The sequence below is a fragment of the Blautia sp. XA-2221 genome (genome assembly GCF_028767025.1).
Taxonomy (GTDB): Bacteria; Bacillota; Clostridia; order Lachnospirales; family Lachnospiraceae; genus Blautia_A.
The window spans coordinates 1-57,671 of record NZ_JAJQXX010000016.1; the positions used below are offsets into that span (position 1 = coordinate 1).

Below are 57,671 nucleotides of genomic sequence, written 5' to 3' on the forward strand. Positions count from 1 at the left end.
GTGTCTCACTGTTTAGTTATCAAGGTTCTTTGTTTTCTGTCTCTCAGACAGCTCATTTACTTTATCACATCTCTTTTGGTTTGTCAAGAACTTTTTTCAAGTTTTTTCAAACTTTTTTGACGTCCTTTTAAGTAATTCGCTCTCTCGCTGACAGCTTGTTTACTTTACCACACTCAGAAATGATTGTCAACAAGTTTTTTGACTTTTTTCAAAGTTTTTCAAATTGTTTCTTCAAAAGAATCATTTTTTTGCGACAGCTAGATTAATTTACCACGTTCTTCCTCTTCTGTCAACTGTTTTTTCATTTTTTACAGAATAAGGTCATCAATAAAAAATGAATTTCATTTTTCTTTTTCACTCCCCAGTATTCTTTCATCTAGCTAATTAAGATTCAAGATCTACATCATCCCATGCTATTTATAATTTCATATGGATCACGCTTCCATCATTCTCAATCATATACTATATTACATGAAACTTGTATAATATTTCTATATAGATTAAGTTACTTTTTCAATATTGAAAAAGTAACTTATATTTATCATATCCTCGAAATGACCTTTACCAGATGCTTTCTTTCAATATCCGATTCCAAACTAACTATTTTCTATTGTTATACTCCAAGTATTTTGATAAATTTCATTACTTCCCAATTCTATCAATCCTGGCTGTTGTGCAATATCCTCTATGACATTTTTCCGAGAAGGAAGCGAACTCCATGGTTCTATACATACATAATCCGGTGTTTTAAAAGGTCTGTGCCAAATCCCCAGATAATCCATCTGAGGAAAACTAACTACAATCCTTTTTTTACCCTTCTCACTATCAATTCTGACTTTTCCAAATGTCTCTTTCAAAATAATTGCATCATGATTAAATAAATCATGTGTCAACTTTAAATATCTCCCCTCTGACAGTTCCAAATTTTCATTTCCTTCCAATACAAAACAATCCTCTGACATTAATATTCGTTTTGGGGAAGCATCTTTTCCAAAATCAATCCGGTAATCTTCAAATTTATTTTCTTTCTCTAGGGGTACTATAAAACCAGGGTGTCCACCAATCCCAAAATACATCGGCTTTTCATCTTTATTTTTTACCTTGTAAGTAATTTTAAGCGTTCCCCCTATCACCTTCCATGTAATTTCCAATTTAAAAAGAAACGGATATTGTTTTAACGTCTTTTCAGATGCTTCCAACTCCAGGGTCACACAATCTTTATCTTCTGACAAAAGCATCATTTCTGATGTCGGTAAAAATCCATGTATATCCATATGATATTTTTTTCCCTGAAACTGATAGATTTCACCGGTCATTCTTCCAATATAAGGGAAAAGATTAGGTCCTCTATCATTCCATATCTCTTCATCTCCCTGCCAAATATATTCTTTTCCATCTACATCACGCAGAGACCTAAGTTCTCCACCTTTCGAAGATATCTCCACAGTTAAATAAGAATTTGAAATTGTATAATTCATAATTTACTTATCCCCCTATTACTGCTTCCAGCATATATGCTTTTTAATCATCCTCTCTAAAACCTACTCCGCCATAAAATGTCAGCTGCATATATATTTCTAACAAAAATAACTAGCGTATCTGCTTTTGTTTTTTCCACATAATCTTTTACCATTCCCAGATTAATAAAAAACAGTTTCATATCTGAAAAGACAATCAAAAATATTGAACTTTTTAGAAGGTTCATGTAGCTGGTCAGCAATATCTGTAAGCAGACAGCTGTTGGAAGCAGTCATACCTTAATTTATGGCAGCCATAAACTTTCTTTCCAGCTTTGGAAACCTTCTAGAAACTTTATTTGAAAAAGTTAAAATTTCCCGTTTCATTTGGTAAATTTTTGATGTCAAATTGGTCTTAAGGAATCCTCTTTCTTTTTGTTTGTTTACTTAAATTTCACATCAAAAAGGAACTGGATTCCTTATATTTGGGGCATTTTTGAAAGTTGTTCATGATCAGCAAGACTGATTGAGAGTTCTGTGGACATAACTGCAAAAACTCAAGCTCTGACTTTCCTTACATTTGTATCGTAATCATCCGTAAAACAACCATACATAGCAGAATAAAATCCCATTTCCAAATTATCTGTATAAAAAAATCCTACCGAATATTTATCTTTTTTGCAGGAAACAAAAATATCATTCATTATAACAGGCATTGCCAATTCATCTTTTCAGTTATCTATAATATCTTTTTCCTTCTTTGACAGCTACTGCAATAGATAAATCTGGAGTATAATATGGAATCAAGGTTGACTGGATTGCATGATAAAGATCAGGTTTTCCAGGCCACACTGTTCCATTAGGAACATTAATTCTATTCATTTGATGGAACCAGGATCCGTTTTCGTGATCCAAAACTTTCTCATCTAAATACATCATAAAATCAGCATAATTATCATAATACTTCTTTTTATTGGTAATACGATAGAGAACTGCTGCTGTATTAATAGCTTCTGCAAGAACCCAATGCATTCTATCATGAACAATAGGACTACCGTTCCAGTCTGTTGTATATACAATACCAGGCTCACCATCGGAATTCCAGCCATCCTCAATAGCTCTTTCAAAGAGATTTTCTGCCGCTGTAATATATGCTTTCGCATTTTCTTTATCATGCTTATAAGTCGAAAGTGACCATTGTACTATTAAACGAGCCCACTCAAGTCCATGTCCTGGAGTTGCACCGTAAGGCTTAAACTGGTCGTCCGGATTTTCTTTATTACATTCCATATCGGGTTCCCATTCACTGGTATAATGCTCCGGAATCCTCCATTCATTATCACTAGCCCATCCCACTACACGCTTAATAATTTTCCCGCATCTTTCACGATATTTTTCATTTCCTGTCACATCTGCAGCTGCCAAAAAGGCTTCTACTGTATGCATATTTGCATTCAATCCTCTATAGGAATCCATAACCGTAAATTCTGTATTCCATGTATCACAAGACATTCCTTCTTCTTCATTCCAAAAATATCTGTCATAAATTTCCAGTGCATTCTCAAGTAACTCTTTGCCCTTCGGGTGTCCTGCAAGAACTGCCCCGGATCCTGCAAGAATTACAAACGCATGAGCATAACATAATTTATTTTCTGTATGTCCACCACCAGGTGTAAGCGAAGAATACCAACCTCCGTTTTTTTTGTCTCTCGCTGCACCCATAAGCCCTTTGACCGCTAAGTCTATCAACTCATCACTGCCTTTGTATCCAATATATTTTCCGATTGTGTATACATGCACCATTCTGCTGGTCGCATAAGTTTCCCTGTTATATTCCTTCCATGGTGTACCGTCATCCCCGAGATAATAGCAGGTTCCATCCACCGCTGGAAACTGACACCCAAACTCCAGCAAATCCTTTCTGATTTCTTCAAGAAATTTTTTATTTTCCTCTGTATCAAGAAGATATTTTTTATCCATCACTGTTCCCCTTTTCTTTTCATATTTACTTTAGACCATCCGGCTTTTATTTTCTTTCCAAATCATCAAAATTTTTCAGTCCACTTACAGCATCCTAGCCTACCACACAGAAAGCTCTTGTAGATGTTGATAACTGCATACATTCTTTCAGACCATCTTTCTGTATCAATGCTGTTAAAAACGCTGCAAGCCTTATATCTCCTGTACCGTTCACACCTGGATGATATAAAAAATCCGATCAATTTCTGGTATTACAAAAATCTGCACGCACCACTCACATTACCTCACCTGCACCATACTTATTCATACTAGCAATACAATTTCTCTGAATATATCATCTCCTATTCTTACAATCAATGAGACATCAGCTCCCAAAATCTTCATTAAAATTCATGTATTTCCTATAGTGCCGCCAAGATGAACATCGTTTTTTTCCATCTGAATTAGTTTTCTCGATTTTAAAACATCTTCTACTTTTGTACAATATTTTCCCGAAAAAATAGGAGTGATATCCAGATATATAGCCAGCAGAAAAATTTTTTTCCATTTTACTCTCCTTTTTCAAAAAATGTCCCCGAAGAATATCGATTCAACTCAATAATCTCCGGAGACATTTTTCATTAATTTATTGCCCATTCACTCCGTTGAACAGCTTCTATTGTTTACAAAAACTATATTCTTTTTATTCTTCTACATCATCTGCTGTAATAACAGAAACACCTGTATCTGTTACTTTTCCACCCAAATCTTCTCCGTTAATTGCTTTGACTGCTGCTTTAACACCTTCCGCACCCATTACATCCGGATTTTGAGCCATTGTACACACCAGATATTCATCTTTGACTAAATTCAAAATTGTATCAGATTTATCAAAACCAACACCAAGAACACTGCTACTTCCAGATGCTTTGATCGCATTGCCTGTACCTACTGTACAGCCTTCATTTGTTCCAAAAATACCTACACACCCCTGAGTAATATAATTTTCCGCTATAGACTGAGATTTTGCTGCATCTCCCTCGCTGTACTGGGTTTCAATGACTTTAAAATCAGTACCTTCAAATACACTTCTAAATCCAGCTTCGCGATCAAGTGTAGATTGAGATGCTGCATTCGTATTAATAATTCCTATATCTCCAGATGTTACTCCTTTATCTTGTAAAGCTTTTTTCAGTTCTTCTCCTGCCTTTTCTCCTCCTGCTTTGTTATCAGTAGAGAAGGTAGCTTCTGCTTCAACATTTGCAGGCGAATCTACATACACAATCTTTATTCCCGATGCTTCTGCTTCTTTGAGTGCCCCTGAAATAGCATCCGGGCCATTTGCAGCTACAATTATAGCCTGGTATCCTCCTGCAATAGCATTATTTACACATTCTATCTGCTGCGCATCATCTTTGGTGTTTGGAGCCATATAATCAACCGTAACCCCTTCTTTTTTAGCTTCTTCCTGGGCTCCTTCGTTTAACCTTACCCAATGCTGATCAATGGAATCCATAGTAATCAATGCAATTTTTTCACCCTCTGCAAATACATTTGTTGCACCCGCAAAACACCCTACTGCAACAGCCATACTGCACAATACTGCTAATACTTTTTTCTTCATTTTTAAATCCTCCTTTTTACATTATATAGTTTTTATATTACACATCGTATTTTTACGATGTAACATACTTATTTTCTGTGAGCTCTCAATTCAGAAAGAAGAACAGCTCCAACAACAATTACACCTATTACGATTCTCTGCATTCCAACCTGAGCACCAATCATATTCAAACCATTTTCCAATGTCTGCCATAATCCAGCACCTGCAAATGTTCCTAGAAGGATACCTGCGCCGCCAAGTGGAGAAACCCCTCCGATTACGCCTGCTGCAACTCCATACATTTCATACATATTTCCGGCTTCCATATTTCCCATACCAGCCTGTGCACAGAGAATCAATCCTACAATCCAACAGCACATAGCACTTACTACATATACTTTAATAGTTGTTTTTACAACGTCAACCCCCGAAAGTCTAGCTGCATCTACATTGGAACCTACTGCATAAATGTGCCTTCCTGTAAATGTTTTTGATAAAATGAAGTAAAAAATAAAAAATACAATCAGTGCAATCCAAAATGTATTATATACTCCAAAAGTCTTACCATAATAAAAAATATTAGAAAATCTGTCCGCCGCATCTTTTCCAATGCCGGTGGCAAGAGCATCTGTATTTCTGTTACCATTTACCATGTAGGAAATCCCTCTACCTACAAACATGGTTCCCAATGTTGCAATAAATGGCGGAAGTTTAAACTTTCCTACCAGAACACCGCTAATCACCCCAAGAGTCAAGCAACACACCAGAGCAATCAGGCAGGCTAATACAGGTGTCACTCCATTAGTCATCAGCGTTGCTGAAACCATTGCACTAACTGCAACCACAGATCCAATAGAAAGGTCAACATTACCAGTGAGCATCACATAACTCTGAGCCACACCAACAAGAAGATATTTTGACATAGATCGGAGAAGATTGATAATATTCTGTCCGGAAAACACAGACGGATTAATGATACCAAATACAATATAAATAATAATCAATCCTGCAAAAGCTGTAAGAGCAGCTCCCATTCCCCGAATAGATAAGATTTTTTTTAATACTGTCTGTTCTTTTCTGTTCATTTTATTTCCCTCAACTGTTCGAAATTTTTTTAGTTTCAAAAGCTGTTGCCATTTTTAATATATTATCCTGTGTGGCTTCTGCTGCAGTAATTTCTCCTGTTATCCTGCCATCACACATAACAATAATTCTATCTGCCAGCCCCATAACCTCCGGCATCTCAGACGAAACAAAAACGACTGCAATTCCTTGCTTTTTCAGCTGGTTCATCAGATTGTATATCTCAACCTTGGCTCCAACATCAATTCCTCTGGTAGGTTCATCAAAAATGACAACTCTGGAATTCCTGGCAAGCCATTTTCCCACTACCACCTTCTGTTGGTTTCCACCGGAAAGATTACCAGAATCAATCTCTACATTAGGAGTTTTTATCTGAAGATCCTTTACAATTTTCTCACAAAGGTCATCTTCTTTTACTGAACTCACGATTCCATGTTTTCCAATTAAATCAAGATTCGGCAATGCCATGTTCTGACGTATACTCAATTTCGTGCAAAGTCCATCTTTTTTCCTGTCCTCTGGAGCAAGTACAACCCCATTACGAATCGCATCCAAAGGACAGCTAATTTTCACCGCCTTACCATCAACATAAATTTCTCCACTTTCCTTGGAATCCACTCCAAAAATTGCTCTGGTCGTTTCCGTTCTGCCAGCCCCCATAAGTCCTGCAAACCCAACTATCTCCCCTTCATAAACAGAGAAATTAATATTCCGAACCAGCTTTCCTGCATTCAAATTACGAACTTCAAATACCTTCTTCCCCTTTTCGCATTGAATACGCGGAAATTTTTCTTTAATTTCACGACCTACCATATAAGCAATCATACTATCCATAGTAAGGTTTTTAAACTCACCTGACATAATATACTGTCCATCTCTCATAATAGTAACTCTGTCCACAATATGCTGAAATTCTTCCAGTCTATGAGATATGTATACAATTCCATGCCCTTCTCTTTTCAGCTTGCGAATGATTCTGAATAATTCGTCAATTTCCTTAGAAGTAAGTGCTGATGTAGGTTCATCCATAATCAATATCTTAGCATTAATAGAAAGTGCCTTAGCGATCTCCACCATCTGCTGTTTTGAAACAGGAAGATCCCCAACACTTTCCCAGGGCTTAATATCAATTCCCAGCTCATCCAGAATTTTCTGTGCTTCTGCCTCCATTGTCCTGTTATCAATGCAAAATTTTCCTCTCAATTCCCGTCCTAGATAAATATTCTCCGCAACCGAAAGATGTTTACACATATTCAATTCTTGATGGATAATTGCAATTCCAAGTGACTGTGCTCTCTTGGGATTCAAATCTTCATAAACTTCTCCATTAATCTCAACAGTTCCGCTATCCTTAGTGTAAACTCCACTGAGAATTTTCATTAAAGTTGATTTCCCTGCGCCATTCTCACCAATCAGAGCCATTACTTCCCCAGAACGAAGTTCAAACTTCACATGATCAAGAGCTTTGACACCTGGAAAGTTTTTGCAGATATCTTTCATTGATACTATCACTTCATTCATCAAATCCCCTCCAACCTGTTTCATTTAGTAAAACAAATATATTAGTAAATTTATTTTACTAAAACTCTAACACAAATCATTCTTTTTGTCAATATGCGCTCTTTTAATTAATTATTTTTTGTTTATATTGCATAATTTTCACTCATAAAATATGTCTATTATCCCGTTATTAAATTTCAAATATATTGAATTTTCTTTTGAATTTCTTCCAGTGAATCTACCTTTCCAGATGAAACAAGGGAGTAAAAGGCTGCACCCAGTGCAGCTTCTTCATGACATTTGGGAATATTCAGCTTCATTCCAAATATTGTTTCTGCCATTTCCTGCATAAATCTATTTTTTCGAATTCCGTTTCCTGCTCCAACAAGACAGGTTGCTTTTTTTCCTGTCATTTGGCACATTCCCTGATACATATCATAAAGTTCTTCCAAAATACCTTTAATCATTCCAGCAGTCATAGCTCCTGGAGTAAAATTTTTCACTCCAACAGATGTAATACTGCCACGTTCTCCGGGATTTGTTCTTGTTCCGGAAAAAGTAGTGCGGATATCCCATGCTTCATCAATACCATTTGTTTTAACAAACTCTCTAGCCTGTTTTTCCATAGACTCATATAGCGAGGCATGTACAATGTTTTCTCCCTCCATAGCTGCTATTTGCCGATAAAACTGTTCCAACATGGCATAAGCACGACCTCCACAAAGTCCTGCCCCCACTAAAAGATACGAATCTTTTATGCATGGACGTAATTCAATGGAACCTTCTGTCCGATAATGCATGTTCGTTCCAAAAGAAACCTGGCTCCCTGTTCCAATATTTATCACTACTGTATCTCTAATATTCTGCACAGAACCAATAAAGCTCGCCTGATTATCTCCCAGAGAAGCCATTACAGGGACACCTTCCAGCCCTTCCTCCACTGCCATTCCTATTATCTCATGTTCCTCGCAAATCTCCGGTATATAATCAGTTCTTATTCCTATCATTTCTAATTTTTCTTTCAAAAATTTTCCCTTTTCCAAATCAAAACATCCCCAACTTGCAGCCATATCCCTAGCTATAATCGGTTTGATTCTGTTGCAGAAACGCATTGCAATATAATCGCTGATTGTTGTCATACAGCAGGCTTTCTCTGGTATTTTTTTTTTATGACACAGGAAAAAATGTGTAGTCATACCATATCCCGTTGCTGCAGCTCCCACTTTTTCTCTTAAAATATGTTCATAAGTCTTATCTCCAGAAAACTTTTCATTGCCGCTTTCATCTTGCCATGTATAAAGAGGTGTAGCTGCCCTCCCTTCTCTGTCTACATAAAGTATCCCATGCATTTGTCCGGTAAACCCTATGCTGTCCGGTTTGCCTATCTCTGCGGCCAATTCAACAACTACTTTTCTGGTTACCTCATAAAGTTTCTCCGGGTCCTGAACTCGATTACAAAAATGTTCTCCCTGTATAAATGCCTGATGTGAAACAGTCCTGCTACCAAGCAACTCTCCTGACTGTCCATCCACAAGTATGACACTGATTGTAGTTGTCCCTATATCAATTCCCATTGCACGCATAATATCCTCCTGCTTCCCGCCGCCATAATATCTATAATTCTTTCCTATAAAGAATGTACACGTATTCCCTTTACCTGATACACTTCTGCCCTCCATGCACCACTCTTTTTATTCTGTTGTTTCAAACATTCAAAAATCCTGTCCGACATTTTCTGAAAATCCTGATCTACTGTAAAAATTTCTTTTCCCATTACTCCTGGAACTTTATCAATCATAGCAATCGGATGATTAAACGCATCTTTTCTCTTCATTCGTTCAAACGGTACCGCAAGTTCTCCTACTGAATAAAGTGTTCCATCACATTCTTTCAATCTACTTAAGTATTTTCTTACAGTAAACTCTTCCAGTTCATCCAAATGATTATGATATTTTCTTGGAATTCTAACTACCTTTCCATCAGGACAGAATTTCACAAATTCTTCTTCCCTAATCTTTACACTTTCAACTGTATCATCATCCCACCCCATAAATCCTATTTTTTTACAACCGGCTTTTCTAAGACAGTTTACTAGCTCATTCACAGCGTCACTATTGTCCAAACACACAGAATCTGCATAATCATTTTTTCTTGTAAAATCAAAAAGAATAATATTCATTCCAAGTCCTCTAAGTTTTCTTAGCGCCTCATAACTAATCTCCATATCCTCTAACCAAAGCACTACATTTCGTAGATCTTTTTCATAAATGCGAAACAAGCATTCTTCCAACGACTGCCCTAATGGCTTCTGTTTAAAAAGTACCAGAGATCCCAGTTCCTCTGCTGTCGTCTGAAAGGCATCGATAAAGCGTGAGAAAAAAGTATTTTGAGCCGGTGCTACAAGCGTAATAATATCCATGTTTCCTGCTCTTGCACCATATTTTAAATCCACTCTCGTTCCACTGCCCTGAATGCGTTCTATAATACGATCTTCCTCAAGAAGTTTTAGAGCCTTACGGACTGTAACCCGGCTTACCCCCAGATTTTCTGCAAGTTTCCGCTCAGATGGGATGTTTTCACCATCTTTATATATATCCTTATAAATCATCTGGCAAATTTTATTTTTAACATCACGATAAAGACTCTTTTCTTCCATACAACCTCCTGAATGTTATGCATTTAATAATGTAGAGTTTGGATCTAGCCTCTTAATAATATCTTCCTGTATTTCCGGAGAAAGATCAAGAAAATTCACAAAAGTCCCATGAATTCTTACAATATAAACACCACTGGGTGCATATTTTTCCGGATTCGTCAACACCTTACGAAGCATATCCGGTGTTGTTACATTTACATACAGATAAAACGGTGATACTTTTTCTTCATCATAACTGTTAAAGAATAATGGCATGAATATCTTTGTCTTGAATTCCATTCCCTTTTCTTCCATTGTCTTACCTTTGAAGTATACTGGATTAATACCAAAATGAGATGCATATCCTCCATTCATAGTATGAAAAGGCAGGTATCTGTTGGATAACATTCTCATCCCCAGACCTCCTGACGCCTCCCCATACAATGGATCAACACCATAATTTAACATTTCTCTTGCCTTTCTTCCATCTGGAGTGGCGCCAACCCAGTATCCATACATCAGATGTGTAGATGGAGTAGCATAATCTGGTCTGAACGGATTTCCAAGATAATTCTTCTTTGATGCTATCATTGCAGAAACCTTTTCTGCAATCTCTTTTGCGACTCTATCCACTTCCTCAATATTATTTCCAAACTTGTCACATTCCAGGAGATACTGATGCATTTCTTCATCATTTTCAAAATTATCTCTTAAAGCTTCTAACATTCTATCAGCATCTTCCGGTCTCTCTTTTATCAGGGTATCAATAGCATGAAAAGAATCTGCCATAACACTGAGCCCATGAATCAGACATCCACTTCCATTATATTTTGTTCCCTGTTTTTCTGTATCACGCATATCAATTCCTGATTCAATTCCTCCCATCATCGCCGAGAGAAACGGCACCTGACAAAGTCCGATAGCTCTGGAAGCATTGTTCGCGGCGCTCACCATTTCATCGACATAATAATCCAATTCTTTATAGAATACTTCTCTGACATTTTTCAAAAGTTCCAGATTACTATTATATCCAAGTTCCTCCCTTGTCTTACCAATCTGCTTTCCTGTAATCTCAGACTTGCCTCCCTGAAGCACTAATTCCAGAACTTTTGGAAGATTCAGCCAACTATTTGTAGTATTTCCATTATCCTTTCCCATAATCAACGGTTCCTGGCATCCTGCAACAGAATAATCCGGAAGGTCTTGTTTATCTACACCATTCATTTCCAATACTTCAAACAATGCATCATCATTAAATAATGATGGAGTCAGCACACCTGGAGTAAAAAAGAAGCGCCCCATCTCTTCATAAAGTTTATCTGGTGTGTTCTTATGAAGTTTTACAGAAAGGATAGGCTGCGGCAGGTTCATGTCAAAATATGCATCAAGCAATGCATATGAAGTAGGATTTGTCAAATCATTACCTTCTACATCTCGTCCTCCTATAATAAGATTCTGAGAAATTGCCCAACTTCTGTCTGCCACATTAAAAAATACAAGCATATGTTTCAAAAGTGCCGCTGTATTATCTCTGTCCAGATTTTCTTTTGCTCTGTAAGGTTCAAAAATCCTGTCTGCATTCCCCACAGAAAAGGCAAATGGATTCGGCGTCTGCTCCAGACACATAGTTTGCCAAATCAGAAGGAAACTCTGGATTGCCTCATAAAGATTGGATGCCCCTTCTGCCGGAACTTTTTTAAGAACTTTCGACATATATTCAAAACGATCTTTTGTTTTTCCTTCACTTTTTTCAGCTTTTGCCTCTGCCATTGCCTGATATCTGCCAGCAAGTATAAGAAGCGCATCCATACTAATATTCATTGCTTCATAATAATCTCTTTTCTTTTTATCATCAGTTAATGCCTGATGTTCCGCTATTTCATCTTTTATACAGATAGCACCTTTTTCAAGTAGTTTCCTTACATCTGGTATTATATGTCCCGTAACCTGTTCCATAAAAAATACTGCTTCTTCTGTATATTTTTCAACTGGCCGATAAGCGTCTGTCAGAACTTTTGCAAATTGACTTTTTTCATAATATTCTTTTACATGGTTGATTCTTTCTTTTGTAATATCTCCGATAGGATCAATATCACCAAAAACAGCTGTAGGGTCACAATATCCTGCAAAAGAACTGACTTTAAATGCTGGATTGATTAGCGCATAAGAACGGGCAAATGCATCATCCTGGGTTCCTGCAAATATATGATAATCTCCCAGAGTAAGTGGAATCTCCTTTATAATCTCCACCTGAGTTTTGGCAATACGAATACAGTCTGGTTCATTTTTATATATTTCATCACACCTCATGGCAATCTCTCTGGTCAAAAACCAGCCTTCCAGGTGCGTCAAAGTTCTTTCTTCCTGAAATCTTCCTTTTGCAAGATTTGTAATTTCTTCAGGACTATAAATATCTGTAATCTTCATTATTAAATTCCTCCTTAAATTAAATTTATACATTATAGACGTCTTTTTTTAGGTACGGGTGCATTGAATCCCATTTTCATTAAGAATCTGTTCAAAATACTCTACTGTTCCCGGCTGAATTTGTCCCACTTTCATCCTGTACTCTAATCCGCACTGTTCCCATTTACTTTTACCAAATTCATGATAGGTAAGAAATTCAACTTTTGTGTAATTACCTCTGATATGATCTTTAAAAAATCCGGAAAAACCTTCTGCATCTTTTCTGGAATCATTAAAACCAGGAATCAGAGGAACACGAATCAGAACATTTTGGTGCTTTTCTGAAACTCTTTCCAGATTCTTTATTACCCAAATATTAGAAACTCCCACCCATTCTTTATGAATATCATTATCATAATGCTTTACGTCCATAATCCACTGATCTACGTAAGGAATCAATTCCTCCATTCGAGGATGGGTACCGTTGCTTTCTATAGCTCTGTGAATTCCTTCTTCTCCAAGTTTTTGTAATAGCTCTTTTACCGGTTCAAACTGCATAGAAATCTCCCCACCCGTAAGAGTTACTCCACCACCATCAAAAAACATAGGTTTTGACATTCTACATTCTTTTATCACTTCTTCCATTTCATACTCTTTATAAGAAAGCCGTATTCCTTTCTGCCTGCTGCTATGTATGCAAATCTGCTCTTCACAGCTCTGACAAATACTCCGATCAAGTATACCGTCTTTTATTGCCCCTTTTGGACAGCAACTTTCTCTCAACCAGTTTTTTTCTACAAGAAGAACTCCCTCCCGATTCATTCCCTCTGGGTTGGAACACCAGGGACATTTCATATTACACCCTTGTAAATGGAGTATCAGACGATTTCCTTGCCCATCTTGTGAATAGTTGAATCCCTTTTGAAAAATTTTTAGTGTCATAGCCTCCTCCATATTGGTATTGTTGTATAATACCATTTTAATTAATAAAAACAATTTACTATTATTTGCATTTTCATAATACTCTACAAAATACTGAATTGTCAACTATACCATTAACAAATTTTTGCACAAAAATTCACTTCCAAATATATTGATATTTGCCAAAACAAGAATTTCAGAACAATAATAACTTTCCTTGAAAAATCTGAAACAATACATTAGCTGCGGCTCCCAAAAGCTGAGAATCTTTTCCAAAATAAGCTTTTCTTATGGGAACTCTGCCATAGTTTTGCGTAAACTTCTCTTCGTTCACCTTATCTTCCAAAAGGTACACATATCTGTCATCCCATTCCATACATTCATTGCCTAAAATTACCAGCTGCGGATGCAGTATATTAATCCCACTGACAATGGCAACTGCAACATTATCCACCATCTCCCGCATTATCTTATCTACATCTCTGCGTCTTCTCATCTTGCAGAACTCTTGAAATGTATACTTCTCACCAGTTACTTTCTGAAGTTTCTCTTCCACTACATTCACACTTGCATAGACTTCCAAACATCCTCTGTTTCCACAGGCACACCGTTTTCCATTGCGGTCTATACTGATATGACCAAGCTCTGATGCCATTCCCATTTTATTATGAAACACTTTTCCATCACTGACAAGACCAGATCCAATTCCCTTTGTAATGCCCAGAAAAATAAAATCCTGAACATTTTTTCCTGCTCCAAAAAGAACTTCTGCCTGCGCAGCACTGTTCTGATCATGATCCACTACAACCGGAAGTCCATAGCGTTCTTCCAAAAATTGTGTAATATTGACATTCTCTATCCCCCAAAAATGAGGAGGATTAAGTATAATTCCGTGATTAATATCAACCGGACCCATAACTGCCACTCCAATTCCTATTACTTTAGAATCTGTTTCTTCCAGAATCGCGTCAAGTACACGGTAAGAATATTGACGCACTTCTTCTTTTTTTAGTGATTCAAATGGGATGACCTTACGGTTTAAAATCTCCAAGCTAAGTGTACAGAGAACCGCCTCAATTTTATCACGTGTAATATACAGACCAATCACATTGGGTGCTTTTTCAGAAATTTTAAGACGTATAGGATTTCGCCCACATCCTTCTGTAATCTTTTCTTCACATTGCTCTACAATTCCATTTTCTATATATTCAGATATAATATTTGTGATAGTCATCTTGGTCAAACCGGTTGTTGTGGCTAATTCAATTCTGGATGTAGCTTCATTTGTAGCAATCAACTGAAGAATCAGCCCCCTATTATACTGTTTTGACGTAATAAGATTTTGTCCTGTTCCCTTTTTCATAACTTTTCCTCTCCTGTTTTCTTTTTCAATATCTTCCGAATATCTGAGCTTTATCGTCATTTTATTTATTATAAACAAATTTCCAAGAAAATCCAACTATGCTGCGCTCTTTTATTATTTAGCTATTCATTATATAAAATTTTTTAAATTTATCCAGAATGGTATATTCTTGCTCTCTGCTTCACCATAAAACTGAGGGATTCAATATCTCGAACAATTCTTCTATCTCCCCCACCTGATTTTTGTTAATCCCGCTGGCAAACACTTATTTTTCTGTTATAATTAATCCATCTGTTCTATCAAAAATACTTACCCCTGACATGGGAGAAAGGAAAATCCAATCATTATCTATATACGATTGGAGCGGTTATATTCATATGGATTTTATAAAAGAAGCTCAGGAACTGGGATTTGCCAATGCTGCTGTTATTGATGTGAAAGATCTGGTTTTCGTGCTGGAATACCGGCAATTCTGTGAAGAAAACCTGTGCGGAAACTTTAATCTTGTTCCCTCTTGTCCTCCGGTATGCGGAACACCGGAAGAAATGCATCAGAAAGCTCTGAATTATAAAAAAGCTCTGATTCTCCAGGAGGTTCTGGAATCTCCGGAAGAACAGCTCAACGTAAAAAAAGCAAAGCACGACCTTAATATTCTTACTGAAAAACTTCATAAGAAAATATCTGTTGTTACAGATGGAATTCCTCTGATCATCAGCGCCGGGCCTTACAAGCAGTTTTCCTGTATGTCCGCTTACGGCATTGATGCTCAAAAAATGGCTGAGGCTGCCAATATGTTGTGCTGGGCACAGGATGGAAAAATACGTCTGTTTTCCCTGATCCTGTTTAATCCGAAAAAATCACAGTTTTGACTTCTTGACTCTGTAAATCCAGCACAGAGTTGTGATAACAATTATATCTCTTTTAAAACATATAATTGCAACCAAACTCTTTTAAAAATTTTATCTTATTATCTTCTGTCCATTTAATTAAGGAAATACCGTCAAATTCTTCAACACTTCCCATATTCATTTCATTTTTAAAATACCATTCTACGACCGTTTGATTTCCTTTATGAACGAACTGCTTAATATCCCAAGCAATAACTTTACCGCGATTATTCCATTCATTAAACCAATGTTTTACTGTTTTAAGATTTTCATATTTAGGACCCCAACTTTCCGTATAAACAACATTTTCTGTAAAAATTTTATCCATTCCTAAATCTTGCTGTTTCAACCACATATCAAACCATAAACGAATAATCTTTTCTCTCTCATTCAAAATAGAACCCCTCAATCCTACGACTAACCACTTTGTGTATATAGATATAAAATTATCAAACTGGAATTTGACTTGCCTATTTTCTTAAAATCTCATGTGGAGCTTCTATTTCATTTGCCAAGGTATGCTCTGTTAATTCTGACATCAATTTCAATTTTTTATTAATCAATGGTCGCATACAATTAGGAACATGTTCCTGATGCGCTCTGTGGATTGCTACACATTCCTTACAGTTTCCGTGATAACGACAGGCTTTCAGGCAAGGACAGTGATCTTTGTCTTTATACTCCTTACGAAATTCCGCTGCAAATTCTTCTTGCAGTCTCAGCCCCTCGACACGGTTTCCCTTATGAAATTCTACCATTGCATCCAGTTCTTTCTGGTTCCCTTCAATCTTCATGTTATTATAGCGCCTCCATTTCAACTATTCCTCATTTTCTGATAACTTCCGGTTTATATCACTTCTCTCAGTCTCTATGTCCCATTAGCTTGCAAACCATTCTTTTAATTCTTACAACAATTCCTCCAACACCTCCCAGTCTTGATAATAAGATGCCGAGCGCAAAAAATATCACTATAACAGTAGCCATATCCAAATAATTTTCACCCATAGTTTGTCTCCTTTGCAACTTCTAGTTTTCCAATTTAACAAATATGAATTTATAGTGTATCAACATACTGTTTTGCCTGTACCAAATCCATAGAAGTAATTTCTCTTACTTTTTTTACTGCCTCCACTTCTTTTCCACTATTTTTCAGATGTGCTATATATTCTTTTTCTTCATCGGAAATAAAATATGTAGCTAATTGTTGATTTCCAGTTTCTTTACATAATTTATCAAGCTGTACTTGCTGTGCTTTTACTTGTTTTTGCAATTCATTGATTTTTATGTAAAACAAAATCCCACCAATTATCATTAAAGATATAATTCCATATTCCATAAAATTTGCCTCCACAACTTCAAATTTATTTTTTTATGTCTTTCATAATCAAAATAATTCCTAAAATATATCCACAATCCCATTCTTTAAAAATTTCATTATCATAGTAAAAACATGGGTGTTTAAATACAATTCCAGCACCAATTCCATTGTCATATGTTTTTGTATCACCCCGAAAATTTCAAATTATCACTTTTTTCATACTCATATTATAACCATTCCATATATCCGGCACAACAAAAAAACCACATCCCCTTGCCATTTTTATTAAAAACAAAAATGCACACTTTGCAAGAGGAATTTAAAGGCCCCTGTTCCGTTTCGCCTTTAGATAATCTTTATCGGATGTTCTCTATATCAGTCTAACCCTCGCATTTCCTTATATACTTTCATCATACGTTCCATTTTCTGATGCTGAATCAACTGTTTAAATCCCATAAGTCCTTCCGCTTCTACAACCTTCTTAGAAAGATAATTGCTGATTCAGCTAATCAATGCGGCTTCCATATAAATTCGATATACTTCCATTCACAGATAATAAGACAACTTTTTATAAAGCACTATAAAGAATAAAATTCGCCCTCACAGAGCTACAGAAAATACAATCTGCCGTCTGTAAAGGCGAATCTTATTTTTTCAGCATTGCTGCCTGTATTTTTTTACAAAAATCCAATTATCTGTTTCCGTCAACCTGTTTCTGCTGCTCGATTACCAGAAGATGGCTTCTGATCAGAACCGGACGGACTGCATTGTATATCACTGCAACAAGGATCACAGATATAACTGCATTGACAAATGTGGCCATAGCGCTCATCTTTGCCAGCACCTCTGCCATTTGCTGAGGCTGTCCGAGAATATACTGTTTATAAAAATATCCCACTATCGGATCCGCCACTACATTAAAACCGAGTCCGGCTACGGATGCCAGAATACTCCATTTCAATACATATTTTTTATCTGTACTTTCATTTATTTTTGCAATTTTATGAGCCACAAGTCCTGTAATAAGTCCAATACAAAGCTTTAGTACAAAAGTCTTCGGAGCGCCTGTAATATATACAGGATCCATAAGATCTGCAACTGTCATACCAATAGCTCCGGCAAGTCCTCCATACCATCCGCCCAGAAGAAGCGCTCCCAAAACACAAAATGCATTCCCGATGTGGATTGAAGTAGCATCGCCTCCGGGCACTGGTATTTTTATCTGAAGAAATGTAAAAGCTACATAACAGAGTGCTGCCAGAAGAGCGGTTTCTGCAAGCTTTGTAATAGTGTTGTTCTGATTGTTCATAATCACTGCCCCCTCTTTTTCATTGATTACTGATATCTTAATCGATATCTGTACTTTTTAAAATACACAATTTTTATCTTTTTAAAGGGGACAGTTTCTGTTATGGATTTTTATGATACATTGTAAAAAATGCGGATACATTCCAGGCTTTTCCGGCTAATCAGATTGCCTGTCATTTTTATATTCCTTTTTTATAAAGATAAAAGGAATAACCGGTAGGGATCAGGAACACACAGGCAAGGAATGCAAAAAGCACCCACTCTGACTGCAGAAATCCGTTAATTACAAAAACGACCCCACCCATAATAAACAGCCATGAAGCTACTCTGTGTGTACGATTCCAGTTTTCTTCACTGTTCAATGTCCACGGAAGTTTGATTCCTACAGAATAGTTCTGTTTGATCTTATGCATATAGTTTCCCAGAATAACAAACATGATTCCCAAAATTATATTGATGATCATGCCCGTATCCACACTGATTCCCAGTGCAGTCGCATAACAGATCAGATTTGTCACTACAGAGAGAATCGGAATTATCCATAGAATCGCACGCATCAGTTTATGATTGATATTTTTGCGTTTTGGATCTGCGCCGACCATAAATGCACAGAAAAATTCCATAACAAGCAAAAACAGTGGCATTCCAAATACAGCTACAGGCTTGCTGCTCCATCCATTTGCCTGATTGTCACTGCCAAAATGTGTGGGGATCATATCCGGAAGCTGATCCCAGAAAACAATCCCGACAATGATCGGACAAAGAATCATAAGACTGGCAACCAAAAGTGTCCATTTATATTTTTTTATCATAATAATCATTCCTCCTGTTTCACATATTTTCCGGTCAAACGCTTCTGCTGCTGAAAGCAGTGTCACTTCTTACTCTCCTCGTCTTTTTCACCGGTAAGCTCTGACAGCCACAGCAGAATTTCTTCCACAACTGAGGTATTCAGCTCATAATATACATAATTTTTTACTTTTGTTTCCCATACCAGATCAGCCTTTTTTAGTACGCTCAGATGATACGATATGGTAGCTCCGGTCATCTCAAAATGGCTGCCAATTTCTCCTGCAGACATTTTTCCGTTTTTCAGAAGCTGCAGAATTTCTCGCCTTACAGGATCTGACAGTGCCTTAAATGTTGCTGCAAAAGACATTTGATCCCTCCTTTCTGTTATAGTATTTAGAAATATTTCTAAATAGAATATACCTCTGCACATAGAAAAAGTCAACATCTATTTAGAATTATTTCTAAATAGATGTTGACCCTCTGAACTGTTCATGCAGTCGTTTAAACAACCACACATTGCTTTTTATCATGTGGATGGATTAGACAGACGTATCTGCTGTGTCAGCGCCTGTCCTCCCTGCTGATACCACTGATCTACAAACGTATCAAAATAGCTGACAGGCTTTTCTCCCATAATGATCTGAATGAACGTGCTTGTTTCAAACTGGCGCAGCGACTGTGGGATTTCTCCACCTGCGTCATCCAGGTAGCTTCTGACCGCCGGAGTGTAATTTTCATCTACAAGAAGCCCTACTGCTGAAATCCTTGATTTATATGCAGCCCAGTCTTCCGCAGTGTAATCTTTTCCACTGAGACAGGAACTGCAGGCCTGATAATAAGACTGCTCAATGGCAGTAAGTTTTTCCTCCAGGTATTTTCCTTCCAGAGCCGCCTGAATATTTTCTGTTACCTGATAGGTCGCCTCATTATAATCCACATTGATCACAAGCGGTCTGGCTGTCGGATCTACATTCAGAGCAAAATATTCGTTTACCTCCTGAGCATCATCTGCCTCATATCTGGTATAATCAAAAAGAACACTGATGATCTTCATTACAATTTCCGGATGCTCATATCCCTTGCGAACCACCACATATTTATTATCCCGGAAAGATTCATAAACATTTTGGTCTGACAGTTCCTGAAGATAATAGGGTTCCCAGTCCGCCTCACTGTTTTTCTCGTAGCTTTCCATCAACGGATTGTTAGGTGTCCACCACAGTCCGAAAAAAGCTCCACATTTTCCATTTACAACCAGGTCTCTCAGATTATTTGGCGCGCGCAGAGCAAAATTCCGGTCCAGAATCCCTCGGTCATACAACTTATGCAGATAATCCAGTGCTTCTTTTGTTTCCTTCGTCAGAGATCCGTAAACAATCTCTCCGTCCTTCTTGATCCATCTCTGGGGATTTGCCCCAAAACTGTCAAACACAGGATCTACCGAATAACTGGAACTTGTGGTTCCAACAAGATTTGTGTCACACGCCAGGCCCACAGGGGTTTCCCCTTCTTCAGTGCCCATTCTGTTTTTCACAAAGACATCTATGATCTCAAAGGCATCTTCAAGAGTTTCCGGCTCCTCCAGCCCCAGTTCCTCCATCCAGTCCTTTCTCAGCCACAGAAAATTTGGTCCGTGATCGATTACTGTTTCCGGAACAGCCATCAGCCTTCCGTTAAATTTCCCGGAATCCAGAAGAGCATCTCCATAGCTTTCATACATCTCTTTGATTCTTGGAGACGCACACTTCTCAAATACTTCCGTAAGGTCCTCCACAAGATTGTTTTCCACCATCTCCGTCAGGATTTCACGGTCTGTGACCACCATTACATCAGGAAGATTCTGATCCTTTACAAGAATATTTACAAGTTCACTGTAACGCTCTTCCGTATCCATATACACGGTATCATTCTGGATATTCAGCATTTTCCGAAGATATCTGGTATAGGCATTGTCCTCATAGGTATCGCCTTCCGGAAGATTGGAGTTATTTGCCCCATTGATCTGAGCAAGCGTATAGGTAACAAGCTCCGGATATGCCCCATAGGGCGTTGTTTCTGCCTTTTCCATTGCTCTCCTGTACTCCTCAGAAACCTGCTGACCATTCTGTCCGGGAAATTCCTCCTTTTTTCCACAGCCGCAAAATACACAGACTGCGAGAAAAAACACTGCCCATATTTTTTTAATCTTCATCTCTGTACTCCTCTTTTGGCACTCTTATCTCTACCGTTGTCCCCATTCCCGGCTGGCTGAAAATACAGATAGAAGATTTTTCTCCATATAAAAGCTTCAGTCTGTCGTGAACGTTTTTAAGTCCATAGCCTTTTGCCTGATACGTTACCAGAGTCTTTGCTTTTTCCTGTTCCATTCCAGGCCCGTTGTCCGTTACAGAAAGAAGGATTTCCTTACCTTTGTCCAGGCAGGCAATACAAAGGATTTTTTCTCCGTCCTCTTTTTCATCCAGCCCGTGCTCCAGCGCATTTTCCACTACAGGCTGCAGCAGAAGTTTGGGGATCTTTTCATTTTTTATGGAAGAATCTGTGTCCCACTGCACAGAAAACTCGTGATTATGCATAACCAGCTGAATTTCCAGATATGCTTCTGTATTTTTGATACAGTTTTCCATTGTCACCATATCCTCGCCCCGGCTGAGTGCAGTTCTGTAAAAAGTAGAGAGAGCCAGAGTTACCTTACTGATCTCCTTCTGATTACTCCTGATTGCCATCCAGTTAATAGCAGACAGGGTATTATAAAGAAAATGTGGATTAATCTGCGCCTGGAGAGCTTTCAGCTCAAATTCCTTCAGAGCAATTTTATTGACATATACTTCATCAATAAGACGATTGATCTCATCCATCATTCTCCGGAAACTCCTGATCAGCATTCCCACCTCATCCTCACTGTCACTGGATACCACAACCTCCCGGCTTCCATGGTTCACCTGATCCATATTGGCTGTAAGCTCTTCAATTTTTCTGGTAAACAATCTGGAAAAAAATGTTCCCAGCACAAAAATAATCACACCACAAATACAGATCAGAGGGATCTCTTCCAGAAAAAGTCTGGACACTGCTCCGGAAATAGAAGCTTTCGACCGGAAAAGATAATATTTCCAGTTGTTTTCCCCACTGGCACTTTCGGTCCAGGCGCATACTTTTTTCACTGAATCCAGCACTTCCCCGGAATGTGAACTGTCAGATGATATCCCCGGCAGAGCAGAATCCTGGTACAGAATATTTCCCTGATCATCCACGATCATTCCACCGGTTTCATCCTCTGTAATATTGTCAAAAGCCTGAAAAATTTTATCATAATCCAGAGTAATACAAAGCACAGCTTCTAATTCTTTTCGGTCATATATGTTCCGCACTGCTGCAATTTCTTTGCGGTTTTTGTCCACTACCCACTGGATCCTCACATCCTCTTTCATGCTTTTGCTCCACCACTCTTCCCGGACTTTTTTCAGCGGAACAAGAGTGTATTCATGCTCCACCCGGATGCTGTCGGCAAACAGCTGAATCTGTTTGATCGCTTCATGATAGGATTTTGGCACTGAAAGAAGGGGATCTGCCACCTTTGTGTACTGTTCATATGCTGTATAATTATCCATATTCTTTTCTTTGATGATCTCATCAATATCCGGGGAATATGTAAGATAATTAATAAGACTGGTGTAAACTGCAATCTGACTGTCAATGCTTTCCCTGGTCTGTTCCAGAATAGAATTCATATCCTCCATTTCCCTCTGACGGACAAAGGAACTCATACGCATATGGCTGTACAGAGCAAGAACCGTCATGGGAACAAGACTTGCGCCTACCAGAAGAAGCGTCAGCTTGTGACGGTACTTCATATTTTTAATGATCTGATGCAGCTTCTTCATCCTCTCCTGATCCTTTCCTGTAGGATTCCGGACTGCATCCGTAATATTCCCGGAAGCTCCGGCAAAAATACGATACATTGGCAAATCCTACTTTTTCGCTGATCTGCGCAACCTTCATATTTGTGTTTTTTAACAGCTCTTTTGCTTTTTCCATACGAAAAACACGGATATAGCGGTTCAGATTCATACCTGTTTCCTTTTTAAAGATAAAACTCAGATATCCGGATGAAAGATATACTTTTTCTGCAAGAGTTTCCAGACTGAGATCTTCCGCATAATGCTGATAAATATAATTTTTTACTGCTGCTACCTCATTTCTGGATTCGCTCATGGATCTTTCCAGAAATTTTTCATATTCGTAAATATTTTCTTCTGTAACTTTCAGAATCTCCATGATATTTCTGCAGCTATATAAACGATCTATTTCATGTTCAATACGCTGTTCTCCGGAAAACTGGTCTTCCTGAAAAAGCTCCTGGATCACATTGGAAAACACGAATTTAATATACATGGCAGAATACTGCGTGTTATCACTGTATTTTTCTTTCAGGCACTGGTAGTGCTTTCTAAGCTGACTGATATCTTTCCTGCTGACGTCTTCTGATATCATCTGCAAAAGTCTGGAGTCCTGCACTTCTTTTACTTCCATACTGAGATGCTCTTCCTCATTGGAATAAATATGCTTTTCCGGATGATAAAACTTTTCCTCCATCTGCTGTTCAAGCTGACTCATGATCTCCGCAAGACATTCATATCCTTCAAACTTTCTGCTGATTGCCAGATAAAAGCTTTCCCTGTAGTTTCTTTTCAAAAACGTATAAATGTGATTTGCCACAAGACTGTAATCACAGTAGTTATCCTGAAACAAAAGCAAAGACTGTCTGTTGTTCAGATTCAGATAAAAAAACACTCTTCTCAGCTGCTTCTGAAGCTCTGCAGAAAAATTTTCCTCAGCCGTATCAAAAAATGACATATCCGATTCTATCAGGATCGCACAGCGCCAGGAGTTCCACTTTTCCAGGTCGATCATACCTTCTGATTTTTCAAGAATATCTTTTTTTCCTGTGTAAAGATAACTTTCCAGAAAATATTCCTGAAGGAAGTCCTGTTCTTTCTGTTCTCTGGTTTCCTTTTCTTTTTTCTTCAGAATATTTTTCCTGATTGTATTTATGGTCTTATGAAAGCTTTCCGGTTCTACCGGCTTCAGCATATACTCTGTAACGCCATACCTGATCGCCTCCTGGGCAAAAGTAAAATCACTGTATCCGCTGAAGATCACAACCTGAAGCCCCGGATTCATTTCTTTTGCCTTTGAAGTAAGCTCCAGCCCGTCCATATGGGGCATCTTGATATCTGTCAGAAGCAGATCTGTTTCTTCGCTTTTAAGGATCTGCAGCGCATCTCTACCATTGGAGGCTTCCCTGATATTCCACTCTCCTTCCTCCATGCCAAGAAGATACTTGATCCCCTCCCGTTCCAGCTTTTCATCATCTACGATCAGAACTTGTATCATATTATATTGTTCCTTCCTTTCAGCCATTCAAAAACATTGGATATCCATTTTATTGTATCATTCTCAAACGGCTCCTACAAGGAATACCGATTATAAAATATCCCTGCATATAACAGGGGATGCTGAAGTTTCCTACAGCACCCCCACAAAATCTTTTCAAAAGCAATCAGCCTTTTACCGCTCCGGCTACTACGCCTTCGATAATATATTTCTGGCATACAAGATATACAATAATGATCGGAATGATATCAATCATGATACTTGCCATCATAGGTCCCATCTGCACATGTCCAAAGCTTCCTCTGAAATACTGAACTGCCATTGGAATAGTGCGGTACTGCTTGATATCAAGAACAAGAGTAGGCAGAAGATAGTCATTCCATACCCACATCAGTTCAAGAATCGCAGTGGAAATAATGGTCGGTTTCAAAATTGGTATCAGAATCTGGAAATATACCTGCAGAGGACTGCATCCGTCAATCAGAGCCGCCTCCTCGATCTCCAGCGGAATTCCTTTTACAAAGCCTGTAAACATAAACACTGCCAGTCCTGCTCCAAATCCCAGATAAATAATGCAGATACTGTACGGACTGTTCAGTTTCAGTGTATCTGCTGTCTTTGCCAGAGTGAACATTACCATCTGGAAAGGAACTACCATACTGAACACACACAGGTAATAAAAAAGTTTGGAAAGTTTTCCGTTTACACGAACAATATACCATGCGCACATGGAACAGCACAGAAGGATCAAAACTACTGACATTACAGAAATAATAAGGCTGTACCAGAAGGATTTCAGGAAATCCATCTGTGTCACACTGGCAACAAAGTTTGACAGGCCATTCCAGGTTTCCTTGTTTGGAATACTGAACACACCGGAAGTCGTGATCGCTGATTCTTTTTTTAAGGAGTTAATAAGAATCAGAACGATCGGGTACATCCACAGAATGGAGATGATTGCCAGGATAATTGTTGCCACAGGATTTTTTTTCTTGTTTTCCATTACTGCTGCACCTCCTTCGATGATGTTGCCTTAAGCTGGATCAGCGCAATGGCTACTACCAGGATAAAAAATACAACTGCTTTTGCCTGTCCGATACCCTTCCACATAGGTCCGCTGCGGGCGTAAAAAGTATCGTAAATGTTCAGTGCAAGAAGCTGTGACTGCTTGCCCGGTGCGCCTCCTGTCAAGGACAGGTTCTGGTCAAACATCTTGAAACCGTTTGTCAGTGTCAGGAAAGTACAGATCGTTACAGAAGGCATGATCATAGGTATTTTAATCTTAAAAAGAATCTGTCTGGAAGTTGCTCCGTCGATCTGAGCCGCCTCAACCAGATCCGGCGACACGTTGTTAAGCCCGGCCACATAAATGATCATCATATATCCGATCTGCTGCCACATCAAAAGAAGCAACATTCCGATAAATCCATTCTTGGCAGAAAGTGCAAGCAGAGGCTGTCCCCACATAGAGAGAAGTCCGTTCAGAAGTGTCTGCCATATGTATCCAAGCACAATACCGCCAATCAGGTTCGGCATAAAAAACACAGTACGGAAAACGTTGGTTCCTCTGAATCCTTTTGTCAGCGCCAGAGCAATGGAAAATGCAAGTACGTTGATCAAAATACTGGAAACAAAGGCAAAGATTACAGTCAGCCAGAACGAATGGCTGAAGGTTTTATCCAAAAGCAGTTTGGAATAATTGGCAAGTCCTACAAAGGTTACATCCTGCACCGTTGTAAACTTACAGAATGAAAGATAAATTCCCCATATAAACGGCCAGAGAAATCCGATTATAAAAGCGGCCAGTGTAGGCAGTACAAAAACCGGCCACCATTTTTTGATTGTTTTTCCTACCATCTTGTTCTCCTCTTTCCTTTATACACAGAAAGGGGGCCGCCGCATGTTCTCGTTCCCGGTGGAGGTTCCGCCAGGAGCGGGTTTGCCGCGCCCCCTTTCCAGTTACATTTTGTTCAATACATTTATTCGGTCAGAGCTTTTTCCATTGCCCAGTTGTCAACAAATGCGCTTACAACATCATCCCAGGAACCTGTTTCTGCAGCATAAGCAGTCAGTGCGGTTCCCACACCGTTTTTCCATTCCTCAGACGGCATGGTTGTAAAGTTCCATGATACAGGAGTAAGTCCTGCTTCTGTATTTTCAAGATCCTGTTTTACAAATACATTAGTAGGAGCAACTGCTGTTTTGAAAGGAATTGTGAATCCCATATCCTCTGCCATGGATTTTGTACCTTCCTCAGAAGTTACGCACCAGTTCATAAAATCAAGAGTTGCCTGAATGTCTTCTTCAGAAGCATTTTTATTTACGCACCAGTAATTCTCTGTACCTGTAGCAAGACCCTGATTTTCATCATCTACGCCAAAGTAGATCGGGATCATTGCAAGTTCGTCATCGCTGAAAGTTTTTGCAAGCTCTGCATACTCCCAGGATCCGTTCTGATAGAATACTGCTTCGCTGTTTACAAACTCGTTTCTGGAGTCGTCTGCTGTTTTAGCGGAAAGCTCTGCAGGATCACAGGTGGAATCTGTAATGTAAAGATCAAACAGATTCTTGTAATTTTCAAGGTAAGTACCTTTCAGTTCAGCTGCATCATCTACACCCTCGTCTTTATACTCATAATAAATCGGAAGGTTTGCAAGATGTGTCTTGAATCTCCAGTCAGAGGAAGCATCCATACCTGCAGAAGTAAAGGCTCCTTTGATTCCCAGCTCATCTTTTTTACTCTGGATATCATCTGCAACTGCCTTTAACTGATCATAGCTCTTAATATCGTCAAGTGTATATCCTGCTTTTTCAAGAAGAGTTTTGTTTACGATCAGACCATAAGATTCAATTACATAGGCGATTCCCGGTACACTTTCTCCATCTTTCAGCGCATAGGCGTCAGAAGTAAGCTGGGAGAAAATTTCAGAATCCTTCAGATCATAGCAGTAATCTTTCCAGTTTTTCAGACCAACAGGACCGTTTACCTGGAAAAGGGTCGGAGCATCACTTTTTGCCATCTCAGACTGAAGTGTTGTTTCGTACTGGCCGGATGCAGCTGTAACAACTGTTACTTCTGTTCCTGTTTCCTCTGTGTATGCTTTTGCCAGATTCTGCCATGCTTCATCAGCCTCCGGTTTAAAGTTCAGGTAATATACTTTTCCTTCGCCTTCTGCCATAACAGGCACAGCCGGAATCATTGTTGCTGCCATCAGTGCAGCCATACCCATTGCTGTAAGTTTTTTCATTTTCATGTGATATCCTCTCCTTTTTCATAAAATACAGATAAACATGTTACCCGCTTGATTTAACCTGCTTTTATTATAAAATTGAGAATACAATTCTTCCATGATAAAAATTCAAGAAATATGTTTGTTTTTCATGTTATTTAAAAATATCAATATTTCTATACCCGGTTATTCCTTTTCTGTTTCTTTTTCTGCCTGTTTTCTGTAATATTCTTCAGCATCTGAAACGACCGGTTCGGAATTTGCCGGCTGTAAGGTTACTGCTTCTGAATCTTCCTGCTCATCCTCTTTTTCAGCTTTCTGTTTCAGAACAGTTCCGCGGTCACTCCATGCCGTATACTCTGATTCCGTTTTCGTCTCCCCGTCTGTTTCCGGTTCTTCTGCTTTTGCCTCGGTTTCCTTCATCTGCTCCACAGCTTTTTCCACAGTCTCTTCAGCCTTTTTCATTCCCCGTCGGATCAGAACCAGAAACGCAAAGTCGACAATGCCGTTTGCCAGCATCACACATCCCGCAAAGATCACTGTATATTTGATCATGGCAAAAGGATTCACGATCATTGCAATACCAAGCCCTATAAAAACAAGACTTCCGATCAGAAGGATTTTCCATTCCCCTCTGTCTGCTTTTTTCAGGCGGAGACTTCCCTTAAGTACCCACACAGAATCCACAAGTACAAAGGTTCCAAGAAGAACCGGAAGAAGCTTGACCACAATCTGTGGATTATAAAAAAGAAAAATCCCGATCACCAGAAGCATTCCTCCGGAAAGCAGATCCAGAAGTGTGGCGTTCATTTTTTCCACCACATAGATCAGAATATGGTAAATTCCTGCCAGTATCAGAAGGATTCCAAACACAAACTTGCAGATAGCGTTTACTGCATCCACAGGCATCAGTACAAAGCACAGACCAAGGATCGTGTACAGAAGCGATGTTACAAGCTGTCCTTTTAAAATCCTGTTAATTTTATTCCACATAAAATCATCCTCCTTTCATCTCCTGAACCTTTTTAAATATCCGACTCTGCCTTTTTAAGATTTTTTGTGTTTTTTTCCACCATTTTGCGCGGAACCATGATCTGGTGTCCGCATCCGATACACTTCAGCCTGAAATCCGCACCCACACGGAGGATTTCCCAGTCTTTGCTTCCGCAGGGATGGCCTTTCTTCAGTGTCACCACATCTCCTACTTCATAGATATAACCCATCTGCTATTCTCCTCTTTTACTTTTTATCTGTGAAAAAGCCTGTCCAATAGGCTCTTTGATCAGAAGATCTGCGCTGCGATCTCTTGGCGTGGATGCCTTATTGATCACAACCAGACATTCTCCCCTGAAATAATCAATCAGACTGGCTGCCGGATAAACGGCAAGAGACGTACCTCCTATAATCAGAACCTGCGCCTCGGAAATTGCACGCACAGAATCTGTCAGGGTCTGCTGATCAAGCCCTTCTTCATAAAGCACTACATCTGGCTTGATGATCCCCCCACATTCACAAAGAGGCACACCGGAACTGTTTTTAATATAGGAAAAATCATAAAATTTCCCACATTTCATACAATAGTTTCGATACACGCTTCCATGAAGCTCCATAACCCTTTTGCTTCCTGCCATCTGATGAAGATTATCTATGTTCTGTGTGATCACAGCTTTCAGTTTGCCGGCTTTTTCAAGCTCCGCCAGCTTCAAATGCGCCGCATTGGGTCTGGCTGTATCACACAGCATTTTATCTCTGTAAAACTTATAAAACTCTTCCGGATTCCTCATAAAAAATGTATGACTTAAAATCGTTTCCGGCGGATAATCATATTTCTGATTATAAAGACCGTCTACAGATCGGAAATCCGGTATTCCGCTTTCTGTGGAAACGCCTGCCCCTCCAAAAAATACAAGATTGTCATATCTGTCTATAATTTCCTGAAGTCTGTCAATGCTGCTTTGCATAACCTTCGCCTCCCCTTTCTGTCCGCTCAGTTTACCGGTTCCGCATTTACCTGTTTTCCCTGTACAACAAATCTGGTTGCTTCATTTCCTGTACAGGTGGAAAGTGTAACAATTTTGTCCTTAACCGTAAGCTCAGAAGCTTCTGTTTTAATCTCTGAATATCCCCGGATCGTATTCAGATAATTCTGGTATTCTTCTCCCGGTCCTTTGAATAATGTGTAGGTATCACTGTTTACTCCTGTGGTATATGCAGAAATAATTTCATAGCGGTAATTTTTTTCCGGGGTGAGGATCCAGAAGTATTTACTTTTTTCGTAGGTTGTCTGATCCTCCGTAAATTTTTTCAGATTTCCGAACATAGAACCATTTTTCATATTGTGACCATATATTAATGTGTTACAGTCACTGAAATCACCGCTGTTTTCATAGTCTACAAAAATTGTTCCTGCAAAATTGTAATTATTTTCGTACGTGGTATGAAGATAAGTTTCATTATCATCACCCTGTACCACAGGATAATTAATATTATCCAGAGCTTCTATATAAATCCAGCCTACCACATCCGGATTTACACTTTTCAGCGTATCAAAGTCCACCGTTATCGGCGGTTTCGGTCCCGAAGCCGCATCCTCCGGTTTTTCGTCTTCCGGAGCACGGTCTGTTACTGCCATCTGCTCAATATGATTGTACTCGTCTGTTCCTTTTTTGTACTCTGTATATATATGAAACAGATTATAGGCCGCAAAGCAGAATACCGCAATTGCAGCGATCAGAGCCAGGGTCAGCAGCAGATCTCCTTTCTTCTTTTTCTTTCGCCTCGGTTGGTTTGTTCTTTGTTTTCCCATAAATCACACTCCTGTATTTTTTATGTTCAGTAAAAAGTTTCTGAGAATTAAATTTTTCTGCAACCAGCTTTCTCCTGACTATTATAGCACATCTGACCTTTGTTCTGTAGAACAAAGACAACAGTTTTTATGCTACTTTTCTGATAAAACAAAAAGAGTGCCTTTCTCAGACACTCTTCCCCGATAATGTGGACAGAATTTGAATCTGCAGTTTTCGAGTTATGTACACCATAAGCTTCCAAACCGTTCTGCACCGTAGCCTATCTTATTATTACCGATCATAAGTATATACCCGCTTTTACTTTGTCGATATTTTTGTTTTATTTCTAGCTTTTCCAATATTTGTTTTAATTGCAGATGTAGGACATACTTTTATACACTGGCCGCAACGGATACACTCCATATGATTTGGACTTTTGGCCGGATCCACCTGCATTTTGCATACACTGGCACAGGCCCCGCAGTGTGTGCAGGCTTCCTGATCTACTCTGTACCGGAATACAGAAATTGGCTGAAACAGGGAATACACAGCCCCCAAAGGGCAGATATATTTACAGAACGGCCGATAAATAATCACAGAAAGAATAATGATCGCTGCCAGGAGCAGATTTTTCCATGCATAAAGCCATCCTATTACGCCCCTCATTCCCTGATTGAGAAGCACCAGAGGAATCCCCCCTTCCAGCGTTCCTGCAGGACAGATAAGCTTACAGAAAAAGGGAGCGCCCTGTCCCAGAAGATCCACCACAAACATAGGCATCAAAATCACAAAAACAAGCAAGATCACATATTTCAGCTTGCGGAGAAGCCTGTCTCCCCAAAAAGTGCTGATTTTCTTTGGAAAGGGGATTTTATGAATCAGATCCTGAATCAGGCCAAAAGGACAAAGCCAGCCGCATACAAATCTGCCAAGCAGCGCTCCCACAAACATCAGAAAACCAGCCACATAAAAAGCAAGCTTAAAATTCCAGCTTCCCACCACTGCCTGCATCGCCCCTATAGGACAGGCTCCCAGAGCTCCCGGACAGGAATAACAGTTCAGCCCCGGAACACAAAGATTTTTAAGCTTTCCCTGATAGATCTTTCCTTTTGCAAAACCCACCAGATAACTGTTTGTCAGGAACGCCCAGAGAATCTGTACTCTGTGGCGTCCCCATTCATTTGTACGTTTTTTCTTATCCAATACCAATACACTCCATGCATATATTTACTGCTTTTTCAAAAACAACTGCCATTTCTCCCCGCCAGATGCCGAATATCATAAATGCAGCTCCCAAAACCAAACTGCCGACGCCCAGGAAAAAAGCTGTTCTCTCTGAAATCTTCGCAGAAAAAGACTTTTCTTTATTTTTTCTCTCCATCTTCCTTCTCCTGTTCTGTCTTAAGACCTTTCAACTCTGTATTTACAATTTCTTCCCACTCTTCCAGACTGCGGCTTCCACTGTAGGTTTCTCCTACAATCTTTCCATTTTTGTCCACGAAAAATGTTTCCGGAAATGCCTGTACATGAGAAAGCCGACCATTCATATATCCGGAGTCCGGAAGAAGGAACGGATATCCGGCCTTTGTCTTTTCTGCAAGGATCTGAGCCTTTTTAATTCCCTCGTCATCTTTTTCGGTTCCCTTTACTGTGTCCATTACAATGCCGATCACCTGAACCCCTTTATCCTTCATCTTTTCATTCAGCTCCGCCAGATACGGAATTTCGTCTACGCATGGTCCGCACCAGGTGGCAAATACATTGACCATAGTCAGATCTGCTTCCTGGAAAACAGCTTCTGTATACTCTTCACCGTTAATATCCTCTGTGGTAAAGCTTCCCAAAGAATCGCCTTCTCCCATTTCTTCTTCATCATAAGAAACCATTCTGGTGATTTCCGGTTTTATTTTTTTCAGAGATGCAATCAGGTCTTTATCTGCATCTTTATTAATACTAAGATAATAAATATAATCTCCATCCTCGCTGGTGCCTATTTTTTCATGCTCTGTACATCCTGTCAGCTCATCCAGCTTCTTTTCCAGATCCTTATGGTAGGTTCCAAGAGCGCCAACACGAGCAAGACTTTCTTTCCACTTTGCGTAGCCGTCTCCCGCTTTGTCAACCTCAGCCTCCTTCTGCTCTTCCGTCATGGTACTCCAGCTTACCTGCCCGTATTTCAGTTTACTTCCGTCTTCTGTAATCTCAGCATCCGGAAGCATTACAACTTCTTTGCTTTCCATTTTTTCAAGCAGTTCCTGTGGCAGCTGGAAAGACAGCCCCATATCAGCATAAGAATAGCTTTCCTGTGGCTGAAGCACATAATCTGAAGGACGAACCGTTCCTTCGACAGCATCCTTCTCCGGTTTCTCATCTGTTGCTTTATCTGTTTTCTGTCCTTCTTCCTGTTTCTCAGCGGATGCCCATACCTGAGCAGGCGCTATCCCGCCGCCTGCCATAGCTCCAACAGTAATAACTCCTGCCATCATCCATGCACAAAATTTTTTATCTATCTTTCTCATTCAGATATATCTCCTCTCGTTTTTTGTATTATCATACTATACGAAAGTGAGAAATCTGTAAAGAAAGATTTAAAAAACCCCGCAGTCTCAGGCTGCGGGGTTCTCTCTAAATGATATTTATTCTGTTTAATTACCGGAGCATCCGTGTTTGTTTTCTCCACAATGATGTTCACCGCAGGAATGTTCATGCTCATGGTGAGAGCAGCGAACTGCCGGGTTATAATCAAGTTTTCCTGCAAGGTATGCTTCTACTGCCTCATCTGCAGATCCGGAAACACCTCCGAAAAGCTTAATTCCCATTTCTGCCAGGGCATTCTGTGCGCCTCCGCCGATTCCACCGCAGATCAGTACCTCAACCTTTGCCTGAGTAAGAAAACCTGCCAGCGCTCCATGACCCTGTCCATTGGTGTCAACTACCTGGCTTCCTGTTACTTTGCCATCTTCAACATCATAAAGCTTAAACTGCTCTGTGTGTCCAAAATGCTGAAAAATCTGTCCATTTTCATAAGTTACTGCAATTCTCATTGTATGTTCCCCTTTCGTTCTTATAATTGATTCACAGCCGGTCTCTTCAGCTCTTCCACACTCCGTATTGCAACAAAAATCTGCTGTACCGTCACAAAAACGGTAATTGCCTCCGGAAATCTCAAGCGACTTGCCGTTTACTATACTGTCTGCAATCTTATATCTCGCAGATTCATACAGCTCTGTCACCGTAGTTCTTGAAATATCCATCTGTCTGGCACATTGTTCATGTGTACATTTCTGAAGATCGATCAGGCGAATTGCTTCGTATTCATCAAGTGTCAGACCAGTTTTTTCACCAGTGCTGATGCCTTCTGGAATAAAGCTGTCGTACGCCGGTTCCGCACATATTCTCCTGCATCTCTTTGGCCTTGCCATGAAATCACCCCGTTTTTATTATCGACATATGTCGGTAATTCATATTATAACCCTGTTTATATAAAAATACAAGCAGGTTTTTATTTTTTGAAGAAATTATTTTTACAGCAGAATGTAAAATGACATAATCCATAGGAAAATAACTGTCAGACCGTCAAAATAAATTATTTTATTCTGCTTCATGCGGTCTGATTTATAGGCAAGCTTTGTATGGATTCCTGCATATCGTATAAATCCGCCTTTCTATCCCACTTTATATTGAACTTTTGAACTTACTGTGATATACTCTTTTTATTAAATTGAACTTTATGCTTCAAATCTTAAAATTGAACTTTTTTATGTTTCAGGAGGTACAGACCATGCCAAAAGAATCTTTTGCTGACAGACTTCGGGCTGCAATGGAAAAACAGAATATGAAGCAAGTCGATCTGGTCCGGGCTGCTGCTTCTGCCGGAGTCAAACTTGGTAAAAGCCATGTCAGCCAGTATGTCAGTGGAAAAACCATTCCCCGAACAGATATCCTGAATTTTCTGGCACAGGCTCTTCATACAGATGCAGAATGGCTTCTGGGGCACAATCAGTACAGCACCTCTTCCGAATCCGGTACTGTCGGATTTCATGCAAATACAAAAAAAACATCCGATTTTTCACAGAATACAGAATCTGCTGCCAGGGGTACAGCTTCATCAGATATCTATTCCCAACCGTCCCTGTCTGCATCTGGTTCAGTCAGAACAAAAACACACTCTACAGGAGGAAGTACAATGCGCGAATTTAAAAAATCTTCAAAACTTGATAATGTTTTATACGATGTAAGAGGTCCGGTTGTAGAGGAAGCCGGAAGAATGGAAGAAGCCGGGACCCATGTTCTGAAATTAAATATCGGCAATCCTGCTCCTTTCGGATTCCGCACACCGGATGAGGTGATCTATGATATGCGCCAGCAGCTTACGGAATGTGAGGGCTACTCTGATGCCAAAGGGCTTTTTTCCGCAAGAAAAGCCATTATGCAGTATGCGCAGTTAAAACATATTCCCAATGTTTCTATTGGAGATATCTATACCGGTAACGGTGTCAGCGAACTGATCAATCTTTCTATGTCTGCTCTTCTGGACAATGGAGATGAAATCCTGATCCCTTCTCCTGACTACCCACTGTGGACAGCCTGCGCTACTCTGGCAGGAGGAAAAGCAGTCCACTATATCTGCGATGAACAATCCGAATGGTATCCGGATCTTGATGATATTGAAAAGAAAATCACCGACAGAACAAAGGCCATTGTAATCATCAATCCCAATAACCCTACAGGCGCCCTTTATCCTGAGGAAATCCTCCAGAAAATCGTTGATATTGCCAGACGTCATCAGCTTATTATTTTTTCTGATGAGATTTATGACCGCCTTGTTATGGATGAGGAAAAGCATATTTCCATTGCCTCGCTTGCCCCTGATCTTTTCTGCGTTACTTTCAGCGGCCTTTCCAAATCTCATATGATCGCCGGATACCGTATTGGCTGGATGATCTTAAGCGGCAACAAAAAATATGTAAAAGATTATATTGAAGGGATCAATATGCTGTCCAATATGCGTCTGTGCTCTAATGTACCGGCTCAGTCCATTGTGCAGACTGCTCTTGGCGGTCATCAGAGTGTAAATGATTACATTATTCCCGGCGGAAGGATTTATGAACAAAGAGAATTTATTTACAAAGCACTTACAGACATCCCGGGAATCACTGCCGTAAAACCAAAAGCAGCATTTTATATTTTCCCGAAGATCGATACGAAAAAGTTCAATATCACAAATGATGAGAAATTTGCCCTGGATCTTCTCCGTGAGAAAAAAATCCTTCTGATCCACGGCGGCGGCTTTAACTGGACTGAACCGGATCATTTCCGTGTTGTATATCTGCCCCGTGTAGAAGTTCTGGAAAAGGCAGCCAGAAACATTGCTGACTTCCTGAACACTTATCAGCAACACTAAACTACCGTTCCTTTACCCCGGGGAAACCAAATAAAAAGTCCCGGTGGAAGCTCTGTATATCTTGCAGAAACTCTTTTCTCTGCAAAATATTCGGATACCTTCCACCGGGATTTTATAATTTCTCTCTTCCAGGACATATTATATTTTCCTGAAGCTCTTTTTTCATCCAACTCCAAAATCAGTGATTTCATACAGCACTTCCACATCAGGATCATCCAGAAGCCACTGGTACTCTTCCATAAACCAGCGTACCAGCTCCTCATCTCTTTTTATGGGAGTGGAATTATTGTTAAACACATTTACCGTTCCATGATTAAAATATTCTTTTAGCCATGCGATATCATTTCGGATCATTTCCTTTGTCTGTCCTTTAATCCCAACCATCAGGCAGATAGAATCAAAATACTCCGCAGCCTCCTGGGGTGTCTTGAAATCCGCATGTTTGTTCAGAACCTTTTCCCGGAAATCATAATCAAAGGTTTCCACACCCATCTTGTAGGTAACGGGAATTCCAAAATAATCCCTCATTTCCTGAAGGCGTTTCCGATAGATCCAATGGCTTTCAAAAATCAGCCTTTTAATATTTTTGTCCTGCACCACCCGGCGGATCTCCTCCAGAGTTTGTTTTGGAAGTTCAAAGCAGCTTCCGGAGTTAATGACTTCAAGAACGCCGAACTCACCTGTGATCTCCTTTAAGGCTTCCCTGTTTTCTCTGACCATTTCCGCCTCATCTCTTCCGTTATCCTCAATGTAATCACAGAAGGTACATTTTCCCCAGACACAGGGAAATGCTCTGAGCAGTACGATCTCTCTTTTATTTTTGTCTGTAATCCTGCTATATCGTTCCATTATGATCTACCCTCCCCGAAAGCTTTCTGACCAGTTCTCCGCCCATTGCTGATATCAGTGCGCTTACAGCCAAAACAGAGATACACCTGTCAGCATAATCTGTGAGAAACTGAACTGTAAAAATACTTCCGGTCAGTCCCAGCGGAGTTTTTGAAAGCAGCTGCACAAGTATAGATGAGCCTGATGAGGTTACTCCGCCAAATAAAACAGCGTTGATCAAAGCGCTCACAACAGTCCCCGGAACTGAGATCACAGCTGCAGCCATAAGAATCTTTCCTTTTTTGACTGACATTTTCCGAAAGACAAGGCCGCTGAGCAATCCCGTCAGGATTCCCACCGGAGCAAAATACAGAGAATAAATATCTACCGTCATTCCCATAAAAATACCGCTTAAAATATTGGGGATCATTCCAAACCACGGTCCAAGGACCGCTCCTGCAAAAATCGTTCCAATACTGTCCATATATACAGGAAGCTTCAGAAACAGCGCGATCTGACCTCCCACAATATTAATTCCTACAGCCAGCGCCACAAGGCAGATCTGATATGTGTTTATCTTTTTGTTTTCTTTTTTCATGCGCCTCACCTCCTACAGTTCTTCCAGAAGAGAAAGTTCTTCCATTCCGAATCTGGTTCCATCCTTTTTTTTCAATACTCTGGACAGGAAAAATTTCATAAATTTCTTTCCGTCTGTTTCTGTAAGAATATGACTGTTTGGTTCTTTTTTCCAAAAGTTCATAGAATCCACCACTGTCTGTCCAATACTGATCCCTTCTGTTTCTACTGCCGTAAAGCTGTCAAAACCAGCGCACATATCCTTGTCTATAAAATACGCCACGGCCAGAGGATCATTGATCACGCATCCGATAATTCCCTCATATTTCCAGTGAAAATCCATATAAAAGCCTGTGATCCTGCGGATAAACTCTCCTGTTTTTGGATCAAGCCGACAGATATATTCCAGAATATTCGGTGTCAGGACAATCTTCCGGGTTACATCAAGACCGATCATATGAATTTTTTTGCCAGCTTTTGCAAAAGCATCATAACACACTGCCGCTCCATGAGGGTCACACCAGTAATTATATTCTGCAACCGGCGAACAGTTTCCGTGGCTTTTGAAGCTTCCGCCCATGGAAACCAGCTGGTCTACCCGTTCAATCAGATCCGGGCGTTTCAAAAAAAGTTTTGCCAGATTTGTCATTGGACCAAGGGCAATAATGGAAATTTTTTCTTTTTCCAGAAGTTCCTCCAAAAACTGTACTGCATCTTTATCCTGTTTCTGCCAGGAAACTGAAGGATAAAAGCTTTCTCCCATTCCATCCTGTCCGTGGGTGTCCATAGCATCAATATATTCCCGTTTCAACGGAACCGCCTCACCTCTGTAAACGGGGATTTCCGTTCTCTCCATCCAGTTCAGTACCTTGGCAGCATTTTCGGTTCCCATATCAACAGGTACATTTCCGGAAACAGTTGTGATTCCCGCAATGTCCAGCTCCGGTGAAGCAAGAGCCAGCATAAGAGCAAGAGAATCATCAATTCCCGGATCACAGTCAATTACAATTCTGCACATAAAAAAGTCCTCCTTTCGATAGCTTTTTCCATAAAAGTAAAATCCTCCGCAGAAAAAGGCATCATCAAAAGAAAGATACCTGAAAGAACCTAGTTTTTTATACTGGGAGGGTTTCGAACCAGTTTATTCAATTAAAATAAGCACCAGTTCCGGGAATGATATCCCGGACACTGATGCCAGTATAGCAGATGAAGAAAAGAATTGCAACGAAAAATTCTTATTCAAGCAGTTCGTTCACCGCTTCCGGAGTAAAAACTACCTGCTGCACATGATCCACCTCGATCTGATAAAGGGCATTAGCCGCCAGATGCTCTGCCGCCTGTTCCAGGTCACGGATTCCTGAAACATCCGCATATCTATTGATCACGGCATCAAGGGCTTCGCTTTCTATAATGCACTCCTCTTTCTTAAGCCCCATACGTTTTAAAACTTTCGGAAGTGCAAATTTTGAAAAGATCACTTTCTTTTCTTCCGGTGTATAATCCGGAATCTCGATCACTGCAAAACGTGACATTAACGGCGCGCTGATCTGAGATTTGTCGTTGGCTGTTGCAATAGGATAAACACCAGAGGTGGGAACCATACATTCCATATAGTTATCTGTAAATCCAAGATTATCCAGAAGAGTCAGAAGTACGTCCGCCGGGTTTCCGTTGCCTTTTCCTGCGGCCGCCTTATCAAGCTCATTGATAATAAACACAAGATTCGATTCTCCTGCCATGGAAAACGCCTCCAGGATAATCCCGGGCTTTGCATTTGCATAAACTCTTGAACTTCCGGTAAGCTGCTCCGGATCATTGATGGAGCTCATATCAAGCGTTGTCCACGGCAGCTTCAGAATTTTTGCCACCGCATAGGCAATCTGTGATTTACCGGTTCCGGCAGGTCCCACAAGAAGAAGCCCGTAAGCCGGAAGGGTATGAGTACGATTGATCTGGATAATAGTTTCGATAATGCGCTGCTTTACTTTTTCCATTCCATAAAGAGTTTCATCCAGGATTCTTCTGGCTTCCTTTGGATCAATAGACTCAAAATAATTATTTTTCCACTGAATATTCATCATAATGGAAAGAGCTCTCTGCGCATGGCGGCGTTCTTCCTGGGAAACCTCTGCGGAACGTGCCACTGCAAGATTTCTTCTTGCCCAAAGCCGGATATTATCAGGCAGAGTACGGCCTGCACAGGTCATAAAATCTGTGATGCTCTGAATACTGGTCAGCTTCATCTCATCGCCGTCCTCCGCCTCGTCCTCATCTGTAACAGCCTTTGCCGGAGCACTGCTGGCAAAAAGACGTTCAATCATAAACTGAAGGAAGCCGTCCTCTGCAGAAAGTTTTTTTCCGCCTCCAAAAGCAATCTCACGAATACGGTAAACACAGTAGCCTTCTGATTTGTTTTCTCCTGAAAGGCGTACATTGATGCGATTTTCCCCCAGCCACTTTATAAGACTTACAAAACGTGCGTCAATTTTCAGGATATCGGCGCTGACCACTCCTGTTTCTTCCTTGAACTCAAATGAAGTGCGATGAATCGGATTGGTAAATACTCCGCAGGAATGATGTTTCCACTGTTTTTTGTGATTGTCCAGGATCAGAATGGGCTTTTCCGGTGAAGCTTCTGACTGGTTGGATAAAAAAGTAGTATAGGTACACTCCGGAACAGTTCCTTTTTCCGGTGTATGATTAAAATCAAAAACTGGCATTTTTCTCCTCCTCTTATACCGTCTGTTTTTTTGTAAAATCTATCAGTATTCCTGCTGCCGCGCCTGCCAGTGTAGGCATAATCCATCCGAATCCCGCTTCATAAGCCGGAAGCATTTTTATCAGCCCGGTAATGCCTGGAATAAGGATCCCGTTCTGATCCAGAACAATAAGTATACTGCTGATTCCGCATAAAGCTGCAGTCCATGGGTAAATGCTTCTGAATCTGCCTGTCCAGCGATGTACCAGAGCCAGGATGATCAGAAGAATAGCCATAGGGTAAATAGCATTCAGCACAGGTACGGAATACTGCAGGATCATATCAAGTCCCACATTTGAAAGTACCATAGATACAAAAGCAAACACAAATACCCATCCTCTGTAGCTGATCTTTGGAAAAATCTCTGTAAAATATTTTCCACAGCAGCTGAAAAGTCCCACACAGGTATTAAAGCAGGCAATCACGAAAATCACACCAAGAATAATGGTTCCCATCCTTCCAAAAAGAATGTCCGCCATATCTACCAGAACGGCTGTGCCATTTGCGGCTCCGGCAAAAGTAATGCCCGAAATTTTCCCTACATAGGTCAGCATGCCGTACACAGTCAGAAGTAATGCTCCCGCAATCCATCCTGCGGAAATTGTTTCCTTTATCACTGCTTTTTCTTTTTTTATCCCTTTTGCCTGAATATTCAAGGCAACAATCATGCCAAAATTCAACGCTGCCAGCGTATCCATGGTCTGATATCCGTCCAAAAATCCCTGAACTGCCGCCCCTTTTACATACAGCTCTGCCGGTTCTGCTCCTGACGCATCCAGTATACCGTTTCCTCCTGCTACCATGATCACGCCTGCGGCAAAAAGCACAACAATCAGTACCAGAAGAATCGGCGTCAGTCTTTTTCCCAGATATTCAGTCAGTTTCTCCGGATGCATGGCAACCGCTGTCGCAGCCGCAAAAAATACCAGTGAATAAAGCAGCTGCGGAATCGCTGCTGAAACGCCTTCCGGCATAAAAGGCACCACTGCCATGGAAAAAGAAGTGCTTGCAGTTCTGGGGATCGCAAGGCAGGGCCCGATCGCCAGATACAGAATCATAATATATACAAAAGAAAACTTAGGGTGAACTCTGGATGCCAGATGTTCCAAACCTCCTGATTTTGTTACTGCGATCACTCCCAGAATCGGAAGTCCTACTGCGCTGATTGCAAATCCCAAAAACGCAATCCATGTATGCGTTCCTGCCTGCGCTCCCAGAAAAGGCGGAAAAATCAGATTTCCCGCCCCGAAAAACATGGAAAACAGGGTAACACCCATCAGTATTTTATTTTTTAAACTGAATTTCTCCATTACCGCTCCTCTCTTTTGCAGTTTCTTAGCGTTAATCCAGCTTTATTCCTGCAAGAGCCTGTGCAAACCCGTTGTTCACCGGCTCTTTTGCTTCCTTCTGCTGCTGTCTCAGATATTTCTGTACCTCTCTCTTATTTACACCGGCTCCCTCTTTTTTCCTTCTTGCCTGGAAAGATGAAAGTTTTTCTTTATAGCCGCAGGCACAGACAAAGGTTTCCTCCTTGCCTTTCACGATCATTTCCATTCGTTTATGACACTTTGGACAGCGGGCATTGGTGGTTCTGGAAACAGTTTCCCGGTATCCACATTCTCTGTCCTGACATACCAGCATTTTGCTGTTTTTTCCATTCACTGCCAGAAGCCTCTTTCCGCAGTCTGGGCAGATTTTATTGGTAATATTATCGTGTCGGAAGGTTCCGCTTCCTGTTTTTATCTCATCCACGATCTCACAGGTGTATTCCCTGATTTCTCTCAGGAAGGTATCCTGACGAAGATTTCCCTTCGCAATATCAGACAGCTTCCTTTCCCAGTCTGCAGTGAGTTCCGGTTTTTTCAGATCCTCCGGGACAAGCTCCAGAAGCTGTTTTGCCTTGGAAGTCAGATGGATTTCATTGCCCTTTTTTTCCATCATAAAGCTTTTAAACAGCTTCTCGATAATATCTGCTCTGGTTGCAACTGTGCCAAGTCCCCCGGTTTCTCCCAGTGTTTTTGCTGCCTGGCGATCTCCTGTGGACAAATATTTTACCGGGTTTTCCATGGCTGCAAGAAGGGTAGCTTCTGTAAATCTTGCAGGCGGCTTCGTTTTTCCCTCTTTTAGACGAAGATTTTCTATTTTAAGTTTTTCTCCCTGCTTTCTTACCGGAAGGCTCTGATCTTTTATTTCCTGTTCCTCATTGTCTTCCTCGTCCCGGTAATCTCCTTCATAAACCTCTTTCCAGCCGGGATTTACCACTGTTTTTCCATTTGCAGCAAAACAGAAGCCTTCTGCCTCCGCCTCCATGGATGTCTGCTCATATTCAAACGCAGGATAGAGAACACTAAGGAAACGCCGCACAACCATATCGTAAATTTTTCGCTCTTCATTTGTCATATGGTCAAGCTGCACAAACTGCTCTGTGGGAATAATGGCATGATGATCGCTTACTTTTTTGTCATCTACAAAGCTTCCGTTTACCTGAACCGGTCTGGTCAGCAAAGCTCCTGCCAGCTTCCGGTAAGGACCGGTACCGCAGGCTTTCAGCCTTTCTTTAATCGTGGGAACAACATCCTTCCCGATATATCGGGAATCTGTTCGCGGATATGTGAGAACCTTGTGATTTTCATAAAGACGCTGCATAATATTCAGAGTTTCCTTTGCAGAAAATCCGTATTTCTGATTGGCTTCTCTCTGAAGCGTTGTCAGGTCATAAAGTCCCGGTGCATATGTTTTCTTCGGCTTTTTGGAAACAGCGGTGATAGTAAGTGCTTTATCGTTTATTTTTTCTGCAATTTCTTCTGCCCGTTCTTTACTGAACGTACGGAAGTTTCCGCTTTTTTTGTCCTTCCATGTCCAGGTGATATCCCCTGCATTTACCGTAATACCAAAATATTCCTTTGGTTTAAAGTTCCTGATCTCCTGCTCACGCATGGCAATAATGGCAAGCGTAGGTGTCTGCACACGTCCGCAGGAAAGCTGAGCATTATACTTACAGGTAAGCGCTCTTGTACCGTTTATTCCAACCAGCCAGTCTGCCTCTGCCCTTGCCGCTGCTGCCCGGTAAAGATTGTCATAAGCTCTTCCATCCTTCAGGTTCTGAAATCCGTCTTTGATGGCCTTATCTGTAACGGAAGATATCCACAGACGGCGAATAGGTTTGCGGCAGCCGGATCTGTCCAGGATCCAACGGGCAACCAGCTCACCCTCTCTTCCTGCATCTGTGGCAATAATAATATCTCCGATATCCTTTCGGAAAAGCTGAGTTTTTACTGCATTATACTGTTTACCTGTCTGACGGATCACTACAAGCTTCATATGATCCGGCATCATAGGAAGGGTATTCATCTCCCATTTCATATATTTTTTGTCGTATTCTTCCGGATCAGCCAGAGTTACAAGATGCCCCAGCGCCCAGGTCACTACATGATCTTTTCCTTCCAGACAGCCGTTTCCTTTCTGGCTGCAATGAAGAACCCTTGCGATATCTCTTGCAACAGAAGGCTTTTCCGCAATTACTAATGATTTCATACAATTTCCTTTCAGATATTATTTCAGGCATATCCATGTGCCTTTTACTCTTATCATAAAAGGATTGTAACACAGGAAGAACAAAGAGGACAAGCCCCGGTCTATTTTCCCATCTTGTATCCGATTCCACGCACTGTCTCGATCAGATCTCCTGCCTCTCCCAGTTTTTGTCTCAAAGTTCGGATATGAACATCTACCGTACGGCTTTCTCCGTCAAATTCATAGCCCCAGATCTGATTAAGAAGCTGAGTTCTGGAAAGAACCATTCCACTGTTTTTCAGAAGAAGGCACAGCATTTCATACTCCTTCAGTGTGAGATTTACAGGCTCCTTATTTACTGTCACAACATGTCTGGACGGACATACATAAAGACTTCCGATTCTGTATTCCTCTGCACCTTTATCTTCCAGTCTCCGAAGCCGCGCCCTGATACGGGAAATCAGCTCCATCATGCGAAAAGGTTTGGGAATATAATCATCAGCTCCGCTGTCCAGCCCCATAACAGTATCATACTCGCTTCCCTTTGCAGTCAGCATAATTATAGGAAGTTTACGGGTATCAGGTCTTGCTCTCAGTTTTTTTAAGATAGAAATCCCATCCTCTTCCGGAAGCATAATATCCAGAAGAATCAGAGAAGGAACCTCATTTTCCAGTTCCTTCCAGAATAAAGACGGCTTCGCAAAGCCTTTTGCATCAAGGTCCTGACTTTTTAATGTATATACAACAAGTTCGCGAATACTTTCATCATCTTCTACCAGGTAGATCATCTGTATACCTCCAGATTTTTTCATTTGATATGAAGTATAAAAGTCTTCCGTTAAATTTCCTGTACAACCCATGTTAAATTATTGTAAATTCCTGTCGAAAATGCTATGATAACAGAAATAATTTCGGAGGAAACCATGTATTATTTTATTATCAATCCCAATTCCCGCTCAGGAGCCGGAGCCCGTATCTGGTCTGAGCTTCAGTCTGTGCTGGATAAAAAACGCATACAGTATAAAGCATATTTTACAGAATATCCGGGACATGCCGTAAAACTTGCAGCTTCCATATGTTCTTCTGATGCTGCACCTCTTTCTATCTGCCTTGTGGCTGTTGGCGGAGACGGAACGATCCAGGAAGTTCTCTCTGGAATCCCCAGCCTCTGCTCTGTGCGCTTTGGCTATATTCCCACCGGTTCCGGCAATGATTTCTGCCGTAGTATGAATCTGCCAAAAAACCCAATGAAAGCCCTGGATATCATCCTGTCCGACACAGCATGTACACCCATGGATGTTGCAGAGTTTACTGCCAACGGACAAAACTGCCGTTTTGCCATAAGCTGCGGAATTGGCTTTGACGCTGCTGTCTGCCATGAAATCAACCACTCTTCCCTGAAAAAAATCCTGAACCGTATTCATCTTGGAAAATTCGCCTATCTTCTTATAGGACTGAAACAGCTTCTTCTGTTTCCCCCTGTAGGAATTTCCATAGAAACAGAAAGCGGCGAAAAACACTTCTATGAAAAAGTATTTCTCACCGCAGTTATGAATCATAAATATGAGGGCGGAGGCTTCCAGTTCTGTCCTGAAGCTGATTCCAATGACGGATTTCTGGATGTAATCATTGTAGAAGGTATGCGCCGCCCCACTCTGATCTTCTGTCTTTTTCTTTCTATTTTTGGCAAACATACTGGTTTCCGGGGTGTTCATCTGCTTCGCTGCAAAACAGTCACAGTGCGAAGTTCAAAACCGCTTGCTGTACATAAGGACGGAGAATCTGCAGGCATCTGCAAAAAATTCACAGCCTCACTGGCACAAGAGCCTGTCCAGGTGATCCTTCCCGACAAACCAGTCAGTTAAATCCATAAAATTTCTGGCACAGCTTATAGGCTGCAATAAAAGTTTTGCGGCCTCCTTTTCCCGGCAGATTGGAAGCGCAGCCCATGATCCCCCATCGCAGTCTGTGGTAAATCCAGCGGTCTTCCTCTCTGATATATTCCAGAAGTTCTTTTTTCTTGTCCAGAGCCTCCTGGGTTTCTGCCCGGATCAGCATTACAGAAGAAATCGTGGTAATGATTTCCAGATAACTGAGCATATATTTTCTCAGGTGACGATTCGTGCTTTTGCATCTGTGGAACACATCTACCATAATACGATTTACCCGCAGCTGCTGGTCGATCCTTCTGATCATCACAGCTTCGTTCACAGACTGATCCTCACGTCCGATAAAATATCTGTAAAAATTCACATCAAGGTAATACATTTTTTTCACATGCACAAGAGGTTCAAAAGCAAAAATATTATCCACATAAAATGTGTGCTTTGGCAGCTCCAGACCACAGTCATGGAGAAGTTTGGTTCTGTAGATCATAGAGTGCATCAGGAGATATTTTCCTTTATGCATATGTACCTTATTCCAGCCAAAAACTTCATTTACAGGAAGGCAGCGCCTGTACTGCATAACTTTTTTTCGTTTTGCTCCCTGTTTCTCATAAACAAAATTACTGATCAGAAGATCCACAGATTCTGAGCCTCTGATAAGCTCTTCCAACGTTTTCAGAATCTGTGCGTACGCCTCTGCATTTACCCAGTCGTCACTGTCCACCACTTTAAAATAAAGGCCTGTCGCATTGCGTATTCCCGCATTTACCGCTTCGCCGTGACCGCCGTTCTCCTGGTGGATTGCCTTTACAATGGTAGGATATTTTTCTGCATATGCGTCTGCAATCTCTGCGGTTCTGTCTGAAGATCCGTCATCCACTACAAGGATTTCCACATCTTCTCCTCCCACCAGCAGGGAATCAATACATTTTTCCATATAAGCCTCTGAATTATAACAGGGGATCGCAATACTCAACAATTTCATCTTGTTTCCTCCTTCATGTACTTTACATAAGCGCCAAATGCGGCAGGAATTGCATACTGCCTGTCAGACTGCTTTTTATCTGCAAAAATAAGTTTTGAATTTCGGTTTGTTTCCAGAGAAGAAACCCGGATCCGATATCCGGTCATTCTCCATTCAATATGAGAAAAAATATGCTTTGCCGGTTCCAGCTCTTCAATATGCAAAGGCTCCAGGTTCATTTTTTCCACAGCTTTTACTGCCTCCTCCGCAGAAAGGATCCCCTTCACATTTGGAAGTTCATAAAGCCCTGCAAGAAGTCCCTTATCCGGTCTTTTCTGTATAGCAGTCCTCTCTCCGTCCTGGATCACCAGCACTGTTCTGTTTTCTATTTTTCGAGCTTTTTTCGGAGCTTTTACAGGAATATCCTCTGTTGTATCATGCAGATGCGCCCTGCAGATTTTCTGTACCGGACACTCCTGACATTTTGGCTGACCGTTAGGAACGCAGATCACAGCCCCAAGCTCCATCAGGGCCTGGTTAAAATCTCCCGGGCAGTCCGAGGGCATGATTTCTTTGAGCGTCTGTTCCATTTTCCTGCGAACTGACTGCTTCATAATATCTTCTCTGCTCTCAGTAATTCTTGACACAACTCTCAGAACATTTCCATCTACAGCCGGAACAGGGATACCGTATGCAATAGAAGCAATGGCCCCTGCCGTATAACTTCCTATTCCCTTTAACGACACAAGCTTTTCGTAGGATTCCGGAAGTTTTCCTCCATATTCTTCCACCACGGTACAGGCTGCAGCCTGCATATTTCTCACACGATTATAATATCCCAGACCTTCCCACAGTTTCATAAGCTTCTTTTCCGGGCAGGAAGCCAACGCCGCCACATCCGGAAGTTCTGTAATAAACCTTATAAAATACGGCTTAACTGCCTCCACTCTGGTCTGCTGGAGCATGATCTCCGACACCCAGGTATAATAGGCATTGTTCTGATCCCGCCACGGAAGGATTCTTTTATTTTCCCGGTACCATTTAATAAGAGGGGAAACTATCCCGCTTAACACCGGCGGATTTTTACTTTCGTTCGGGGTGAATTGATCAGAACACCTATTGCCTGTATGATTGTCCGGATTTCCCTGAACTACAGAAATTTTATTCTCCATCAGGCACCTCCAGGTCTATGGAAACCGGATTGCAGATTTCCATAAAATTTTCTCCTACCAGGCAGTCGTAAGCCAGAAGCTTTACCCCTGCTTCAGCCGCTTCTCTCAGAACCATTCCAAATTCCGGATGCGTTTTCCAGTTTGGCTGAAAATATCTCACATCTTTCATCTGTATTACCAGAAGAAGATACGCTTCATATCCGTCTTTCATGCACCGAATCAGCTCCCGCACATGCTTTACCCCTCTTTCTGTAGGCGCATCCGGGAAGCGTACAATATTATCCTCTTCTAACGTTACTCCCTTAACTTCCATAAAGGCTTTTCGGACAGACGACTCAATATAAAGGTCAAACCTGGAATTTCCGTATTTTCTTTCTCTGTACACAGAAATATCCTCCGGAAAAAATCCCCCTTTTAAAAGCCATTCCTCTGCCGCCTTATTGGGCGCCTGGGAATCCATATTGATCCACCGCCCCTCCTTGCACACGCTGATCAGATCATATCTGGTTTTTCGCGCCGGGTTCTGTCCTTCCTCAAGGATCACTTCATATCCGGGAACCAGAAGTTCCCTGCATCTTCCTGTGTTTTTTACATGCACAGTTTCTGTCTGCCCGTTAAGCTCCACATGAGCAACAAAACGATTGGGCCTGTCCAGAAATCTTGCTTTTACCGTATGGCTGTAATTCATCTCTGTAACCTCATTGCTGTTATCAAGTGGCTCTATTGTATCACATGTTTTTCCCTTTTTCCATTAAAATTCAGATTCCCCGTCACATCTCTTTTCCCATTTTCCCTGTGCTTATAATCACCTGGTGCGCTATATATCAATTTAATTCTGCCATTTCTTCAAATTTCTTGTTTTTTCATTTTTTAGTTTCTGTTTTGTTTTCTATTCACTACTTCCACTTACAAGGAGGTAGTCTTATGGAAACAATCATATCATTAATACAACAACTCTGATCATCTCCAAAAAGCCCGGAAATACGGGCATTTTACGGGATATAAGAACTGAATTCACTACCGATTTACTACTTTCGGATTGAGCTTTGACACGCTTCTGCCTCCCGTGAAGCCCACCGCCCAAATAGTGACACATCGAAAATTGAATACGACACCGCAGACGGCGGCGTTCTCTTTTCCCCTTTGGGGAGATCAGGACGCCGCTTTTCTTTTGCCCAAAACCAGAAAGGAGGCGACCGCCTATGTACTTTACTTCCGGCAGCGACCGGGCCTTTGAACAGCTCATGCAGACGAGGCCGGGCGCAGATCATTTTGACAGCGGCGAGGCCGGAGCGCCGGAGGACTGCGGCACCTGCCGTTTCTACCGCCCGCACTGGAAGTACCAGTTTTGTGTGTATGAGGAATGTCCCTACCAGCCGGGCAAGCTCGCCGCCCTTGACGGCACGGTGAAATTTCAAGTGAAAGGAGTGGACGACGAGATGGCAGTTTTTCGAGTGGAGAAAAACCGGGGCTACAACCAGAGCGAGAACCGGGGCGCGCAGACCTCCCACGGGCTGAACTACCAAAAACTCGGAAAGGAGCTGATGAGCCAAGACGAAATTGCAACGATGGACGGAGGCAAGTGTATTTTGCAGGTGCGCGGTGTGAGGCCGTTTTTCAGTGAGAAATACGACATCACCCGCCACCCCCGCTATAAATACCTCTCGGACGCCGACAAAAAGAATACCTTTGATGTGGACAGCTACCTGTCGTCCCTGCGTCGGAAAAAGCGGCGCGTAATAACGGAGGACGAACCCTTTGACCTCTACGACATTGAGCTGTCGGATGAAGATTTTGCCGCAGAATAAAGCGGCCATAGAGAAAGGAGCGTGACCGATGGGACACTCGGACGAATGGACATTTGCAGATTATTTCAGGTATGAGCAGGAAATCTACCGGGCGATCATTTCCGCTGCGGTGCTGTGCCAGTGGATTGCGGAACATGATACCCCCCGCCCACGGACGGGGAAGCCGAAGAACTTGTAAGGGAAATAGACCGCAGACTATGTGAAGCATGGGGCGAGATTTTTTCGCTGGCTGTGCTGGAATGGCGGGACGGCCAGTAACTCCGGGCCGTCTGCTGATTGTGAAGCTGCCGCTGTGTACGGCGGCTTTTTTGCACCCAAACACCATCACAATTTGGATTTGATGGGATGGTGATATTATGAAAAAGATAAGAGGAAGCGATCCGAGAAGCGTTCAAATATTTTGGGATGATCTAATGTGACTTCCTAATCCTGATTATCGTATAACATAAAAAATCCGTCCGATTAAAATCAGGACGGATTTTTTACTTAGTAAATGGATGGAAACCTTTTTATAACAATATATTATTTGTTAGATTCAGATTCTAACTGTTGAATCTGGCTGTTAATTTCACCAATTTTCTCAATATCCTTGGATATTTGTTCGATTTCCTCCGGTGTTAAATCGGCGGTGTTTTCCAGCGCTTTTGTCAAATACTCAGGGTAGCTTATTTCCACATCTATCTGATCAATTTTGTCTTTAGGCGCATTCATTAAAACTTTCATCCACAAATCATAATGTTCCGAAAATACACCATTCAAATCATCATATAGTACAGTAAGCTCTGGACTCATATCTGTGGATGCCTCTGCATTGTTGCTCTCATTTCCCACTGAGGTATCCATGTTTGTCACTTCTTGTTCCATAGCAGAATCGGATATTGCATTTTGAATCAGCTCTACAATTTTTTGCTGTTTTTCTTTAGACTCAATGCTGCCGGTAATAGGCTCTCCGATGATTTTCCCATTTTGGTTCACTAAAATAGTTGTAGGAAATGCCATAATTTTACTTACAAATTTTTGGGCTTCCTCTCCCTCTGTAATCACGATATTGCGGAAGGTACAGCCCTGTTTTTTCAAAATATCCTTTGCTTCCTGGAGCTGCTGATCGCCATTTGCTGCTTCTGTATTCACTCCAATAATTTCAGTGCCCATTTCTTTCAGCTCTTGATTAAAGGCTTCCAAATCAGGCATTTCATTGACACAGGCGGTACAGCCATTGAACCAGAAGCTCAAGACAGTCACCTTGTTTTCTTCAAAAATAGATTCGCTGATTGCATTACCATCAAAATCCATCCCCTGAAAATTAGGAAAGCTTTCTGATGCAGAGGTCATGTTTTCAGAAGGACTGTTGTCGGTATTCTGGTGGTTATTTTCGGCACTACATCCCACAAAAGATGTTAAAACAAACATAGATACAATCAGGAAAATCATGAGTTTAGTTTTTTTCATTTTGAATGGCTCCTTTTTTATTTTCTGTTTTTTGTCTTGAAATTCCCCAAGATACGGTAATCGCTTTTGTAGGGCATGCTTTCGCACATTCTCCACAACGAATACACTCGAAATCATTGGGGTTCTTTGTAATGTCTACATCCATTTTGCATACTTTGCTGCATTTTCCGCAGGAAACACAAGCATCCTGATCAACATGATAGTGACAAAAGGACACTTTGTTAAACAGGGAATACAGTGCTCCAAGAGGACAAATCCATTTGCAAAATGGTCTGTAAAAAATAATGCTCAAAAAGATAAAGGCTGCTAAGATAACGAATTTAGCACTAAATAATGGTCCCAATGCTTCTCTAATGGAAGGATTTATGATGGACAACGGAATTCCACCTTCCAAAATCCCCTGAGGACAGATATATTTACAAAAATAGGGATCTCCCATTCCCGTAGAATTTGTCAGAAGCATGGGGAGCATGAGTACCGCAACCAATAGCACAATGTATTTTACATAAGTTAGAAATTTCAGTTTCTTGGTTGAAAATTTCTTAAACGGTATTTTATGAAGCAAATCCTGAAACCATCCAAATGGACATAAAAATCCACAAATAAATCTTCCGAACAGCACACCAAAGAAAATCAAAATTCCTGTAATATAATACGAAAAATGAAACTTGGATGAACCCACGACTGCCTGAAACGACCCGATTGGACAAGCACCGCCAGCAGCCGGACAGGAATAACAATTTAATCCAGGAACGCAGACACTCTTGAGTTTACCAGTATAGATTGTTCCTTTGAAAAAGTTCGGAAGGTGGATGTTTGTCAGGAGTGTAGCTAACATTTGTATCGTATTTCTTTTTGAAATAAATTTCTTAAAATTCAGCTTCCGCATAATCAATCACCCTATTCCTACACATTCTAAGCACAATCGAATTGCTTTTGAAAAAACAGTATCTACCTCTCCACGATAAACGCCGAAACAGACAAAAGCCGTTGCAACAACAAGGAGAAGAAACTGCTTCCAATTCCTTTTTACAAGATTCATAGCACACCTCCTTCAACGATAGTCCTTGCTTCTTTTAATAACGAGATACAGCATAGCATAGGGTATATAAAATTCCTGTTAAGATACAAGTAAGATGAGAATTTTTTACTGCTTTTTCGTTTTTCGAAATTTGAAAAGGGATGTGTTCTATGCTATAGTGAGAAGTAATCATTTGCTCTAACAAGAAAGGATATACAAGATGCGCTTGCTAATAATAGAAGATGAAAAGTCCCTCTGCGAAACGATTGCAAAGGGACTTAGAATGGACGGATATGAAGTTGATGTTTGCTTCGATGGTTTAGAAGCTAGTAAACGAATCCAGGTAGAAACCTATGATTTAATTGTTTTGGACTTGAATCTCCCTGGTATGGATGGGATGGATCTTCTAAAACAATTAAGACAAGAGGACGATGAAACCAATGTATTGATCCTCTCTGCAAGGGGAGAATTGCAGAATAAGGTAGATGGGCTGGATGCTGGTGCCAACGATTATCTTTGCAAACCTTTCCATTTTGAAGAATTAGAAGCACGGGTAAGGAGCTTAACCCGTAGACGAGTGGTACAGCATGACATTATACTTCAATATAAGGAAATCTCGCTCAATACGAAAAAAAGAACGGCTTATGCGGGAAGCAATCAATTGGAGCTTACTCGGAAGGAGCTGGGGCTTTTAGAATATCTTATGATGAATCAAGGAAGACCTGTGAGCCAGGAGGAATTGATTCAGCATGTCTGGGATAGCAGTGTAGATGCTTTCAGCAACTCGATTCGAGTACACATTTCTGCTCTTCGCAAGAAATTGCGGCAGGCACTTGGGTATGATCCAATTTTGAATCGTGTCGGACAGGGATATGTACTGGGAGGGGAAAAAATATGAAAAGAAAAATTTCATTGCAGTGGCAGCTAACGATATTCACAGCCCTTTTGGTGATTGCAACCTGTACCCTGCTCAATGTATTGATCAGCAAATATGCAATCTTTTACATGGATTCTATTGGTGATACCGTAACAGTCAATTTTCAAGGCATCCCATCCGGTGAGGATTTTCAAGATTCTGAGGGCTTCTTTGTGGATATCCCAGAGGATGTTTCTGTAGAAATTAAAAATACACAAACACATTTCAAGTGGAAAAGCGTTTTTATCACTATGGTCATTGCAATCATCGGAAGCACGCTTACGTACTTCGTTGTTGGATTTTCTTTGAAGCCGTTGAAGCAGCTCGAAAAAAAGATTGAAGATATTGAAGCAAATGATCTCCATGAGCCAATTATGCTCAACAGCAGGAACTGTGAAATTGCACATTTGGCAGACTCTTTCAATAAGATGTTGAAACGATTGGACAAAACTTTTTCTGCGCAGAAACAATTTGCGGCAAACGCAGCTCATGAACTGCGAACTCCCATTGCAATTGTGAAAACGAATATCGAGGTATTTCAGAAGCAGCCTGACCCAACAATTACAGACTATGAAGAAGTTCTCGAACGGATAGAGAATCAGACAGACCGTCTTTCCGATGTGATTGCAACATTGCTGCAAATGACAGAAACGCAAACGGCATCCAAAACAGATCACATTTCTCTGGCAGATATTTCTGAAGAAGTAATTTGTGATTTAACACAGCTTGCCATCGATCGCCATGTTAAGCTGATACAATTACCTGGCGATGCATCTATAATGGGAAATGATATTCTGATTTATCGTGCTATCTTTAATTTAGTCGAAAATGCGATTAAATACAATCAGGCAAATGGAACGGTCTCCATTCAAATCATTGCAGAAAAAGAATTTGCCAAAATCCTGATTTCAGACTCTGGTATTGGAATAGAATCTGCCAAACAGGAGCAGGTTTTCGACCCTTTTTTCAGAGTGGATTCCTCTCGCAACCGTGCTATTGGCGGTGCAGGATTGGGGCTTGCTCTTGTGCGTGAAATTGCAAAAAGACATGGCGGAGATGTCCGAATTCTTCAAAGTACATCACAGGGTACACAATTTGAACTGGTACTGCAATATAGATGAGGAGTGGTTATTCAAGCCACCACGGCAGTTCCAGCCAGAAGTTATCCAATGCCAGCTTTTCCGTGGACTTTGCTCTGCTTTCTGACAGGTGGAAATGTTTTGCTGTTTCGTTCAAGGGATGGAGTACATCGTCCTCAAAGCCAAAGCGATACCAGAGGTAGGCTTTCTCTCGTTCCTCAATCATTTGCAGAGCTGTATGGATTTCTTCGTGGGTTTCCTTGGCAATGTAAATCTGCTCCGGATTCTGTACTCTGGAATCAACTATAAATTCATGCCGTCCCTTGAACAATTACAATTAGGCACACAAAGAATTGAATAATTTCCAGTTTGTCGTTCTAAAAATTCAACTGAATAATTCCAGCAAAAACCGCTGCTACATGGAAGCCAACGAACCATGCAACAGCGTTTTTTCTTTACCGTTTTTTCCTCTGACTGATAGGTGTTCCCATTTTCTTTGATTTTTGTAGAATCCGAATGAGCCAGCGAAATTCTTCTTCCGATAAATTTTTATAGTTGATACCGAGCTGCTTGCAGTAAAGCACTGCCAGTTTTTCCAAACGACTGCCCTTGAAATTTTCGACTGCTTCCAGATTTTCTTTCAGTTCATCGGCAACGGTGGTTTGGGGCGCACTCTCACTGTCCTTTTTATGGGTTTCCCGAATATCCCGGATAATCAGGTTTAGGTCATCCAGAACCATATGGCTGAAATATTCATCATCACTGATATGGGCGGCTTGCAGCACTTTCAAATGTGGGTCATCTTCGCCGGGGCGATACCGTTCAATGATTTCATGGAATGCCGCCGAAGCGGTGGAGAAGCAATGGAACTCCCAGCTTGCAAGGCGGTGGGTGCTTACCATTCCCAGAGAGATACCGCCTGACCAGTACGCTGTCCTTGTCCGGGAGTTTTGTGAACAGCAGTTTGTTTCCAAAGGCATGATCGTTGACTTTGCTGTCCATGCCCCCCATCCGCCGGGACACAATCCCCACGCCCATGTCTTACTCACTATGAGGGCAATGGACGAACATGGGAAATGGCTTCCCAAGAGCCGCAAGGTTTATGACCTTGATGAAAACGGGGAACGGATAAAACTTCCGTCCGGCAGGTGGAAAAGCCACAAGGAGGATACGGTGGACTGGAACGACCAGAGGTATTGTGAAATCTGGCGGCATGAATGGGAAGTCATCCAGAACCGCTATCTGGAAGCCAATGACCGACCGGAGCGTGTGGACTTGCGTTCCTATGCCAGACAGGGACTTGATATTGTCCCTACTGTCCATGAGGGGGCTGCTGTCCGGCAGATGGAAAAGCGAGGTATCCAGACGAATATCGGAAACCTGAACCGGGAAATCAGAGCCGCCAACAGTCTGATGAAGTCCATCCGGCAACTTATCCAAAACCTCAAAGGCTGGATTACCGAGCTGGGCGAAAAACGGAAAGAACTGCTTGCACAAAAAGCGGCGGAGGAAGCAATATTTCTTCCCAATCTGCTGATGAAGTATCTGGAGATACGCAAGGCAGCTTAAATGTGTTCAACCACAGAACCAACATCGACATTCAAAACCGCATTGTGGCCTTTGACATCAAGGAGCTGGGCAAGCAGCTAAAGAAAATCGGTATGCTCATTGTCCAAGACCAGATTTGGGGGCGCGTCACCCAAAACCGCAGCAAGGGTAAGGCGACATGGTATTTCTGTGATGAGTTCCACCTGATTTTGCGTGAGGAACAGACGGCGGCCTTTTCCTGCGAGATTTGGAAGCGTTTTCGTAAGTGGGGCGGGATTCCCACAGGTGCGACGCAGAATGTGAAAGACCTGCTTTCCTCCCCGGAAATTGAGAACATTTTGGAAAACAGCGACTTTATCTGCCTGCTCAATCAGGCCAGCGGCGACCGCAAAATCCTTGCGGAACGGCTGAACATTTCGCCCCAGCAATTACGGTACCGGACCGCCGCCAAGGCCGAGCGAAAGTCCATTGCCGCCAACGCCGAGTTTGTGTATCAGAAATCCCTGCGGGACAACCCGGAGCTGGCGCAGGCGGCCAAGAACCCCGTTTCCCGCTTCTGACAGAAACAGCACATCAACGATTAAAGTTACCTATTCCATTGATATGCTTTCTGCACCTTCCTCTTTTGATGAATCCTACTATGACATCTGTAACTATATCAAAACATTACCGAAAAAGGAATGCGCAGGCAGATTATGTTTCTTTTCTTCTTCCAGTATAAAACTGATTCCGAAATAGCAGAAATACTTCATGTTTCGCGCCAGTATGTAAATCGTACCAAAAAACAGCTGATCACCGAATATTTCCGTGAAAGATAACGTAATAAGCCTCACAGTTTTCTGTGAGGCTTATCTGATACGGATCTTATTATTTATTTCATCTCAGTATATATTTTCAGCAGAGCATATACAACTCCTGATATTCCATTCATAAATGCAGGATTCCGGGTTTCCGAAACATTCAAATCATCTTTCTGTTCCAACATCAAAATCAACTCCTGAACTTTTTGATTATAAATCTCTCTGAATTCAGACTGTTTATGTTGTTCCAGATATTTCTTCATAATCAGTAGACGCCCGGCCAGTCCATGGCAAATACAGATTTTCCCATCCTCTTTTCCATAAAACAGACTGTATGAAGCTCTTTTTACATCTTCTTCTATTCCCTGATATTCTTTTATCTTTTCAATCTGCAGACGGGCAAGAAGAACTCCGGGCGCCCCATGGCACCACGCATTCATTACCTTCTTTTCATTTTCCGGGGCTCTGAGATCCAACCAGTTTTCTTTTTCTTCTGAGTACAGACTGTTCTCATACTCACAGAGCAAATTTATTTTTTTCAGGTATTCTTTGTTTCCGGTTATCTGATACAGAGCAGCATAAAGCATTAAAAATCCACTGTTTCCGTGAGCCATTCCTGCCAGAGTTTTTTTACATTGAAAATCGTCCATCCACAGCCATTTTCCATGTCCTGCCTGCAATCCCATAATTTTCTTTCAATCTCAACAGCCTCTGTCAGGTACTGTTCTTCCGGTTCCGCACATTCTTTTTTTATCTGATACAGCTTCAGAGCTGCAATGGCTGCTCCCGCATTTCCACTTAAAAGATCATAATTGGCATCCTGTGCGAAATATTTTTTTATAACAGTAAAATGTTTCTCTGCATAATGCAGATATTTTTTCTCCCCTGTAATCTCATATAAAATCATAAAAGTATATACAATAGAACACTCTCCGTCGACTATTCCTGTTCTTATACCGCTCTTCACCAGTCCTGTTTCCAGTTCCTGTGTATAAACACACAACCTTTTTACAGCAAGATTAAATATATCCTTTGCTTTTTCATCCTGAAAATATTTTAAATACTCCCCAAGAAGCAATGCAATTCCGGAAATCCCCTCATACAGGTACATTCCTGCAGGAACCATTTTCCATAAACCATTTTCAAAAAACTGCAAGCCGATCCATCCTGCTCCATCCTCCGCAATGACTGCTGTATCCACAATCCAGGTAATGATATTTTTTATGTGTCTTACTACCTGTTCTTTCTACACAAATCCAGAACAGATCTTAGAGGAACTGTTTCTGCTTTTTCTCTGCATTGTCATA

53 protein-coding genes, 5 pseudogenes and 1 riboswitch (1 of these 59 running past the window's edge) are annotated in these 57,671 nt (G+C 40.9%); of the genes and pseudogenes, 9 read left to right on the plus strand and 49 right to left on the minus strand.

The window, feature by feature from the left end:
* Positions 1 to 596 precede the first annotated feature (596 nt).
* The 10 genes from LU279_RS11900 to LU279_RS11945 form a co-directional block, all read right to left on the minus strand.
* Entirely contained in the window at positions 597 to 1,478 is an 882-nt protein-coding gene (locus LU279_RS11900; protein WP_274422723.1) for an aldose 1-epimerase family protein, read from the minus strand.
* 714 nt (positions 1,479 to 2,192) lie between these two features.
* On the minus strand, positions 2,193 to 3,437 hold the full coding sequence (locus tag LU279_RS11905) for an AGE family epimerase/isomerase (RefSeq protein ID WP_274422724.1): 1,245 nt from the start codon (positions 3,435 to 3,437) through the stop codon (positions 2,193 to 2,195).
* 682 nt (positions 3,438 to 4,119) lie between these two features.
* The gene (locus tag LU279_RS11910; protein ID WP_330684670.1) at positions 4,120 to 5,040 is read right to left on the minus strand and encodes a substrate-binding domain-containing protein; all 921 of its coding nucleotides are present in this window, start codon (positions 5,038 to 5,040) and stop codon (positions 4,120 to 4,122) included.
* A 68-nt stretch (positions 5,041 to 5,108) separates the two neighbouring features.
* The gene (locus LU279_RS11915; RefSeq protein ID WP_274422725.1) at positions 5,109 to 6,104 is read right to left on the minus strand and encodes an ABC transporter permease; all 996 of its coding nucleotides are present in this window, start codon (positions 6,102 to 6,104) and stop codon (positions 5,109 to 5,111) included.
* A 10-nt stretch (positions 6,105 to 6,114) separates the two neighbouring features.
* Positions 6,115 to 7,623 carry a sugar ABC transporter ATP-binding protein gene (locus tag LU279_RS11920; RefSeq protein ID WP_274422726.1) on the minus strand — a complete coding sequence of 503 codons (1,509 nt, stop codon included), beginning with the start codon at positions 7,621 to 7,623 and terminating at the stop codon, positions 6,115 to 6,117.
* Positions 7,624 to 7,799: 176 nt separating this feature from the next.
* A complete protein-coding gene (locus LU279_RS11925) occupies positions 7,800 to 9,185 on the minus strand; it encodes a sedoheptulokinase (RefSeq protein WP_274422727.1) in 1,386 nt (461 codons plus the stop codon).
* Positions 9,186 to 9,229: 44 nt separating this feature from the next.
* On the minus strand, positions 9,230 to 10,258 hold the full coding sequence (locus LU279_RS11930; RefSeq protein WP_274422728.1) for a GntR family transcriptional regulator: 1,029 nt from the start codon (positions 10,256 to 10,258) through the stop codon (positions 9,230 to 9,232).
* A gap of 15 nt (positions 10,259 to 10,273) precedes the next feature.
* The gene (locus LU279_RS11935; RefSeq protein WP_274422730.1) at positions 10,274 to 12,664 is read right to left on the minus strand and encodes a pyruvate formate lyase family protein; all 2,391 of its coding nucleotides are present in this window, start codon (positions 12,662 to 12,664) and stop codon (positions 10,274 to 10,276) included.
* Positions 12,665 to 12,712: 48 nt separating this feature from the next.
* Positions 12,713 to 13,690: a glycyl-radical enzyme activating protein gene (locus LU279_RS11940; protein WP_274422731.1), complete on the minus strand. Its 978-nt coding sequence runs from the start codon at positions 13,688 to 13,690 to the stop codon at positions 12,713 to 12,715.
* 70 nt (positions 13,691 to 13,760) lie between these two features.
* Positions 13,761 to 14,927: an ROK family transcriptional regulator gene (locus LU279_RS11945; protein ID WP_274422732.1), complete on the minus strand. Its 1,167-nt coding sequence runs from the start codon at positions 14,925 to 14,927 to the stop codon at positions 13,761 to 13,763.
* Between the two features lie 377 nt (positions 14,928 to 15,304).
* On the opposite strand from LU279_RS11945, the gene LU279_RS11950 reads away from it, so the two are divergent.
* Positions 15,305 to 15,796, plus strand: a complete 492-nt coding sequence (locus LU279_RS11950) for a DUF2284 domain-containing protein (RefSeq protein ID WP_274422733.1) — start codon at positions 15,305 to 15,307, stop codon at positions 15,794 to 15,796.
* A gap of 52 nt (positions 15,797 to 15,848) precedes the next feature.
* Here LU279_RS11950 and LU279_RS11955 read toward each other — a convergent pair whose 3' ends face one another.
* From LU279_RS11955 to LU279_RS12055, 21 genes are all read right to left on the minus strand, one after another.
* Positions 15,849 to 16,208, minus strand: a complete 360-nt coding sequence (locus tag LU279_RS11955; protein WP_330684671.1) for a nuclear transport factor 2 family protein — start codon at positions 16,206 to 16,208, stop codon at positions 15,849 to 15,851.
* Positions 16,209 to 16,284: 76 nt separating this feature from the next.
* Positions 16,285 to 16,608: a hypothetical protein gene (locus tag LU279_RS11960; RefSeq protein WP_004613237.1), complete on the minus strand. Its 324-nt coding sequence runs from the start codon at positions 16,606 to 16,608 to the stop codon at positions 16,285 to 16,287.
* 67 nt (positions 16,609 to 16,675) lie between these two features.
* Entirely contained in the window at positions 16,676 to 16,819 is a 144-nt protein-coding gene (locus LU279_RS11965; protein ID WP_016439060.1) for a hypothetical protein, read from the minus strand.
* Positions 16,820 to 16,868: 49 nt separating this feature from the next.
* On the minus strand, positions 16,869 to 17,150 hold the full coding sequence (locus LU279_RS11970; RefSeq protein ID WP_131040676.1) for a 50S ribosomal protein L7/L12: 282 nt from the start codon (positions 17,148 to 17,150) through the stop codon (positions 16,869 to 16,871).
* 673 nt (positions 17,151 to 17,823) lie between these two features.
* Positions 17,824 to 18,441: an ECF transporter S component gene (locus tag LU279_RS11975; RefSeq protein ID WP_274422736.1), complete on the minus strand. Its 618-nt coding sequence runs from the start codon at positions 18,439 to 18,441 to the stop codon at positions 17,824 to 17,826.
* A gap of 178 nt (positions 18,442 to 18,619) precedes the next feature.
* Positions 18,620 to 19,318: an SdpI family protein gene (locus tag LU279_RS11980; protein ID WP_274422737.1), complete on the minus strand. Its 699-nt coding sequence runs from the start codon at positions 19,316 to 19,318 to the stop codon at positions 18,620 to 18,622.
* Positions 19,315 to 19,599, minus strand: coding sequence for an autorepressor SdpR family transcription factor (locus tag LU279_RS11985; protein ID WP_274422738.1), 285 nt, complete (start codon positions 19,597 to 19,599; stop codon positions 19,315 to 19,317). The genes LU279_RS11980 and LU279_RS11985 overlap by 4 nt, the downstream gene beginning before the upstream one ends.
* Before the next feature lie 159 nt (positions 19,600 to 19,758).
* The gene (locus LU279_RS11990) at positions 19,759 to 21,423 is read right to left on the minus strand and encodes an extracellular solute-binding protein (RefSeq protein ID WP_274422739.1); all 1,665 of its coding nucleotides are present in this window, start codon (positions 21,421 to 21,423) and stop codon (positions 19,759 to 19,761) included.
* Entirely contained in the window at positions 21,413 to 23,191 is a 1,779-nt protein-coding gene (locus LU279_RS11995; protein ID WP_274422740.1) for a sensor histidine kinase, read from the minus strand. The genes LU279_RS11990 and LU279_RS11995 overlap by 11 nt, the downstream gene beginning before the upstream one ends.
* Positions 23,088 to 24,626, minus strand: a complete 1,539-nt coding sequence (locus LU279_RS12000; RefSeq protein WP_274422741.1) for a response regulator transcription factor — start codon at positions 24,624 to 24,626, stop codon at positions 23,088 to 23,090. Before LU279_RS12000 ends, LU279_RS11995 begins: the two co-directional genes overlap by 104 nt.
* Before the next feature lie 166 nt (positions 24,627 to 24,792).
* The gene (locus LU279_RS12005) at positions 24,793 to 25,629 is read right to left on the minus strand and encodes a carbohydrate ABC transporter permease (protein ID WP_274422742.1); all 837 of its coding nucleotides are present in this window, start codon (positions 25,627 to 25,629) and stop codon (positions 24,793 to 24,795) included.
* Entirely contained in the window at positions 25,629 to 26,483 is an 855-nt protein-coding gene (locus tag LU279_RS12010; protein WP_274422743.1) for a carbohydrate ABC transporter permease, read from the minus strand. Before LU279_RS12010 ends, LU279_RS12005 begins: the two co-directional genes overlap by 1 nt.
* Positions 26,484 to 26,605: 122 nt before the next feature.
* On the minus strand, positions 26,606 to 27,880 hold the full coding sequence (locus LU279_RS12015; RefSeq protein WP_274422744.1) for an ABC transporter substrate-binding protein: 1,275 nt from the start codon (positions 27,878 to 27,880) through the stop codon (positions 26,606 to 26,608).
* 162 nt (positions 27,881 to 28,042) lie between these two features.
* Positions 28,043 to 28,849 carry an HdeD family acid-resistance protein gene (locus tag LU279_RS12020; protein ID WP_274422745.1) on the minus strand — a complete coding sequence of 269 codons (807 nt, stop codon included), beginning with the start codon at positions 28,847 to 28,849 and terminating at the stop codon, positions 28,043 to 28,045.
* Positions 28,850 to 28,881: 32 nt separating this feature from the next.
* On the minus strand, positions 28,882 to 29,079 hold the full coding sequence (locus LU279_RS12025; RefSeq protein WP_274422746.1) for a DUF951 domain-containing protein: 198 nt from the start codon (positions 29,077 to 29,079) through the stop codon (positions 28,882 to 28,884).
* A gap of 3 nt (positions 29,080 to 29,082) precedes the next feature.
* Complete coding sequence (locus tag LU279_RS12030) at positions 29,083 to 29,817, minus strand: NAD-dependent protein deacylase (RefSeq protein ID WP_274422747.1); 735 nt, start codon at positions 29,815 to 29,817, stop codon at positions 29,083 to 29,085.
* Positions 29,818 to 29,843: 26 nt separating this feature from the next.
* Entirely contained in the window at positions 29,844 to 30,662 is an 819-nt protein-coding gene (gene srtB, locus LU279_RS12035) for a class B sortase (protein WP_274422748.1), read from the minus strand.
* Between the two features lie 298 nt (positions 30,663 to 30,960).
* On the minus strand, positions 30,961 to 31,845 hold the full coding sequence (locus tag LU279_RS12040; protein ID WP_274422749.1) for a 4Fe-4S binding protein: 885 nt from the start codon (positions 31,843 to 31,845) through the stop codon (positions 30,961 to 30,963).
* A complete protein-coding gene (locus LU279_RS12045; RefSeq protein WP_274422750.1) occupies positions 31,838 to 32,023 on the minus strand; it encodes a CD1871A family CXXC motif-containing protein in 186 nt (61 codons plus the stop codon). Before LU279_RS12045 ends, LU279_RS12040 begins: the two co-directional genes overlap by 8 nt.
* Positions 32,007 to 33,161, minus strand: a complete 1,155-nt coding sequence (locus LU279_RS12050) for a TlpA family protein disulfide reductase (protein ID WP_274422751.1) — start codon at positions 33,159 to 33,161, stop codon at positions 32,007 to 32,009. The genes LU279_RS12045 and LU279_RS12050 overlap by 17 nt, the downstream gene beginning before the upstream one ends.
* A 126-nt stretch (positions 33,162 to 33,287) precedes the next feature.
* Positions 33,288 to 34,064, minus strand: a complete 777-nt coding sequence (locus LU279_RS12055; protein WP_274422752.1) for a DUF134 domain-containing protein — start codon at positions 34,062 to 34,064, stop codon at positions 33,288 to 33,290.
* A 359-nt stretch (positions 34,065 to 34,423) separates the two neighbouring features.
* Between LU279_RS12055 and LU279_RS12060 the strand changes: the two genes are divergently transcribed.
* On the plus strand, positions 34,424 to 36,046 hold the full coding sequence (locus LU279_RS12060) for an aminotransferase class I/II-fold pyridoxal phosphate-dependent enzyme (RefSeq protein WP_274422753.1): 1,623 nt from the start codon (positions 34,424 to 34,426) through the stop codon (positions 36,044 to 36,046).
* A gap of 162 nt (positions 36,047 to 36,208) precedes the next feature.
* On the opposite strand, the gene LU279_RS12065 is transcribed toward LU279_RS12060, so the two are convergent.
* The 7 genes from LU279_RS12065 to LU279_RS12095 form a co-directional block, all read right to left on the minus strand.
* Positions 36,209 to 36,895 (minus strand): radical SAM protein, encoded by a 687-nt coding sequence (locus tag LU279_RS12065; protein WP_274422754.1) that lies wholly within the window; start codon positions 36,893 to 36,895, stop codon positions 36,209 to 36,211.
* The gene (locus tag LU279_RS12070; protein ID WP_274422755.1) at positions 36,882 to 37,472 is read right to left on the minus strand and encodes an ECF transporter S component; all 591 of its coding nucleotides are present in this window, start codon (positions 37,470 to 37,472) and stop codon (positions 36,882 to 36,884) included. The genes LU279_RS12065 and LU279_RS12070 overlap by 14 nt, the downstream gene beginning before the upstream one ends.
* Before the next feature lie 12 nt (positions 37,473 to 37,484).
* Positions 37,485 to 38,468 (minus strand): nucleoside hydrolase, encoded by a 984-nt coding sequence (locus LU279_RS12075; protein ID WP_274422756.1) that lies wholly within the window; start codon positions 38,466 to 38,468, stop codon positions 37,485 to 37,487.
* An 83-nt stretch (positions 38,469 to 38,551) separates the two neighbouring features.
* Positions 38,552 to 38,596: riboswitch (PreQ1 riboswitch) on the minus strand.
* Between the two features lie 89 nt (positions 38,597 to 38,685).
* A complete protein-coding gene (locus tag LU279_RS12080) occupies positions 38,686 to 40,170 on the minus strand; it encodes an AAA family ATPase (protein WP_274422757.1) in 1,485 nt (494 codons plus the stop codon).
* 13 nt (positions 40,171 to 40,183) lie between these two features.
* On the minus strand, positions 40,184 to 41,518 hold the full coding sequence (gene brnQ, locus LU279_RS12085; RefSeq protein ID WP_274422758.1) for a branched-chain amino acid transport system II carrier protein: 1,335 nt from the start codon (positions 41,516 to 41,518) through the stop codon (positions 40,184 to 40,186).
* 31 nt (positions 41,519 to 41,549) lie between these two features.
* Positions 41,550 to 43,742, minus strand: a complete 2,193-nt coding sequence (locus tag LU279_RS12090; RefSeq protein WP_274422759.1) for a DNA topoisomerase III — start codon at positions 43,740 to 43,742, stop codon at positions 41,550 to 41,552.
* Positions 43,743 to 43,843: 101 nt separating this feature from the next.
* Positions 43,844 to 44,509 (minus strand): response regulator transcription factor, encoded by a 666-nt coding sequence (locus LU279_RS12095; RefSeq protein ID WP_274422760.1) that lies wholly within the window; start codon positions 44,507 to 44,509, stop codon positions 43,844 to 43,846.
* 135 nt (positions 44,510 to 44,644) lie between these two features.
* Between LU279_RS12095 and LU279_RS12100 the strand changes: the two genes are divergently transcribed.
* Positions 44,645 to 45,586 carry a diacylglycerol/lipid kinase family protein gene (locus LU279_RS12100; RefSeq protein ID WP_274422761.1) on the plus strand — a complete coding sequence of 314 codons (942 nt, stop codon included), beginning with the start codon at positions 44,645 to 44,647 and terminating at the stop codon, positions 45,584 to 45,586.
* On the opposite strand, the gene LU279_RS12105 is transcribed toward LU279_RS12100, so the two are convergent.
* From LU279_RS12105 to sfsA, 3 genes are all read right to left on the minus strand, one after another.
* Entirely contained in the window at positions 45,579 to 46,592 is a 1,014-nt protein-coding gene (locus tag LU279_RS12105; protein WP_274422762.1) for a glycosyltransferase family 2 protein, read from the minus strand. The genes LU279_RS12100 and LU279_RS12105 overlap by 8 nt on opposite strands.
* Positions 46,589 to 47,644 carry an A/G-specific adenine glycosylase gene (mutY, locus tag LU279_RS12110; RefSeq protein ID WP_274422780.1) on the minus strand — a complete coding sequence of 352 codons (1,056 nt, stop codon included), beginning with the start codon at positions 47,642 to 47,644 and terminating at the stop codon, positions 46,589 to 46,591. Before mutY ends, LU279_RS12105 begins: the two co-directional genes overlap by 4 nt.
* Before the next feature lie 88 nt (positions 47,645 to 47,732).
* Entirely contained in the window at positions 47,733 to 48,431 is a 699-nt protein-coding gene (gene sfsA, locus LU279_RS12115) for a DNA/RNA nuclease SfsA (protein ID WP_274422763.1), read from the minus strand.
* 784 nt (positions 48,432 to 49,215) lie between these two features.
* Between sfsA and LU279_RS13495 the strand changes: the two are divergent.
* Together LU279_RS13495 and LU279_RS13500 are read left to right on the plus strand one after the other, a co-directional pair.
* A pseudogene (locus tag LU279_RS13495) lies at positions 49,216 to 49,551 on the plus strand (VirD4-like conjugal transfer protein, CD1115 family); the annotation flags it as partial.
* Between the two features lie 28 nt (positions 49,552 to 49,579).
* Positions 49,580 to 49,809 (plus strand): annotated as a pseudogene (locus LU279_RS13500) (antitoxin).
* A 264-nt stretch (positions 49,810 to 50,073) separates the two neighbouring features.
* Here LU279_RS13500 and LU279_RS12125 read toward each other — a convergent pair.
* The 3 genes from LU279_RS12125 to LU279_RS12135 are packed head-to-tail and all read right to left on the minus strand — an operon-like array spanning position 50,074 to position 52,042.
* Positions 50,074 to 51,000, minus strand: a complete 927-nt coding sequence (locus LU279_RS12125; RefSeq protein WP_274422764.1) for a TlpA family protein disulfide reductase — start codon at positions 50,998 to 51,000, stop codon at positions 50,074 to 50,076.
* A complete protein-coding gene (locus tag LU279_RS12130) occupies positions 50,987 to 51,889 on the minus strand; it encodes a 4Fe-4S binding protein (protein WP_274422765.1) in 903 nt (300 codons plus the stop codon). The genes LU279_RS12125 and LU279_RS12130 overlap by 14 nt, the downstream gene beginning before the upstream one ends.
* 6 nt (positions 51,890 to 51,895) lie before the next feature.
* Positions 51,896 to 52,042, minus strand: coding sequence for a CD1871A family CXXC motif-containing protein (locus LU279_RS12135; protein WP_274422766.1), 147 nt, complete (start codon positions 52,040 to 52,042; stop codon positions 51,896 to 51,898).
* Between the two features lie 199 nt (positions 52,043 to 52,241).
* On the opposite strand from LU279_RS12135, the gene LU279_RS12140 reads away from it, so the two are divergent.
* Together LU279_RS12140 and LU279_RS12145 are read left to right on the plus strand one after the other, a co-directional pair.
* Positions 52,242 to 52,919, plus strand: a complete 678-nt coding sequence (locus tag LU279_RS12140) for a response regulator transcription factor (protein WP_274422767.1) — start codon at positions 52,242 to 52,244, stop codon at positions 52,917 to 52,919.
* The gene (locus tag LU279_RS12145; protein WP_274422768.1) at positions 52,916 to 54,058 is read left to right on the plus strand and encodes a sensor histidine kinase; all 1,143 of its coding nucleotides are present in this window, start codon (positions 52,916 to 52,918) and stop codon (positions 54,056 to 54,058) included. The genes LU279_RS12140 and LU279_RS12145 overlap by 4 nt, the downstream gene beginning before the upstream one ends.
* Positions 54,059 to 54,065: 7 nt before the next feature.
* Here the strand turns inward: LU279_RS12145 and LU279_RS12150 are convergent, their stop codons facing one another.
* Positions 54,066 to 54,347, minus strand: a complete 282-nt coding sequence (locus LU279_RS12150; RefSeq protein ID WP_274422769.1) for a hypothetical protein — start codon at positions 54,345 to 54,347, stop codon at positions 54,066 to 54,068.
* A 124-nt stretch (positions 54,348 to 54,471) separates the two neighbouring features.
* Positions 54,472 to 54,852, minus strand: a pseudogene (locus LU279_RS12155) (helix-turn-helix domain-containing protein); the annotation flags it as partial.
* On the opposite strand from LU279_RS12155, the pseudogene LU279_RS12160 reads away from it, so the two are divergent.
* Together LU279_RS12160 and LU279_RS13505 are read left to right on the plus strand one after the other, a co-directional pair.
* Positions 54,851 to 55,576: pseudogene (locus LU279_RS12160) on the plus strand (MobA/MobL family protein); the annotation flags it as partial. The pseudogenes LU279_RS12155 and LU279_RS12160 overlap by 2 nt on opposite strands.
* A pseudogene (locus LU279_RS13505) lies at positions 55,576 to 56,007 on the plus strand (TraG/VirB4 family ATPase); the annotation flags it as partial. The pseudogenes LU279_RS12160 and LU279_RS13505, both read left to right, overlap by 1 nt.
* A gap of 428 nt (positions 56,008 to 56,435) precedes the next feature.
* On the opposite strand, the gene LU279_RS12165 reads toward LU279_RS13505, so the two are convergent.
* The 3 genes from LU279_RS12165 to LU279_RS12175 form a co-directional block, all read right to left on the minus strand.
* Positions 56,436 to 57,014, minus strand: a complete 579-nt coding sequence (locus tag LU279_RS12165; protein ID WP_274422770.1) for a lanthionine synthetase LanC family protein — start codon at positions 57,012 to 57,014, stop codon at positions 56,436 to 56,438.
* Entirely contained in the window at positions 56,951 to 57,520 is a 570-nt protein-coding gene (locus tag LU279_RS12170; RefSeq protein ID WP_274422771.1) for a lanthionine synthetase LanC family protein, read from the minus strand. The genes LU279_RS12165 and LU279_RS12170 overlap by 64 nt, the downstream gene beginning before the upstream one ends.
* A gap of 90 nt (positions 57,521 to 57,610) precedes the next feature.
* A protein-coding gene (locus LU279_RS12175) for a hypothetical protein (protein ID WP_274422772.1) crosses the window boundary here: on the minus strand, positions 57,611 to 57,671 show its final stretch. Its footprint extends 104 nt past the window's final position; the window shows 61 of its 165 coding nt (coding positions 105-165); the start codon falls outside the window, past its right edge; it ends in the stop codon at positions 57,611 to 57,613.

Excerpts from the sequence above, each read along its gene's own strand:
- LU279_RS11900 (WP_274422723.1), bottom strand. The coding sequence starts at position 1,478 with ATGAATTATACAATTTCAAATTCTTATTTAACTGTGGAGATATCTTCG.
- LU279_RS11905 (WP_274422724.1), bottom strand. The coding sequence starts at position 3,437 with ATGGATAAAAAATATCTTCTTGATACAGAGGAAAATAAAAAATTTCTT.
- LU279_RS11910 (WP_330684670.1), bottom strand. The coding sequence starts at position 5,040 with ATGAAGAAAAAAGTATTAGCAGTATTGTGCAGTATGGCTGTTGCAGTA.
- LU279_RS11915 (WP_274422725.1), bottom strand. The coding sequence starts at position 6,104 with ATGAACAGAAAAGAACAGACAGTATTAAAAAAAATCTTATCTATTCGG.
- LU279_RS11920 (WP_274422726.1), bottom strand. The coding sequence starts at position 7,623 with ATGAATGAAGTGATAGTATCAATGAAAGATATCTGCAAAAACTTTCCA.
- LU279_RS11925 (WP_274422727.1), bottom strand. The coding sequence starts at position 9,185 with ATGCGTGCAATGGGAATTGATATAGGGACAACTACAATCAGTGTCATA.
- LU279_RS11930 (WP_274422728.1), bottom strand. The coding sequence starts at position 10,258 with ATGGAAGAAAAGAGTCTTTATCGTGATGTTAAAAATAAAATTTGCCAG.
- LU279_RS11935 (WP_274422730.1), bottom strand. The coding sequence starts at position 12,664 with ATGAAGATTACAGATATTTATAGTCCTGAAGAAATTACAAATCTTGCA.
- LU279_RS11945 (WP_274422732.1), bottom strand. The coding sequence starts at position 14,927 with ATGAAAAAGGGAACAGGACAAAATCTTATTACGTCAAAACAGTATAAT.
- LU279_RS11950 (WP_274422733.1), top strand. The coding sequence starts at position 15,305 with ATGGATTTTATAAAAGAAGCTCAGGAACTGGGATTTGCCAATGCTGCT.
- LU279_RS11960 (WP_004613237.1), bottom strand. The coding sequence starts at position 16,608 with ATGAAGATTGAAGGGAACCAGAAAGAACTGGATGCAATGGTAGAATTT.
- LU279_RS11965 (WP_016439060.1), bottom strand. The coding sequence starts at position 16,819 with ATGGGTGAAAATTATTTGGATATGGCTACTGTTATAGTGATATTTTTT.
- LU279_RS11970 (WP_131040676.1), bottom strand. The coding sequence starts at position 17,150 with ATGGAATATGGAATTATATCTTTAATGATAATTGGTGGGATTTTGTTT.
- LU279_RS11975 (WP_274422736.1), bottom strand. The coding sequence starts at position 18,441 with ATGAACAATCAGAACAACACTATTACAAAGCTTGCAGAAACCGCTCTT.
- LU279_RS11985 (WP_274422738.1), bottom strand. The coding sequence starts at position 19,599 with ATGTCTTTTGCAGCAACATTTAAGGCACTGTCAGATCCTGTAAGGCGA.
- LU279_RS11990 (WP_274422739.1), bottom strand. The coding sequence starts at position 21,423 with ATGAAGATTAAAAAAATATGGGCAGTGTTTTTTCTCGCAGTCTGTGTA.
- LU279_RS11995 (WP_274422740.1), bottom strand. The coding sequence starts at position 23,191 with ATGTATCGTATTTTTGCCGGAGCTTCCGGGAATATTACGGATGCAGTC.
- LU279_RS12000 (WP_274422741.1), bottom strand. The coding sequence starts at position 24,626 with ATGATACAAGTTCTGATCGTAGATGATGAAAAGCTGGAACGGGAGGGG.
- LU279_RS12005 (WP_274422742.1), bottom strand. The coding sequence starts at position 25,629 with ATGGAAAACAAGAAAAAAAATCCTGTGGCAACAATTATCCTGGCAATC.
- LU279_RS12010 (WP_274422743.1), bottom strand. The coding sequence starts at position 26,483 with ATGGTAGGAAAAACAATCAAAAAATGGTGGCCGGTTTTTGTACTGCCT.
- LU279_RS12015 (WP_274422744.1), bottom strand. The coding sequence starts at position 27,880 with ATGAAAATGAAAAAACTTACAGCAATGGGTATGGCTGCACTGATGGCA.
- LU279_RS12020 (WP_274422745.1), bottom strand. The coding sequence starts at position 28,849 with ATGTGGAATAAAATTAACAGGATTTTAAAAGGACAGCTTGTAACATCG.
- LU279_RS12025 (WP_274422746.1), bottom strand. The coding sequence starts at position 29,079 with ATGGGTTATATCTATGAAGTAGGAGATGTGGTGACACTGAAGAAAGGC.
- LU279_RS12030 (WP_274422747.1), bottom strand. The coding sequence starts at position 29,817 with ATGCAAAGCAGCATTGACAGACTTCAGGAAATTATAGACAGATATGAC.
- srtB (WP_274422748.1), bottom strand. The coding sequence starts at position 30,662 with ATGGGAAAACAAAGAACAAACCAACCGAGGCGAAAGAAAAAGAAGAAA.
- LU279_RS12045 (WP_274422750.1), bottom strand. The coding sequence starts at position 32,023 with ATGGAGAGAAAAAATAAAGAAAAGTCTTTTTCTGCGAAGATTTCAGAG.
- LU279_RS12050 (WP_274422751.1), bottom strand. The coding sequence starts at position 33,161 with ATGAGAAAGATAGATAAAAAATTTTGTGCATGGATGATGGCAGGAGTT.
- LU279_RS12055 (WP_274422752.1), bottom strand. The coding sequence starts at position 34,064 with ATGGCAAGGCCAAAGAGATGCAGGAGAATATGTGCGGAACCGGCGTAC.
- LU279_RS12060 (WP_274422753.1), top strand. The coding sequence starts at position 34,424 with ATGCCAAAAGAATCTTTTGCTGACAGACTTCGGGCTGCAATGGAAAAA.
- LU279_RS12065 (WP_274422754.1), bottom strand. The coding sequence starts at position 36,895 with ATGGAACGATATAGCAGGATTACAGACAAAAATAAAAGAGAGATCGTA.
- LU279_RS12070 (WP_274422755.1), bottom strand. The coding sequence starts at position 37,472 with ATGAAAAAAGAAAACAAAAAGATAAACACATATCAGATCTGCCTTGTG.
- LU279_RS12075 (WP_274422756.1), bottom strand. The coding sequence starts at position 38,468 with ATGTGCAGAATTGTAATTGACTGTGATCCGGGAATTGATGATTCTCTT.
- LU279_RS12080 (WP_274422757.1), bottom strand. The coding sequence starts at position 40,170 with ATGCCAGTTTTTGATTTTAATCATACACCGGAAAAAGGAACTGTTCCG.
- brnQ (WP_274422758.1), bottom strand. The coding sequence starts at position 41,518 with ATGGAGAAATTCAGTTTAAAAAATAAAATACTGATGGGTGTTACCCTG.
- LU279_RS12090 (WP_274422759.1), bottom strand. The coding sequence starts at position 43,742 with ATGAAATCATTAGTAATTGCGGAAAAGCCTTCTGTTGCAAGAGATATC.
- LU279_RS12095 (WP_274422760.1), bottom strand. The coding sequence starts at position 44,509 with ATGATCTACCTGGTAGAAGATGATGAAAGTATTCGCGAACTTGTTGTA.
- LU279_RS12100 (WP_274422761.1), top strand. The coding sequence starts at position 44,645 with ATGTATTATTTTATTATCAATCCCAATTCCCGCTCAGGAGCCGGAGCC.
- LU279_RS12105 (WP_274422762.1), bottom strand. The coding sequence starts at position 46,592 with ATGAAATTGTTGAGTATTGCGATCCCCTGTTATAATTCAGAGGCTTAT.
- sfsA (WP_274422763.1), bottom strand. The coding sequence starts at position 48,431 with ATGAATTACAGCCATACGGTAAAAGCAAGATTTCTGGACAGGCCCAAT.
- LU279_RS12125 (WP_274422764.1), bottom strand. The coding sequence starts at position 51,000 with ATGAAAAAAACTAAACTCATGATTTTCCTGATTGTATCTATGTTTGTT.
- LU279_RS12130 (WP_274422765.1), bottom strand. The coding sequence starts at position 51,889 with ATGCGGAAGCTGAATTTTAAGAAATTTATTTCAAAAAGAAATACGATA.
- LU279_RS12135 (WP_274422766.1), bottom strand. The coding sequence starts at position 52,042 with ATGAATCTTGTAAAAAGGAATTGGAAGCAGTTTCTTCTCCTTGTTGTT.
- LU279_RS12140 (WP_274422767.1), top strand. The coding sequence starts at position 52,242 with ATGCGCTTGCTAATAATAGAAGATGAAAAGTCCCTCTGCGAAACGATT.
- LU279_RS12145 (WP_274422768.1), top strand. The coding sequence starts at position 52,916 with ATGAAAAGAAAAATTTCATTGCAGTGGCAGCTAACGATATTCACAGCC.
- LU279_RS12165 (WP_274422770.1), bottom strand. The coding sequence starts at position 57,014 with ATGGACGATTTTCAATGTAAAAAAACTCTGGCAGGAATGGCTCACGGA.